The sequence below is a fragment of the Enterococcus durans genome (genome assembly GCF_002277935.1).
GTDB lineage: Bacteria > Bacillota > Bacilli > Lactobacillales > Enterococcaceae > Enterococcus_B > Enterococcus_B durans.
On the sequence record NZ_CP022930.1, the window covers coordinates 2041095 to 2098765 of the forward strand.

At 37.9% G+C, this 57671-nt stretch carries 53 protein-coding genes, 2 pseudogenes and 1 riboswitch (1 of these 56 only partly in view); of the genes and pseudogenes, 45 read left to right on the plus strand and 10 right to left on the minus strand.

From position 1 onward, the window contains the following. Positions 1-186 precede the first annotated feature (186 nt). Positions 187-2853, plus strand: coding sequence for a cation-translocating P-type ATPase (locus tag CJZ72_RS09760; RefSeq protein ID WP_081134447.1), 2667 nt, complete (start codon positions 187-189; stop codon positions 2851-2853). A 313-nt stretch (positions 2854-3166) separates the two neighbouring features. On the opposite strand, the gene CJZ72_RS09765 is transcribed toward CJZ72_RS09760, so the two are convergent. Beyond that, positions 3167-3646 (minus strand): RrF2 family transcriptional regulator, encoded by a 480-nt coding sequence (locus CJZ72_RS09765; RefSeq protein ID WP_173284528.1) that lies wholly within the window; start codon positions 3644-3646, stop codon positions 3167-3169. Positions 3647-3843: 197 nt separating this feature from the next. Here CJZ72_RS09765 and CJZ72_RS09770 point away from each other — a divergent pair, with 197 nt between their 5' ends. From CJZ72_RS09770 to CJZ72_RS15115, 5 genes and pseudogenes are all read left to right on the plus strand, one after another. Further along, positions 3844-4281, plus strand: a complete 438-nt coding sequence (locus CJZ72_RS09770; protein WP_081134445.1) for a hypothetical protein — start codon at positions 3844-3846, stop codon at positions 4279-4281. A 115-nt stretch (positions 4282-4396) separates the two neighbouring features. Beyond that, entirely contained in the window at positions 4397-5197 is an 801-nt protein-coding gene (locus CJZ72_RS09775; protein WP_081134444.1) for a 2-oxo acid dehydrogenase subunit E2, read from the plus strand. Positions 5198-5288: 91 nt separating this feature from the next. Beyond that, positions 5289-5645 carry an alcohol dehydrogenase catalytic domain-containing protein gene (locus CJZ72_RS14520; protein WP_198324535.1) on the plus strand — a complete coding sequence of 119 codons (357 nt, stop codon included), beginning with the start codon at positions 5289-5291 and terminating at the stop codon, positions 5643-5645. Next, positions 5612-6301: a quinone oxidoreductase family protein gene (locus CJZ72_RS09780; protein WP_198324536.1), complete on the plus strand. Its 690-nt coding sequence runs from the start codon at positions 5612-5614 to the stop codon at positions 6299-6301. Before CJZ72_RS14520 ends, CJZ72_RS09780 begins: the two co-directional genes overlap by 34 nt. Before the next feature lie 141 nt (positions 6302-6442). Beyond that, a pseudogene (locus tag CJZ72_RS15115) lies at positions 6443-6574 on the plus strand (DUF3788 family protein); the annotation flags it as partial. A gap of 101 nt (positions 6575-6675) precedes the next feature. Here CJZ72_RS15115 and CJZ72_RS09790 read toward each other — a convergent pair. After that, on the minus strand, positions 6676-7767 hold the full coding sequence (locus CJZ72_RS09790; RefSeq protein WP_081134443.1) for a GntR family transcriptional regulator: 1092 nt from the start codon (positions 7765-7767) through the stop codon (positions 6676-6678). Positions 7768-7956: 189 nt separating this feature from the next. Between CJZ72_RS09790 and CJZ72_RS09795 the strand changes: the two genes are divergently transcribed. Genes CJZ72_RS09795 through CJZ72_RS09810 form a run of 4 tightly spaced genes read left to right on the plus strand, consistent with a single transcriptional unit; the run spans position 7957 to position 12029 of the window. Next, positions 7957-8853, plus strand: a complete 897-nt coding sequence (locus tag CJZ72_RS09795) for a carbohydrate ABC transporter permease (protein ID WP_081134442.1) — start codon at positions 7957-7959, stop codon at positions 8851-8853. 18 nt (positions 8854-8871) lie between these two features. After that, a complete protein-coding gene (locus CJZ72_RS09800; RefSeq protein WP_005878664.1) occupies positions 8872-9738 on the plus strand; it encodes a carbohydrate ABC transporter permease in 867 nt (288 codons plus the stop codon). Between the two features lie 13 nt (positions 9739-9751). After that, positions 9752-11011 (plus strand): ABC transporter substrate-binding protein, encoded by a 1260-nt coding sequence (locus CJZ72_RS09805; protein WP_081134441.1) that lies wholly within the window; start codon positions 9752-9754, stop codon positions 11009-11011. Next, complete coding sequence (locus CJZ72_RS09810) at positions 11004-12029, plus strand: glycoside hydrolase family 76 protein (RefSeq protein ID WP_095443798.1); 1026 nt, start codon at positions 11004-11006, stop codon at positions 12027-12029. The genes CJZ72_RS09805 and CJZ72_RS09810 overlap by 8 nt, the downstream gene beginning before the upstream one ends. A gap of 1075 nt (positions 12030-13104) precedes the next feature. Here the strand turns inward: CJZ72_RS09810 and CJZ72_RS14765 are convergent. After that, entirely contained in the window at positions 13105-13761 is a 657-nt protein-coding gene (locus tag CJZ72_RS14765) for a hypothetical protein (RefSeq protein ID WP_231436839.1), read from the minus strand. Positions 13762-14068: 307 nt separating this feature from the next. Between CJZ72_RS14765 and CJZ72_RS09825 the strand changes: the two genes are divergently transcribed. Next, positions 14069-14788 (plus strand): methyltransferase domain-containing protein, encoded by a 720-nt coding sequence (locus CJZ72_RS09825; RefSeq protein ID WP_081134438.1) that lies wholly within the window; start codon positions 14069-14071, stop codon positions 14786-14788. A 204-nt stretch (positions 14789-14992) separates the two neighbouring features. Here the strand turns inward: CJZ72_RS09825 and CJZ72_RS09830 are convergent, their stop codons facing one another. Continuing rightward, on the minus strand, positions 14993-16147 hold the full coding sequence (locus tag CJZ72_RS09830; RefSeq protein WP_081134437.1) for a hydroxymethylglutaryl-CoA synthase: 1155 nt from the start codon (positions 16145-16147) through the stop codon (positions 14993-14995). A gap of 185 nt (positions 16148-16332) precedes the next feature. Here CJZ72_RS09830 and CJZ72_RS09835 point away from each other — a divergent pair, with 185 nt between their 5' ends. Together CJZ72_RS09835 and CJZ72_RS09845 are read left to right on the plus strand one after the other, a co-directional pair. After that, positions 16333-18771 carry a hydroxymethylglutaryl-CoA reductase, degradative gene (locus CJZ72_RS09835; RefSeq protein WP_095443799.1) on the plus strand — a complete coding sequence of 813 codons (2439 nt, stop codon included), beginning with the start codon at positions 16333-16335 and terminating at the stop codon, positions 18769-18771. 561 nt (positions 18772-19332) lie between these two features. After that, entirely contained in the window at positions 19333-20061 is a 729-nt protein-coding gene (locus tag CJZ72_RS09845; RefSeq protein WP_081134435.1) for a hypothetical protein, read from the plus strand. Between the two features lie 139 nt (positions 20062-20200). Here the strand turns inward: CJZ72_RS09845 and CJZ72_RS09850 are convergent, their stop codons facing one another. After that, on the minus strand, positions 20201-20446 hold the full coding sequence (locus CJZ72_RS09850; protein WP_081134434.1) for a hypothetical protein: 246 nt from the start codon (positions 20444-20446) through the stop codon (positions 20201-20203). A 20-nt stretch (positions 20447-20466) separates the two neighbouring features. Next, positions 20467-21318 (minus strand): aldo/keto reductase, encoded by an 852-nt coding sequence (locus CJZ72_RS09855; protein WP_081134433.1) that lies wholly within the window; start codon positions 21316-21318, stop codon positions 20467-20469. A gap of 170 nt (positions 21319-21488) precedes the next feature. On the opposite strand from CJZ72_RS09855, the gene CJZ72_RS09860 reads away from it, so the two are divergent. Further along, positions 21489-22493 (plus strand): nucleoid-associated protein, encoded by a 1005-nt coding sequence (locus CJZ72_RS09860; protein ID WP_081134432.1) that lies wholly within the window; start codon positions 21489-21491, stop codon positions 22491-22493. A 106-nt stretch (positions 22494-22599) separates the two neighbouring features. Here CJZ72_RS09860 and CJZ72_RS09865 read toward each other — a convergent pair whose 3' ends face one another. Next, complete coding sequence (locus CJZ72_RS09865) at positions 22600-22944, minus strand: YxeA family protein (RefSeq protein WP_005878641.1); 345 nt, start codon at positions 22942-22944, stop codon at positions 22600-22602. A gap of 198 nt (positions 22945-23142) precedes the next feature. On the opposite strand from CJZ72_RS09865, the gene CJZ72_RS09870 reads away from it, so the two are divergent. From CJZ72_RS09870 to CJZ72_RS09905, 9 genes and pseudogenes are all read left to right on the plus strand, one after another. Further along, entirely contained in the window at positions 23143-23496 is a 354-nt protein-coding gene (locus CJZ72_RS09870; protein WP_081134431.1) for a PadR family transcriptional regulator, read from the plus strand. After that, complete coding sequence (locus CJZ72_RS09875; protein ID WP_053108919.1) at positions 23493-23840, plus strand: DUF1048 domain-containing protein; 348 nt, start codon at positions 23493-23495, stop codon at positions 23838-23840. The genes CJZ72_RS09870 and CJZ72_RS09875 overlap by 4 nt, the downstream gene beginning before the upstream one ends. 10 nt (positions 23841-23850) lie before the next feature. Then, positions 23851-24159, plus strand: a complete 309-nt coding sequence (locus tag CJZ72_RS09880; protein WP_005878635.1) for a DUF1048 domain-containing protein — start codon at positions 23851-23853, stop codon at positions 24157-24159. Positions 24160-24338: 179 nt separating this feature from the next. Continuing rightward, positions 24339-24458: pseudogene (locus CJZ72_RS15120) on the plus strand (DUF3788 family protein); the annotation flags it as partial. A gap of 148 nt (positions 24459-24606) precedes the next feature. Then, positions 24607-24987, plus strand: coding sequence for a VOC family protein (locus CJZ72_RS09885; RefSeq protein WP_081134430.1), 381 nt, complete (start codon positions 24607-24609; stop codon positions 24985-24987). A 73-nt stretch (positions 24988-25060) separates the two neighbouring features. Beyond that, positions 25061-25465, plus strand: coding sequence for a GNAT family N-acetyltransferase (locus CJZ72_RS09890; protein ID WP_081134429.1), 405 nt, complete (start codon positions 25061-25063; stop codon positions 25463-25465). A gap of 364 nt (positions 25466-25829) precedes the next feature. After that, the gene (tuf, locus tag CJZ72_RS09895; RefSeq protein ID WP_005878630.1) at positions 25830-27017 is read left to right on the plus strand and encodes an elongation factor Tu; all 1188 of its coding nucleotides are present in this window, start codon (positions 25830-25832) and stop codon (positions 27015-27017) included. A 272-nt stretch (positions 27018-27289) separates the two neighbouring features. Continuing rightward, the gene (locus CJZ72_RS09900) at positions 27290-28201 is read left to right on the plus strand and encodes an ABC transporter ATP-binding protein (RefSeq protein ID WP_081134428.1); all 912 of its coding nucleotides are present in this window, start codon (positions 27290-27292) and stop codon (positions 28199-28201) included. 1 nt (position 28202) lies between these two features. Then, entirely contained in the window at positions 28203-28994 is a 792-nt protein-coding gene (locus CJZ72_RS09905; protein WP_081134427.1) for an ABC transporter permease, read from the plus strand. Between the two features lie 238 nt (positions 28995-29232). Here CJZ72_RS09905 and mprF read toward each other — a convergent pair whose 3' ends face one another. Then, positions 29233-31821, minus strand: coding sequence for a bifunctional lysylphosphatidylglycerol flippase/synthetase MprF (gene mprF / locus CJZ72_RS09910; protein ID WP_081134426.1), 2589 nt, complete (start codon positions 31819-31821; stop codon positions 29233-29235). A gap of 22 nt (positions 31822-31843) precedes the next feature. Then, on the minus strand, positions 31844-32560 hold the full coding sequence (locus CJZ72_RS09915) for an alpha/beta fold hydrolase (RefSeq protein ID WP_005878622.1): 717 nt from the start codon (positions 32558-32560) through the stop codon (positions 31844-31846). Between the two features lie 210 nt (positions 32561-32770). Here CJZ72_RS09915 and CJZ72_RS09920 point away from each other — a divergent pair, with 210 nt between their 5' ends. The 19 genes from CJZ72_RS09920 (at position 32771) to CJZ72_RS10010 (ending at position 54554) form a co-directional block, all read left to right on the plus strand. Further along, the gene (locus CJZ72_RS09920; protein ID WP_081134425.1) at positions 32771-33403 is read left to right on the plus strand and encodes a lysozyme family protein; all 633 of its coding nucleotides are present in this window, start codon (positions 32771-32773) and stop codon (positions 33401-33403) included. Between the two features lie 121 nt (positions 33404-33524). Next, entirely contained in the window at positions 33525-34307 is a 783-nt protein-coding gene (locus CJZ72_RS09925; protein ID WP_192918877.1) for a DUF368 domain-containing protein, read from the plus strand. A gap of 159 nt (positions 34308-34466) precedes the next feature. After that, positions 34467-36812 carry a cation-translocating P-type ATPase gene (locus CJZ72_RS09930; RefSeq protein ID WP_081134423.1) on the plus strand — a complete coding sequence of 782 codons (2346 nt, stop codon included), beginning with the start codon at positions 34467-34469 and terminating at the stop codon, positions 36810-36812. Between the two features lie 211 nt (positions 36813-37023). Then, positions 37024-38868 (plus strand): DNA primase, encoded by a 1845-nt coding sequence (gene dnaG, locus CJZ72_RS09935; protein WP_095443800.1) that lies wholly within the window; start codon positions 37024-37026, stop codon positions 38866-38868. A 23-nt stretch (positions 38869-38891) separates the two neighbouring features. Then, positions 38892-40001, plus strand: coding sequence for an RNA polymerase sigma factor RpoD (rpoD, locus tag CJZ72_RS09940; RefSeq protein ID WP_016176834.1), 1110 nt, complete (start codon positions 38892-38894; stop codon positions 39999-40001). Between the two features lie 393 nt (positions 40002-40394). Next, on the plus strand, positions 40395-42491 hold the full coding sequence (locus CJZ72_RS09945) for a cell division site-positioning protein MapZ family protein (protein WP_095443801.1): 2097 nt from the start codon (positions 40395-40397) through the stop codon (positions 42489-42491). Between the two features lie 208 nt (positions 42492-42699). Further along, complete coding sequence (locus CJZ72_RS09950; RefSeq protein ID WP_016176831.1) at positions 42700-43563, plus strand: CvfB family protein; 864 nt, start codon at positions 42700-42702, stop codon at positions 43561-43563. A 105-nt stretch (positions 43564-43668) separates the two neighbouring features. Further along, complete coding sequence (gene fur, locus CJZ72_RS09955; RefSeq protein WP_005878606.1) at positions 43669-44142, plus strand: ferric iron uptake transcriptional regulator; 474 nt, start codon at positions 43669-43671, stop codon at positions 44140-44142. A 93-nt stretch (positions 44143-44235) separates the two neighbouring features. After that, positions 44236-45123: a site-specific tyrosine recombinase XerD gene (gene xerD / locus CJZ72_RS09960; protein WP_005878604.1), complete on the plus strand. Its 888-nt coding sequence runs from the start codon at positions 44236-44238 to the stop codon at positions 45121-45123. A gap of 18 nt (positions 45124-45141) precedes the next feature. Continuing rightward, complete coding sequence (locus CJZ72_RS09965; RefSeq protein ID WP_005878601.1) at positions 45142-45513, plus strand: GNAT family N-acetyltransferase; 372 nt, start codon at positions 45142-45144, stop codon at positions 45511-45513. Beyond that, complete coding sequence (locus CJZ72_RS09970; protein WP_179135144.1) at positions 45510-46280, plus strand: segregation/condensation protein A; 771 nt, start codon at positions 45510-45512, stop codon at positions 46278-46280. Before CJZ72_RS09965 ends, CJZ72_RS09970 begins: the two co-directional genes overlap by 4 nt. Continuing rightward, positions 46264-46839, plus strand: a complete 576-nt coding sequence (scpB, locus tag CJZ72_RS09975) for an SMC-Scp complex subunit ScpB (RefSeq protein ID WP_095443802.1) — start codon at positions 46264-46266, stop codon at positions 46837-46839. Before CJZ72_RS09970 ends, scpB begins: the two co-directional genes overlap by 17 nt. After that, entirely contained in the window at positions 46839-47555 is a 717-nt protein-coding gene (locus CJZ72_RS09980) for a pseudouridine synthase (protein WP_081134419.1), read from the plus strand. Before scpB ends, CJZ72_RS09980 begins: the two co-directional genes overlap by 1 nt. A gap of 82 nt (positions 47556-47637) precedes the next feature. After that, positions 47638-47759, plus strand: a riboswitch (FMN riboswitch). A gap of 127 nt (positions 47760-47886) precedes the next feature. After that, positions 47887-48495: an ECF transporter S component gene (locus CJZ72_RS09985; protein WP_005878592.1), complete on the plus strand. Its 609-nt coding sequence runs from the start codon at positions 47887-47889 to the stop codon at positions 48493-48495. A 344-nt stretch (positions 48496-48839) separates the two neighbouring features. Beyond that, entirely contained in the window at positions 48840-49382 is a 543-nt protein-coding gene (locus CJZ72_RS09990) for a hypothetical protein (protein WP_232509728.1), read from the plus strand. 74 nt (positions 49383-49456) lie between these two features. Then, the gene (locus tag CJZ72_RS09995; protein ID WP_081134418.1) at positions 49457-49903 is read left to right on the plus strand and encodes a hypothetical protein; all 447 of its coding nucleotides are present in this window, start codon (positions 49457-49459) and stop codon (positions 49901-49903) included. A gap of 694 nt (positions 49904-50597) precedes the next feature. Continuing rightward, the gene (locus CJZ72_RS10000) at positions 50598-52121 is read left to right on the plus strand and encodes a YfcC family protein (RefSeq protein WP_081134417.1); all 1524 of its coding nucleotides are present in this window, start codon (positions 50598-50600) and stop codon (positions 52119-52121) included. A 160-nt stretch (positions 52122-52281) separates the two neighbouring features. Next, positions 52282-53622: a M20 family metallopeptidase gene (locus CJZ72_RS10005; protein ID WP_081134416.1), complete on the plus strand. Its 1341-nt coding sequence runs from the start codon at positions 52282-52284 to the stop codon at positions 53620-53622. Between the two features lie 203 nt (positions 53623-53825). Next, positions 53826-54554, plus strand: a complete 729-nt coding sequence (locus tag CJZ72_RS10010; RefSeq protein ID WP_081134415.1) for an alpha/beta hydrolase — start codon at positions 53826-53828, stop codon at positions 54552-54554. 126 nt (positions 54555-54680) lie between these two features. On the opposite strand, the gene CJZ72_RS10015 is transcribed toward CJZ72_RS10010, so the two are convergent. Beyond that, entirely contained in the window at positions 54681-54899 is a 219-nt protein-coding gene (locus CJZ72_RS10015) for a ferredoxin (protein ID WP_081134414.1), read from the minus strand. A gap of 31 nt (positions 54900-54930) precedes the next feature. On the opposite strand from CJZ72_RS10015, the gene CJZ72_RS10020 reads away from it, so the two are divergent. The 3 genes from CJZ72_RS10020 to CJZ72_RS10030 form a co-directional block, all read left to right on the plus strand. Further along, positions 54931-55956: a helix-turn-helix domain-containing protein gene (locus tag CJZ72_RS10020; RefSeq protein ID WP_081134413.1), complete on the plus strand. Its 1026-nt coding sequence runs from the start codon at positions 54931-54933 to the stop codon at positions 55954-55956. After that, a complete protein-coding gene (locus tag CJZ72_RS10025; RefSeq protein WP_081134412.1) occupies positions 55940-57346 on the plus strand; it encodes a RecQ family ATP-dependent DNA helicase in 1407 nt (468 codons plus the stop codon). The genes CJZ72_RS10020 and CJZ72_RS10025 overlap by 17 nt, the downstream gene beginning before the upstream one ends. Positions 57347-57415: 69 nt before the next feature. Beyond that, on the plus strand, positions 57416-57671 hold the beginning of the coding sequence (locus CJZ72_RS10030) for an SAG1386/EF1546 family surface-associated protein (RefSeq protein WP_095443803.1). It continues 380 nt past the right edge of the window; only the first 256 of its 636 coding nucleotides appear in the window; the start codon lies at positions 57416-57418; its stop codon lies off the right edge, out of view.

Consider the following 57671-nt stretch of genomic DNA (forward strand, 5'->3'; position numbering starts at 1 on the left):
TTGAATATCTCCTTAGGGGAGTAACCGACAACATTTGTTGTGATAATATCAACAGTAAGTTAACCAAATGGTTATCTGGTATTGTATGAAATGGTGAGACCTAAGACAAATCCGCATTTGTCTTAGGTCTCTTTTTTTCAGTCAGGACAATTGCCGATAACTAAAAATCAAAATGGGGGATGAAATTTGGAAAACAAGGAACAGGCTCAGCAAGCCGTCTACAAGGAATCAATCGACTCGCTGATGCAAAAAACGCAGAGCTCGACCGAAGGATTGAGTACGACGCTCGCAAAAGAAAAGTTAGAAAGAGATGGATTGAATCAGCTAAAGGAAGCACCTAAGAAACCGACATGGAAATTGTTCTTAGAAACATTCAAAGACGCTATGGTCATCGTGTTGCTGATTGTCGCATTGATCCAAATGGTCATGGGTGACTACATCGAATTCTTAGTTATTTTTGCCGTGTTGATGTTGAACTCCGTGATCAGTGTTATCCAAACAAAAAAAGCAGAAGGCTCTTTAGAAGCATTAAAAAGTCTTTCCGCACCTGATGCGCGTGTTATCCGTGACGGAAAAGAACGGACGATTCCAGCAAATGAGTTAGTTGTTGGGGATATCGTCTTATTAGATGCAGGGGATTATGTACCTGCTGATGGGCGGCTGTTAGAAGCTGGTTCATTAAAAGTAGATGAAGGAATGCTTACTGGTGAATCGACAGCTTCAGAAAAAGAGGTTGTATCGATTGAGCAAACAGTACCGATCGGCGACCGTATAAATATGGTGTTTAGTGGAACGATCATCACTTATGGCCGCGGGAAATTCTTAGTAACTGCTACTGGGAACAATACAGAAATCGGAGAAGTTGCTGGGCTTCTTGAATCAACAACGGAACAAGTCACTCCTCTACAACGTGGATTAGACAAATTCAGTAAAAAATTAAGTTTGGCGATCCTAGCTTTATCACTAGTTATTTTAGGTATCCAATTATTCCGTATCTATTTAGGTGAGGGAACAGGGGATCTAACTGCAGATATCGTTAGTGCAGTCATGTTCGCAGTTGCTGTTGCCGTAGCGGCTATTCCAGAGGCATTGCAATCGATCGTAACAATCGTTTTGTCTTTAGGAACAAATAAAATGGCAAAACGTCATGCGATCATTCGTAAGTTACCTGCGGTTGAAACACTTGGATCAACAAGTATCATTTGTACCGATAAGACTGGTACGTTGACTCAAAATAAAATGACGGTAGTTGATTATTATTTGGCAAATGGTGCTACAGGAGACTTCACGAATGATCCAGCGAAATGGTCCGATGATGAACGCCGTTTGATTGAGATCAGTGTCTTAGCAAATGATGCTTCGATCAGTGAAGATGGTACAAAACTAGGTGATCCAACAGAAGTGGCATTCATTGATTTCAGTGAAAAGTTGAACCAGCCTTATCAAGAAATCCGAAATACCTATCCAAGACAAGCAGAATTACCATTTGATTCTGATCGTAAATTGATGTCAACGGCACATAACATCAACAATGGCCAATATTTGTTCGTCAAGGGTGGACCGGATATCATCTTTGGTCGTAGTAAAAAAGCGTTGGTCAATGGAGAAGTTGTGCCAATGACAGAAGAACTGATGACAAAATTCAAAGAACAAAATGAAGCTTTTTCAAATCGTGCGTTACGTGTTTTAGCTTTTGCGTATCGTCCAATCGAAAGCACAGAACTTTCATTTGAAGATGAAAATGACTTGATCTTAGTTGGATTGCTTGCAATGATCGATCCGCCAAGAGAAGAAGTGACACAAGCCGTCAAAGAAGCAAGAAGTGCTGGTATCAAGACGATCATGATCACAGGTGACCATAAGACGACTGCTGTAGCAATCGCCAAAGAAATCGGCATTTTTGAAGAAGGCGATCAAGCGTTGACTGGTACAGAATTAGATGATCTGACAGAAGACCAACTGAACGAAGTACTAGAAAAAGTGACCGTATATGCGCGTGTTTCACCAGAAAACAAAATTAGGATCGTACGAGCATGGCAAAATAAAGGCCATATTTCAGCGATGACCGGTGATGGTGTCAATGATGCACCAGCCTTGAAACAAGCAGATATCGGTATTGCAATGGGAACAGGTACGGATGTTGCGAAAGATGCTGCTGCAATGGTCTTGACTGATGATAACTTTGCATCGATCGTCAGTGCCGTTGAAGTAGGACGAAATGTCTTCGATAACATCAAGAAGGCCATTTCTTACCTGTTTTCAGGTAACTTGGGTGCAATCATTGCGATTATCTTTGCTTTAGTTGCGGATTGGTCAAACCCATTCACTGCATTACAATTACTATTTATCAACTTAGTGAACGACTCTCTTCCTGCTATTGCTTTAGGAACGGAAAAAGCGGAACCAGCAACGATGGGTAGACCACCAAGAGATCCAAATTCCGGTATTTTTACGGATAAAACGTTGATCTCAGTAACTTACCGTGGTGTATTGATCGGGATCGCAGTTATTTTTGCTCAATGGTTAGGGATGCAACACTCACCAGAATTTGGTGTAGCAATGTCCTTCTCTACATTGATCTGGTGCCGGACGTTACAAACATTTCCAGCACGTTCCAATACACAAACAGCGATCCAAGCTGGATTCTTCTCAAATCGAAGTGTCTTGTTAGCTGTTGTCGTATGTAGTGCATTATACTGCTTGACCATGATTCCTGGGTTAAAACAAGTCTTCTCAATTCCAGCTGCTTTTGGCTTAACTGAAGTCTTTACATGTATCGGAATTGCCTTAGTGACGGTTATTTTGATGGAAATCACAAAAATGATCCTTGTCCACGTACAAAAGAATAAATAAAACCAAAAAACGCTTGAAACAGCAATGTTTCGAGCGTTTTTTTTTCTAAGACAAATGATGTTGGTAATGACCAATTTTCGAATAATGGCTCTCCATCAAAATCTTGTTGATGGAGAAAAAATGGAACAAAACTTAGCTCGATATGCGGTGTGTTCTGTGCGCCACATATTTCTCGGAGTTAAACACTTCTGTCCCAACCCCTTTGTTCTCAATCAAAAAATGTAGCTAATGGATTTTGGTACATTTCATTGGAGGAGACAAAAGCTCAAGTATTCCTGACCTTTATTTAATTGTAATAAAGATATTGCCTGCCTTAATTTTCGTCAATCATTTTTGTCCAATCAATCTTGAGTGGTTTTCCATCCTCATCTTTTGGCATAACTTCTGAAAGAAAATGTTGAGCAAGAATTTCCTTAAATCCTGTTTCTGCTTCAGAAACAATCGATCTGAAGACTTGTCCTTGTTCCATTATTATATCTTTAGATAAAAACATGGAATAGATAGGTTCAAAATTTACTCCGTCTAAAAAATTTTTTTGAGGTTCAACAGCTTCATAAATATCCCAGAAACTGATTTCTTCAATAGGACGGTTCAGAGAATAGCCACCATTCTTTGAAGAAATAGATAAAATGATGCCTTGGTCTTTTAATTTTTTCGCTATTTTAATTAGATAGGTGTGTGAGACGTCCATTCTTTTGCTAATTTCATGCGACTTCAGCGTGACACCTTCTGGTAATTCTGCCAGCATAACCAGTATACCTATTGATTGGATAAAGGATTTACTTAATTTCAAGTGTACTCTCTCCTTTTTCGTTGACATAAATTATCCGAGGATATACAATGTCTAAAGATTCTTATTGAACTAGGATAGCATATATCCTCAAATAATGATACTTCGAATAAGGTGTCAACACAAGAAACTCATTATAGACGAAGATAAAATTATCTTCGTTTTAGAACAACTTAAACAAAAAATGGAGATGTAAAAGTATGAGTGGAACTAATCTTATTGATTTACTTATTGTGATTTGGGTTATTATCAATCAGTTGCGGCCAAAAGAAGTTGATCTCAATAGTAAAGGAAAATATGTGCTTTTTTTTATAGGACTTTATACTTTCTATAACGGTGTCTTATCTGGTGATTTTATCTTTACTCCGTTCTCAACACTGGGATTGGTTTTTGTGCTTCTTTTTCTGGCTGTGGGGCTTGCATTTTTAAGAGCCTATACAAGCAGAGTCTGGAAAGCAGATGGGCTTTTATATAGTCAAGGTACTTGGAAAACAGTTGTCATATGGTTAGTTATGATTGTACTTCATATGGTAGCAGATCATTTCATTAAAGGGCTAAATGACACATTCTTATTATATATAGGCATTTCATTGATTACTCAACATTGGTATAAACTCTCGGCTCTACGATCATATTGAAGATACACGTTTAATTAGGCATGTACAATAAGTTTATTTAACTCTACCAGAAAATGCAAAGTAAGTATTTCTAAAGTAGGGTGCTGTTAAAATAAAAAAAGGAGGATTTTATAAAATGATAAATTCAGACACAACAGACCATCATGAAGTTTTTGATTCACAGAGAAAGATGGTTGCTCACATGACATCTAAATCTTGGAAAGAAGTACCGCATGTATCTTATGTTTACCAACCTGATATTACGGATTTTTATACGGAGTACCGTAAAATAGCAAAGAAAGATAAAATTACAATTAATACGATTATGCTTAAAGTTATTACAGAGGGGTTACTTGCAGCTCCAGCTTTGAATGCACATTTGGAATACGACGATGAAACGAAAGAAGGTCAAATTCAATATAATAAAGATATTCATATTTCAATTCCATGGCAAATGCCTAACGGAACAATGTTTCCATTAGCAATCCATAGAGTGAATGAGTTATCACTAACTGAAATTGCTGAAAGTATAGCACGTCTTGGAGAAAAAGTTGAAAAGACTGATTTAAAAGAATTGGTGGGGATGCTCGCAACAGGAACACCAGATTCAAGTAACAATGACGGCTTGACAATAGAAGATATAAAAGGAGGGACCGTGACAGTATCAAACATTGGATCCCTTTACAAAGAACAGAAAGGTCATTTTTCATTACTTGAGATCATACCTCCAGAAGTTTTTGTTGTAGGTATTGGTGCTATTCAGGAAAGCGCAGGAGTCTATAGTGATAAAAATGGAAATAAACAAATCGGTATTAGAAAAGTTCTTCCTATGACTTTAGTATTTGATCATCGTGCAGTGGATTTCAGTGCACTGGTACCATTTTTAAAGAAACTTGATGAAATATTTGCTTTACCAAGTGTAATAAACGAATGGTAAAATAGGTCATTATTTTTATAATATTGATGATTGAGACAACTAATCTTAGTCATTCGAATAAAAATATCACTTGAGAAAGGTTCTGAATTTTATGATGAAAGCAGTAGTTTTGGATGAATTAGGTAATCTTGCTAGTTTAAACTATAAAGAGGTTGATGTACCTTCACCGGAAGAGGGAGAAGTAGTTGTGAAATTGAGAGCAGCAGCTGTTAACCGTCGTGAGCTAATGATTGCTAAAGGTCAATATCAGGGGGCAAGAGCTCCGATAATTCTTGGTTCCGATGGTGCTGGAGAAGTCTATTCATTGGGCAATCTGGTGAAAAGCTTTTCTGTTGGCGATCAAGTAATTATCAATCCCGGTCTAAATTGGGGGAAGGATAACAATAAAAAAATGTTGATTTTTCTATTTTGGGAATGCCTCAAAATGGTACTTATGCTGAATACGTAAAAGTTCCCGTAGAAAATATAGTTGAAAAACCCGCTCACTTGTCTTGGGAGGAAGCAGCTTCTCTACCCTTAGCAGGATTAACTGCGTATCGAGCTTTAGTTACAAAAGGGAAAATACAAAAAGGAGAAAAAGTTCTAATTCCTGGTGCTGGTGGGGGTGTAGCGACTTTCCTCATCCAATTCGCTCATGTTTTAGGTGCAGAGGTTTATGTAACATCAAGTAAAGAAGATAAAATTAATAAAGCAATGGAGTTAGGAGCTGTCGGAGGAGTCAATTATACGGAAGAAAACTGGGTAGAACAGCTACTGGAGTTGACTGGGGGAATTGATCTTAGCATAGATAGTGTTGGTGGTGACAGCTTTAAGTCGCTGATTACTCTTGGTAAAATCGGAAGCCGTATCGTAAATTTTGGATCAACCAGAGGTCCTATTAACAATTTGTTTTTACCCTCGTTGACACTGAAAGAAATTTCCATAATTGGATCAACAATGGGCAGTATGGATGATTTTTCTAAGATGATCAAACTTGTTAACGAAAAAGAAATTCATCCAGTAATCGATCGAGTATATTCATTACGAGAAGTGAATAAAGCGTTAGAGAGGATTGAAAAAGGTCAAAATTTCGGGAAAATAGTCTTAACTATGGACGAAATTTAGTTTCAGTCGATAAACTGGCATAAAAGAGGACGAGACAAAAGTCGCTTAGGTTTGAGAAATTGGATAAAAAAACGAACAATACGCTTTTTGTATTGTTCGTTTTTTTTAATTTCCGAAAAACCTGACTTTTGGACGCCGTTTATTCGAGAGAGGCTGGGACAGAAGTGTTTAACTCCGAGAAATAAGAAGAAATGAACGAAAATTGCTTTTCAAATTTTTGTGAATTTCGGCTTATTTCCGAAGGAGTTGCTTCTGCTCTCACCGTTTATTCGAGAGTCTGTAGCAAAACTGATTTTTAGATTTATCCCACATTCAGAAAGGACTTATAGCCCGTAAGCACAATTCTTTTAAAGGATGACTATGATTGTCTAACATCAAAGAGAAGAAACTGAATCACCTTCGATGAGTTGATAGCCAAGATTTACTTTTTCAATCAGCGTAGGATCTTTGATTTTCCTTAGTAATAAGGTCATTGCTTCATGGCCAATAGAAGTTTGGTCCTGTTCGATGTGTGTGAAAGTAAAGGCGTTCAAATCGAATAAATTGATCGTTGGGTGATCGAAACAGACGATAGAATAATCATTTGGAACAGCTTTGTTTTGTTGTTCGATTGCGCTTTTGGCTAATAAAGCAATGTTGTATTCTGTAGTGAATAGTGCAGTGATCTCTGGATTTTTTTGTAAAAACTCAACAATCAGTTCGACATCTTCTGTGATACTTCTTGAAGAACCTGGGACAACTGAATCAATGACTGAAAAAATCTGCTTTTGACTGACTGCTCGGTTTGCATCGACATGAGCAGATAGAAAGCCGTCAACACGCTCGTCAATCGTAGAAACACGACTATCCGAGGTAAGTAAGCCGATTTTTTGATGACCTTGATCGAATAGATAGTTTGTCAATTCTTTTGATGCAGAGAAGCTATCTGTTTGGACGCTACATACAGGAAGTTGGTCCATTAGGCGATCGATGACTACGACTGGGAAATCTCGGGCAATCAACTCTAAGATTTTTGGTGAAGTATATTCAGAAGATGTAGGTAGAAGGATCAATCCTTGAATCCCTAAATCGATTAATTCTTGGATATATTCATTTTCTTTTTTTAAATCGCCATAAGTGACTTTAACAATGACATTCAGCTTTTCCGCATCGTAGTTTAAAATACTTCTGAGAATCTGTGTACCAAAAAAATCAGAAAAATTGGTGATGACTAATCCGATGATCAGTTTTTCAAAAGTTGATTCGTTTTTGCGATTACTGATGATCACTGAACCTTTTCGAGGTTTTCTGAGGATGTAGCCTTCTTCTTTTAATAAATCTAGTGCTTTTTTTGCTGTAATCGTACTTACGCTATATAAGGCGGCTAATTCTTTTTCAGTAGGTAAAAGGTCATTTATTTCATAGTGCCCTTGTTCGATCTGTTTTTTTAAATCTGTGTAGATCATTTGATATAATGGTGCGCTCAATAGGATCCCTCCATTCATTTATTTGATTATATATATATATATTAAATATAACATATATTTTAATCAAGTAATTTATTTTAAAAAACACGATTGAAAGCGTTGACAAATAAGAATTAATATATATAATCTAATTTGTAAGATATTTAATATATTAAATGATTTATAAGTATATGTAAAGGAGGAGGGGAAATGGAACAAACGAACAAAGGAAAGAAACGTAGGGGGATAAATGAACAACAAAATATTGCCTATTTATTTATTCTAGTACCAGTTAGCTTGCTTCTCATTTTTGGTATTTTTCCTATTTTAATGGCTTTATACTTTAGTTTCACAGACTACAACATCATTGAACCCGCTAACTGGATAGGTTTCGCTAATTTCCAAAAGATTTTTCAAGATGAATTTTTCTTTGTTTCATTAAGAAATACGTTAGTCTACACATTTTTGTATGTTCCCTTAGGTTTGATAGTCGCTTTAGGAACGGCGATCCTGTTAAATAAAAAAGTGAAAGTCACGAATCTATTTCGCACTTTTTTTTACTTACCAGTACTGTGTTCAACGGTAGCGACTGCAACGATCTGGTATTGGCTATTGAATCCGCAGTATGGTTTGCTTAATCAGCTGTTGCGACTCATTGGAATTGATGGTCCTGCATGGCTCTATAGTTCGAATTGGGCGATGACAGCCATCGTCATTATGAGTGTCTGGATGACCTTTGGCGGGAATATGATGATTTTCTTGGCTGGACTTCAAGGAATCAATCCCGCCCTTTATGAAGCCGCCGATATAGAGGGAGCAAGCTCTTGGCAAAAATTCCGACACATTACGTGGCCTCAGTTATCAAAAACGACTTTTTTAGTCACGACACAGTTGATCATCGGCGCCTTCCAAGTTTTTGATCAAGCATATATGTTAACGAAGGGCGGTCCTGGAAATTCGACGATTACCTTAGTTTATTATATTTACAATAAAGGTTTTGGCGGACTGGAAATGGGTTATGCCTCTGCACTTTCATTTATTCTATTTTTGATTATTTTTGTCTTTTCTTTAGTGAATATGAAATTGACGAACAAAGAAATCAATTGAAGGAGGTAAGGAACAACGATGTTAAAGAAGAAAACTGTGAACCTCTGTTTATGGTATGTCGTAGTGATTATTATCAGTCTAACAACTGTATTGCCGTTCGTATGGACGATCTCTACTTCTTTCAAATCGGATAGTGAAATTTTAAGTGGAACGATGAATTTTCTTCCGAAGCAGTTTACATTGGACCATTATAAAGAGGTCTTTTCAACGATGCCATTTTTGACCTATCTGAAAAACTCCTTGATCTTAGCGCTAGGGGGTGTAGTAACGAATCTCTTTTTTGGTTCGTTAGCAGGTTATGCTTTTGGACAGTTGAAATTTAAAGGGAAAAAAGCACTGTTTTTGGTTTTTTTAGCTTCCATGATGATCCCGAGTATCGTCACGATGATCCCGACGTTTATTGTACTAAGAGGCTTTCCACTGATGGGTGGGAATGATCTCACCGGTTCAGGCGGGCTAGGATTGATCAATTCCTATTGGGCGATTTTACTTCCTGGGGCAGCAGGCGCATTCTCCATCTTTTTCATGAAACAGTTTTTTGAACAGTTACCCCATGAATTAGGCGAAAGTGCCAGAATTGACGGGGCTAGTGAGTTCAAGATATTTATGAAAGTTTATTTCCCGTTGGCAAAACCGGCGTTAACAACATTGGGCATCATGACCTTTCAATCTGGTTGGAATGCATTTATGTGGCCTCTGATCGTTTTGAATTCGGATGAAATGAAAACGGTTCAGGTGGGGCTGGCTGCGTTTCAGTACAATTACAGTACAAACTACGGGCCATTGATGGCAGGGACGATCTTAGCTACTTTACCAGTCCTAGTACTATTCATAATGGTCCAAAGAAATTATGTTCAAGGATTAGCAGAGGCAGGAATAAAATAAAAGGAGTAGAAAAATGAAAAAATTTTTTAAGAGCCTGATGATCATTGGTTTACTTGTATTACTTGGTGCTTGTGGTAAAAAGGAGACACAGTCTGGTGGGGCAAGTGATGGGAAACAAAACATCACTTTTTGGGGATCTTGGAGTGGTTCGCAAGTCGATCAATTGAATCAATTGATCGAGAAATACAATAAGAGTCAAGATTCTTATAAGGTTACTTATAAAGTCCAAGATAACGTAGAAGAAAAGCTTCTGACAGGTATGGCTGGCGGAGAAATTCCTGACGTGATCTTATGGGATCGTGTCAATACGGGAATGTATGCCCAAAAAAATGCTTTAATGGATTTAGATGAGTTGATCAAGAAAGATAAAGTTGATTTAAATGAATTTTACGAAGAAACAGTAAAAGAGATGTCCTACGATGGGAAACAATATGGCATACCATTATTAGTGGACAACCGCTCACTTTTCTACAATAAGAAACTACTGAAAGAAGCAGGAGTTACACCGCCAAAAACGTGGGCAGAATTGTTGAATGTTGCTGAAAAAACAACGAAGTGGGACGGAAATCAACTTGTTCAAGCTGGTTTCTCGTTGGACGATGTAGGACTATTCAATATGTGGTTGCAACAAGCTGGCGGTACGATGCTTTCTGAGGATGGGAAAAAGACAGCTTTCAACTCTAAAGCTGGTTTAGAAGTCGCTGATTTTTGGAATCAGTTATTGAATGAGAAAAAAGTCTATCAACAGGGATTCAATGATGGAACGGATGCTTTTGCTGCGGGGAAAGTCGCAATGACATACAACGGACCATGGGCACTTTCAGATTACAACAAAGTCGATGGATTAGATTACGGAGTTGTTCCTCCTGTTACAGGTCCCAATGGCGATAAAGGCGCATTAACTGGCGGATTTGGTCTAGTCATCCCGAAAACTGCTAAAAATAAAGACGCCGCTTGGGATTTCATCAAATGGTGGACGACGAATCCAGAAGTGGGTATCGAATTTGCCAAGATATCAAACTGGCTTCCTGCAAACAAAGCCGCAGCGCAAGATAGCTATTTCCTTGAGAATGATAAATACAAAGCATTTGTGGAAACAATGGATTTTGCCAAAATCCGTCCGACTGTTGCAGGGTATTCTGATCTTGAGAAACTGGCTGTTAATCCACAATTGGAAAATATGCTAGCAGAAAAAGAAACACCTCAAGAAGCCTTAGAAAATGCGCAAAAACAAGGTGATAAAATTTTGAAAGAAGGATCGACGAATGACTAAATTTGAACAATTAGCTGAACAAGCACAAAATAGTATTGATTATTTTTATCTGTCAAAGGATAAAAAACAGTGGTTGAACAACGTGTATCCATTAACAGACCAAGCACAAAACGAAACTTTCCATTACTGGTGGATGGCCCATCTGATCGACGTACGCATCGATGCATATCTACGTACAAAAAATGAAGAATATCTGCGATTAGCCGAAGAAACTTATCGTTATAATAAAGAAAGAAATAACGGCACATTACTACATGAATATTATGATGATATGCTTTGGAATGCTTTAGCAGCCTTACGCCTGTACCAACAGACCAATAAACAAGTGTATTTGGCTGATGCACGCGAAGTTTGTTTAGATATTTTCGACACCGCTTGGAATGACCAAATGGATGGCGGTTTTGCGTGGAAAAGAACACGACTTGACTACAAGAACACACCTGTAAATGGCCCAATCATGATTTTGGCCTTACGCTTGTATCAAATCGAAGAAAATCCTATCTATTTAGAAATGAGTAAAAAAACACTCGCTTGGATGAAAAAGACATTAGTACAAGAGGATTCTAAGTTTGTAGAGGATGGGGTCAATCGTAACGGCGATGGGAAAATCGATTACCAATGGAAGTTCACGTATAATCAAGGTGTCTATATTGGCGCATTGATCGAATTTTATCATGTTACAAAAGATACTAGCTATTTGGAAGAAGCACTGCAATGTGCACAAACCTCTATTGAAGTCCTTGTTGAAAAAGGGGTATTCAATGATGAAGGAGATGGTGGAGATATCGGATTATTCAAAGGTATCGAGTACCGCTACTTGCAACTGCTTTACAAAGAAACACATGCAGAATTTATCCGTTCATTCATTGAATCAAGTTGTCAGATTTTAGCCGAACATGGGAAACGAGGAGAGTATCTCTTAGCGTACCGTGATTGGTTGGAAAACAAGCCAGAAAGTGTTTGTCTCTCTGACCATTTGTCTGGTGTGATGGCACTAGAGAGCGCTGCGTCTCTCTAGCAGATCAAACGAAAAGGTCATAATATGAAAAGAGCGTGGGATAGAAGCAATACTTTTATCTCACGCTCTTTTCATGAATAAATGGTGGGAGCAACTCCATCGTAAGTTGGAATTTACAAAAATTTAAAATCATTACCTAGACAAATGATAAATAAGCGAATATACAGAGTTAGAAAAAATGAACAGTATCAAATAAATCAGTCGGCTTTATTGATTGTTTTGATAGAGTAAACAGAGCTTTGAAGGAAAAAATGGGATGATTGTATCGCCTAAAAAAAAATTAGATAAATATCAAGAAAGAGTAAGAGAGAGTAGATAAAAAGTTTGATGGAAAAGTAGAGGAAGATATAGTAGTAAAATAAGAGCGGTACAGAGTTTTAAAAACAGAAGTATTTATTTAGCAACTGCTGAAAATTAGTAGTTTATAATTTACATAAGACTACAGCTATGTATAGTTATGGTTTTCGATTTATTGTTAAAATGTACTTCTAATAGACCTTTAGAAGGAAATACTTGACATGTCGATATTAGCAATAGTCATTGCAGTTGCATTAACGTTGATTTATTTTTTACTTATAAATCCAAAAATCAAATATTTTTTTTGGTTTTTGGGAATAATTTACTGGAATAATCCTTACTTCTTTTCAATTGTTACCAATCACTTTAGATCATCTATTGATCTCTTTTTTCTTGCTATGGGAGTAAGTGTCTTTTTTATTCCAACGTTTTTTATTGTTTCAAGTATTCAAACCATCATTAGTGTTTTTTTAGACAGAGACTACATAAAAATCTTAACATCTGTTTGTCTAATACTATTCACACTAATATATTATAAGGACGTAATAGATGTTAGCGTGACTACATTTGATTGGGGAAAATGTTGTTTAAGGATCATTATACTAGTTGGCACGATTTTTCTTTTTTTCAAAAAAGAAGCATATCGGCAAAGACACTAGCCAATGAAAAATAATTTTGGCGTCTTCAAGATAAAACTGACCGGAGTATTGAAATGCGTAGGTGCTTTTCAATACTCCGATCAGATCTGTCACATCGCTAAATTTTTTGAAAAAAAATTTTACTTATTCTTTATTCTTGATAAATCAATGTCACCAGTGTATTTTTCCAGGTTAATTAGTTTTATGACTTGGGAAGTATCCCCAGTATCCACTGATACTAACTTGGTAGTAAGAACTTTTTGAGATTCGTCTTGAAGTGTTGCTTCTGGAGTTCCAGCTGATGTAAATTCCCAATAGAGATTGGTGGGTACATCATAGAGATGGATCGTGCCATTATGATTACTACCATATGTGACAGAGCCATCGATCTTACGTCCACCAGATAATTGAATCACATCTTCTGGAAAAACAGCACTATTGGAGATAGAAGGAACAATGGACGTGCCAGCAGGGATTCTTTGAATATACAATGTATCGATTTCTTGATTTGCGCCAAGTTGTAGCCAGATCCGAGCATACTCGATTTGGTCATCCGTATAGGTGGTGAGAGATTGATTTGTAGAAATTTTAGTTTCTGTATTATCTGTAGTAGAAGTGGAAATACTGCTGGTGGTGGACTCAATGGGTGAACTACCAGAGTCAGTGTGACTGGTCGATGAGTGATTCTCATAAGAGGTTGTATCTTTCGGTTGATTTTTACTTTCATCATGAGAAGTAACACACCCGCTTAAAGAGAATAAACCAAAGAAAACAAACAACAAAGTAAATTTTTTCATTAAGATACTCCTTCAAAATATATATTTTTCTTCATCCCGTTGATTCTTAGCTGCTTAGAAAATACAAAAATCCATTTGTATCTTTGTGCAACTCTTAATAAGAAACAGTCTATCATAAAAACATATTCAAGAAAATAACATCTGGATAAGTGAAGTATGTAGATAAAGAAAATCAAATGAAAAGCCAATTTTTTTGAATATCTTTTTGAAAAATAGATCAATGTGTTAGAATCTCAACATAAGAATGAAATTTACTAAGTTATATTATTTATTCCGAAAAGTGGAAAAACAAATAGGAGAATCAACCATGGACGAATTAGATTGGAATGAATTTGCCCCCGAGTATTATCAAAATCAACTGGAATCACGCACGACGATCGTAGAAGATGTTATCGCCTTTTTAAAAAGTAAGAAAGTATTACCTGCATCTGACCTGATAGATGTAGCAGGTGGTGCTGGGCGCTATTTACCTATGGCGAAAGAAGTAGGAAGCTACAAATTATTTGATTTTTCAACCGAAATGTTGCGCTTTGCCCAACAAGAAGCAAATAAGCTGGGGGTGAAAAACGTCCAAATGATGAAGCAGTCTTTCGAAGATTTTTTAGAAAATAAAGAAAGTGCTGAAGTGATTTTTACTGCTGCAAATCCAGCATTGGATAATACAAAAAAATTAGAACAAATGCTGAAAAAAATGAATCAGGCTTGTGTAATCCTCCGAGTCGTCCACTCAAGGGATGATCTTTTTATTCCTTTAGAAGAACGGTTAGGGATTTTTGAAGAAGATCCGACGGTTTCTCCAGATTTAATGGATCTTTTTGAAACATTTTTAACACAAAATGATTATTCCTATCAAAAACAGGATTTCACGTATGTTCTCAAAGAAGAAATCACTCGTTCATTGATGGAGGATTACTATGAAGAGTATAAAGAAGATCAACGACTGACTGATTTTCTTGACCAGCATTTTCTCCAAGATGAACAAATCAGTACAACCCGTTTGACCTACCGCTTGTTGCTGATCCAATAAAAAGTAAATTGAGAGGGCAAAAGCAAAAGTAGTACTGGATACGTAAAAATTGGGGATGTTACCCCCATTATGTAAATAAACGATCAGCCGAAGGAACTCAAAATAAAGAATACTATTTTGGTTCCTCCGGCTGATCGTCGTCATTTATTTTAGAATCTTTTGTTGCTTATATACAACTCACTGCTTTAATTGATAAAAGGCGTATTACTGTTTGTAATAGCGGATATCATTTTCTACTTTATAGATTGAAAAAGGTACCTCAGAAGTATATTCTGCAGATTCGCCATTTTCTGGTAATTTTTCGCTAAAGATCGCTTCGTATTCGGCAACAGTGACTTGTTTTCTTGCATCTAGCATTTCTTGATGGCTCTCGGTCATTAGGAATTCTTGGTAGCCTTCGACTAGATAGCCTGTAAAGAATTCACTGACTGCGCCAGAACCATAACTGAATAGGCCAATACGATCACCAGATGATAAAGTTTGAGAATTTTCCAAAAGAGAAATCAAACCTAGATAGAGCGAGCCAGTATATAAATTACCGACTCGGCGGCTATACCGAATGCTTTCTTCATAACGTTCTAACAAACGCGTTTGGTTTTCTTCGTCTGTCTGATCTAATACACTTTGCAACGCTTTTTTTCCCATTTTTGTATAAGGGATATGGAAACTCAATGCGTCATAATCTTCTAGTTTAAGACCAGTGAGTTCTTTATGATGATTCCAGACTTTTTGGAATGATTCAATATAAGTTGAATTTGATAATGGCCCGTCTACTATAGGAAATTCACTATAATCTGGGCGCCAAAAATCGTAGATATCTTCTGTCAAGAAGGTACTATCATCTTCGATTGTAAGGATTCGTGGATCAGCAGTGACCATCATTGCGACAGCACCAACGCCTTGTGTGACTTCGCCGCCACTTGCCAAGCCATAACGAGCCATATCACTAGCAATGACCAAAACTTTACGATCTTGATGATTTTTCACATATTCTTTTGCCATATGCAAGGCTGCCGTTCCGCCGTAACAAGCTTCCTTGACTTCAAAGGAACGAGCAAAAGGTTGGACTTTAAGCAAATGGTGGATGATCACAGCACTTGCTTTCGAGTGATCGATACCTGATTCTGTTCCAACGATCACCATATCGATGAGTTCGCGGTCTTGTTCCGACACGATCCTGCTGGCAGCATTTGCACCCAATGTGATGATATCTTCCGAAACGCGGTTAAGAGCCATCTGATCTTGACCGATACCGATATGGTATTTAGCAGGATCATCTCCTCGATGGTTGGCTAATTCTGTCATATCTAAATATAAATTTGGAATAAAAAAGGAAAGACGATCGATCCCTATTTTCATTTCAACACCTCTTTATTTGTGATAAAAAAACTTACTTTACTAAAGTATCATAAAATGATTAAAAGAAATACAAAAAAGCGAATATTTAAGGATTGTTAAAATTTGTTTCTCGTTTATTTTGAAGAAGTAATGTACTATTTGTTTTTGGCGAAAACAATGGTATATTTTTGTAGGAGGTGGCTTACTTGAAGGAAGTCGTAATTATAGATGCTGCAAGAACGCCAATTGGTAAATATAAAGGTAGTTTGAGCAATTTTTCTGCAGTTGAATTAGGGACAATGGTTACTAAAAAATTGCTAGAAAAAGCAAGTATCAAAAAAGATGAGATCAACCAAGTGATTTTTGGAAATGTCTTACAAGCGGGAAATGGCCAAAATGTTGCCCGTCAAATCTCGATCAATAGTGATATTCCTGTAGATGTTCCTGCAATGACTATCAATGAAGTCTGTGGTTCAGGGATGAAAGCAGTGATTTTAGCGCGTCAGCTGATTCAATTAGGTGAGGCAGATCTAGTAATAGCTGGGGGAACAGAGAGTATGACCCGGGCGCCTTTACTACAACAATTTGATTCTGAAACCACTTCATATAATGGACCAATTTCAAGCATGGTCAACGATGGTTTGACTGATACTTTTTCAAACACGCATATGGGGTTAACTGCTGAGAATGTAGCAGAACAGTTCGGAGTGACGAGAAAAGAGCAAGACCAATATGCATTAGACTCACAATTAAAAGCAGCCAAGGCAACGGAAAATAATGTATTCAAAGAAGAAATCATACCTGTTCCACTAACGGATGGAACATGGTTGGAAAATGATGAGGCGATACGTGGTAATAGTTCATTAGAAAAACTAGGAACATTAAAAACGGTATTCTCAGAAAATGGAACGGTCACAGCTGGAAATGCTTCTCCATTGAATGATGGTGCGTCAGTAATGATCCTAGCTTCAAAAGAGTATGCACTAAAAAATGATCTTCCGTATCTAGCAACGATCAAAGGTGTGGCGGAAATCGGTATCGATCCTAGTATCATGGGAATCGCACCGATCAATGCGATCAATTCACTGTTAGAAAAGACAGATGTTTCATTAGATGCGATTGATCGATTTGAGATCAATGAAGCATTTGCTGCCTCGTCCATCGTTGTTAATCGTGAACTTCAACTTGATCCAGAAAAAGTAAATAGTGATGGTGGAGCTATTGCTTTAGGACACCCGATTGGCGCTAGTGGTGCAAGAATCCTGACGACATTGAGTTATGGATTGCAGAGAAATGAGCAAAAATACGGCATCGCTTCTTTATGTATCGGTGGAGGTCTGGGACTAGCAGTCTTACTTGAGGCAAATCAAGAAAAAGCAGGATCATTCGACGAAAAAAAAAAGTTCTATCAGCTGACACCAGAAGAACGTAGAAGTCAGTTAGTTCGCGGAGGCGTGATTGCTGAAAAAAGTGCGGATCAACTAAAAAATGAACGTTTGTCTGAAGACATTGCGAACCATTTGATTGAGAATCAAATAAGCCAAGTGGAGATTCCTATGGGCGTTGCCCAAAATTTTCAGATCAATGGTGAAAAAAAATGGGTTCCCATGGCAACAGAAGAACCATCTGTTATAGCAGCAGCTAGCAATGGAGCGAAAATTTGTGGGAATATCACTGCAAAAACGCCACAAAGACTGATGAGAGGCCAGATCGTGTTGACCGGTAAGTCTGAATATCAGACAATCATCGAAGCAATAAACACACGAAAAGATGAACTGTTTTTGTGTGCAAACAATAGCTATCCTTCCATTGTTAAACGCGGTGGCGGAGTGAGAGATATATCTACGAGAGAATTCATGGGAAGTGATCATGCCTATGTATCAATCGATTTCTTGATCGATGTCAAAGATGCCATGGGGGCGAATATCGTCAATGCGATTTTAGAAGGAGTCGCCAGCCAATTGAGAAGCTGGTTCCCAGATGAAGAGATTTTATTCAGTATTTTGAGTAACTTAGCAACCGAATCTCTTGCTACAGCATGTTGCACGATTCCTTTTGAATATTTAGGTAAAAGCAAAGAAGCTGGAAGACAAGTTGCCGAAAAGATCCAACAGGCAGCGGAATATGCAAAGCTAGATGTTTATCGGGCAGCAACGCATAATAAAGGTGTCATGAATGGGATCGAAGCGGTCATCTTAGCAACTGGTAATGATACCAGAGCGGCATCCGCAGCTATTCATGCATATGCTTCAAGAAATGGCTTTTACCAAGGATTGACCGATTGGAAGATAGTTGATGGACAGTTAGTGGGTAAATTGACTGTACCTTTAGCTGTTGCGACCGTAGGAGGCGCTTCAAAGATTTTACCTAAAGCGAAACTTGCACTTGAAATACTTGATGTCTCTTCTGCAAAAGAATTGGCACAAGTAATTGCGGCTGTGGGATTAGCTCAGAATTTAGCGGCATTGAAAGCTTTAGTAACAGAAGGCATCCAAAAGGGGCATATGTCCTTACAAGCACGAGTATTAGCCATTACTGTTGGTGCAACTGGGGATGAAATCGAACAAGTTGCGGCATATTTAAGAAAAGCAGATACCATGAATCAACAGCTTGCAAGTGATTATTTGCTAGAAATCCGTTCTTGATTTTTTTTAGTAAAAATCGTGTTGATTGATGTTGATCAGTGCATTCGTATGGGTAATGTGGGATAAATCTAAAAATAAGTTTTGTTACAGACTCTCGAATAAACGGCGGGAGCAAAAAGCAACTCCTTCGGAAATAAGCCGAAATTCACAAAAATTTGAAAAGCAATTTTCGTTCATTTCTTCTTATTTCTCGGAGTTAAACACTTCTGTCCCAGCCTCTCTCGAATAAACGGCGTCCAAAAGTCGGGTTTTCGGAAATTTCAAAAAAACGAGCAATACAAAAAACGTATTGTTCGTTTTTTTCTCCAATTTCTCAAACCTAAACGACTTTTGTCTTGACCTCTTTGAACTGTTATATGAATGAGGAAGCGTTGTTTGACACCTGTCCAATCAGAGAGCCGAGGCAGATAAATGCCTTAGGTTCTTTTTTCTTAAAAAATAGTTGGAAAACGGCTCATTTTTAATGATTTTGCGTATATATCTAAGTTTTTTTGGTATAATCCTTTTCATTTGTCTTTTTTTTTCTTATAATCGTAAAGGTATGAGCGAAGGAGAGAACATATGAAGAAAAAACAAAAGCAAAAATTACTCAATCAATTCCGTCCTTCTTTAGACGGCATCAGAAGTCAATTGTTCCATTCTTTGGAAGAGGAAAGCTTACGACGTTACGGACTACCTTTACAAGTGATGCTTGATCCTAAAAATCGACAAATATTGACTATTGGGTTAGCAGGACAATCAAACGAAGATACACGTATCAATGTACCTATCGATGATAATTTTACTACTGTGTTAAAACGTATTCGTTCAGGTGAAAAGGATATTTTTGATCGCTTCCGCGACAACTTATTGATCGAAATCGTTTCTTACTGGAACGATCAACGTCTTAAAAATGATGAGCCAACTGCTCAAACCGTTTCTACACCAGTAAGCGATACGACTGTCGAAGAAACGAACACGGCCAAAATGGAAGAACCAGTGAAAGAAGCAGAAGACAAACCAACAGCGGAATCAACTGAAAAAGAACGCTCAACAAACACTACCGCTTTGACTTTTGCTGATTTTTCAAGTGAAGTAGCTGAATATCCAAAATTCTATACAGAAAAAACAGAGCAATCCGTAGTGATTTATGAAAAAGCAGCGGATGAACCTCGCAAACTAGCTGAGATATCTATGACAGCTGAAAATGAGTTTACGATCGAAAAAGCGTTAGAACGTAAATATAAAGTGAAATTGACTTTGATTCCACTGATCGAACAATTTGCGGCAACAGCCATCAATGATCGCTAAGCAATGAATGAAGGTAAAATAAAATGAGGTGCCTTGAAGGAGTAGCGCATATTGCGAACTTCTTCAAGGCACCTTTTATTCTTTTTTAAAGAAAGAATGAGACAAAAGTGTTTCTTACTTTTGTCCCACTCTCACATCATTATTCTCTTGGGATCAAAGCGAATTGTTCAAGGTCAGGGGAATAAATCACTTTATGACCTTGCCAAGTCTTGACCATCAAAGAATGATCGAATCTATTTTTAACTTCTGCTAATTTTTGTTCATAAGTAGCATTCCTCAATGGAAAATGCTGGATTTTGTCTGGTGTGACCAAAAAAACAAAATCAGGATGAAACGTTTGTGTGATTTCTTCAGGAAGAGAGTCTAAACGTTCGATTGGGTCCATAGCTATCCAACTTCCTTAACTTAGAATTGAGCAGTATCTGGATCTTTTGCTTTTCCAACTACGCCGTCCAATTGATCGATTTGTTTCATTTCTTCTTCGGACAATTCAAAATCAAATAGCTCAGTATTTTCTTTGATACGGCTAGGTGTTACTGATTTAGGCAATGGTAAAAAGCCGTGTTGTAAAGACCAGCGAAGAGAAACTTGAGCAATGCTCTTGTCATGTGATTTTGCAATTTCTTGCATTTCAGGAACATCGAAAATTTTCCCAGTTCCTAGTGGGCTGTAAGCCTCTAAGATCATATCGTGTTTTTTAGCATAATCCACGACTTCAGGTTGTAATTCTCCTGGAGCAAGGAAGATCTGATTGACCATTGGCATTACTTTTGCTGTTTTAGCCAAAGTGTCTAAATGGTGAGGTAAGAAGTTGCTGACACCAATCGCTTTGATTTTACCAGCTTCATATAATTCTTCAAATGCACGCCATGTTTCTGCATTTGCTTCTTCCCAATTGTCGCGAAATGCAACGGGATTAGGCCAGTGGATCAAGAATAGATCAACATAGTCTGTTTGCAATTTTTTCAAGGATTCTTCAAAGGAAGACATCACTAAGTCATAGCTGTGATTTGCATTCCACAATTTTGTAGTAAGAAAAATTTCTTCTCTAGGAATGCCGCTTTCTTTTATTGCTTGTCCTACACTTTCCTCATTTTTATAGCCTTGTGCAGTATCGATGTGACGATACCCTGCTGCTAATGCTTCTTTTACTGATGCAACGGCAACATCTCCATCTGGTGTTTGCCATGTGCCAAAACCAACGACTGGGATCTTATAGCCGTTTGCTAAACGATACGTACTTGTTAATGAATCCATACTCTCAACTCCTTAATTTTTATTTCCTCTTTAATTCTAGCTCATTTTCCCCAAAAAAGAATCCATTTTGTTTCTTCTTTTTTTATTTTAGTAAAATCAATAAAAAAATGTTTTTCATTCTAGTATTTTGCCGGTAAATTACGTAAACTAAATCAGAAGGGAATGAGAGAATGGATATCTATTTAAAAAAAGCAATTTTGCATATTATTGATCGCGAAACTGGTTCTCCAGTTTTTTCTCAAAAAGAATTGGATTTGACAAAAGATTTTACCCGAGATTTTTTACAAAAGAAAATCCAAAAAATTTCTTCTGCACAAACAAAGACCGGCCAGTTGACACAAGAAAGTATAATCGGCACACATTTAAAAAACTGTGAAGAAAATTTTGTTGAAGCGAGTGAATTGATTGTACAGCGGTGGTTTGACGTCTATCAAGAAAGTGAAGAGGCACCAAGCGCGGATGTTTTTGTTGTCTTGTACGAGATGGATACCGTCATGTATTTAGCTTTGTTAAAAGTAAATTACCGAGAATCATATACTCACTATGTCGAAGCAGATGAAACAGGAATCGATAATCGTTTGATTTTGAATAGGGCGATCCTTGGTTCAAAATCACAGAAAGCGGATGAAGCACTTGCTGTGAACTTAACTGACTTGACGTATGAATTGATCGAAAAGAAATATGAATTCTCTGGGAAAAAAGAACTTTACTTTTCTGGAAGAGTGATCGAGAGTGTTCCCGCTCCCTCATTAGAAGAAAACGTCAAGGTTATCCAAAAGGTTGCCAAGAGTCTAGGTAAAAAATTTGAAACGGAAGAGTTTGATATCATGGCAGATTTGAAGGAAGCCGTCTATGATACGATCGAAGAAAAGGGCAGATTAGATCATGAAATGATTGCCGAAAAGGTGTTCAAAGAAAACATCACAGCAAAATTGGCATTCCAAGAAGAAGTACAGGAACAAGGTTTTGTTCCAGAAGCACCACCTGTTAAAGAAGTACAAGAAATATCCGAGAAAAAATTTGGAAAACAAAAATTTAAACTATCAAATGGAATCGAATTGATTGTTCCTGTCGATGTTTACCGCAATCCTGATTTGATCGAATTCGTGAATAATCCAGATGGAACGATTTCAGTCATGATCAAAAATGTCGATGAAGTTTTAAATCGTTTATAGGACACGATAGGACACGACTGAACGATTCAAAAAGTCGGTTAGATTTTCAACAAATAAGCCTGAACACTGCGGAAATGATTATTTTCGTAGTGTTCAGGCTATTTTATTATTCTAACTGTTGCGCAGCAGCTTTTGGAATCTCATTGACCTTTACTTCTTCCCAATTCAAAACGCCTTTTCTCTCGTTCACTTCTAATTTGAGATATGCGTTCATCTTCAATGGTCTTTCTCTTAGTTCTTTAAAAGAGACTTCTTTTTCTTGACCTTCTTCATTATAAGCCGGTTGTTTATACGTATAGTACGTGTTTTTTCGGTCGCCCTCTGTATGTCTTTCGCCATTTGTCGTGATCTTTGTATAATAGGTTTCTCCCATGTAGTAATAACGATAAGTAGCAAAACTACCGCCTAAAAAAATCGCAACTACAATGAGCGCGCCAAGCCATTTTTTCATCATCCATTTCACCTCAATCTTATTATTCAATAAAATAGTCGATTCGTCTATTGAATCAATTGGAATGTAAAACTTTATAAAGAAAAATTAAATCTTCTACTTTTTAATACTAGGTAGTTGATTCTTTTTGATGATGTTGTTATGATACTCCAGTACTAAGTGCTACAAAGTATTTTTACACATAGAAGGTGACAGAAGTTGAAAGGGATGACCGAGTTATTAAAAGGCTCATTAGAAGGTATCGTCCTGCAAATCATCAAGAACAAGCAGGAAACATATGGGTATGAGATCACGAATGAGCTAGTGGCTACTGGCTTTTCAGAAATCGTGGAAGGAACAGTGTATACTGTTTTATTGCGATTGGAAAAGAAGGGGTTAGTAACGACTGAAAAGAGAAAATCAGAACTTGGTCCAGCACGGAAGTTTTATCAGTTGAATGATAAGGGTGATAGATATCTAGAAGAATTTTGGGAAAAATGGCGTTTCTTAGTCTCTCAATTGGCAAAAGTAAAGGCAAATGAAGCAAGTGAAGAAAGAAGAGATGAAAAATGAAATTTTATGACAAAATCACAGGTAATGATATTAGAAGAGCGTATCAGGAATTTGATGTGCGTTCAGATAAACTGCCGCTAGATTATCAGATAGCATGGAAAGAGATCCAAAGTAGTTTGTGGGACTATTCGAATTTTTCCGGTAGGAACCTAGTCCCTATTTTGGATGGGATTCTGGGACTACTAGAAGAATCTGCACTGGATGGAATCCCAATCGATCAAATCATTGATGGGGATGCGAAGAAATTCAGTGCAGCGGTCGCAGGAGTTGAAGGTGCAGAAAATTACCGCGATAAATGGCGGAAGCAATTAAACGAATCCGTAGCTAAAAAACTGAAGAATTGAGGGATAAACTATGGGAATCCAACAAATGATCGATGAAAAAAAAGAGTGGCGTGTCCACATGATCCGTGTCAAGAGTTTACCGAAAGACTATCAAATCGTTTATAAAGAGATCCAAAAATATTTTTTTAAAGTAGCACCGATTGGTGTGACTGAAAAGGATGGTGTGCTTTCTGAATTAGTAGAGTTGTTCGAAGAAGGGGCACAAAGCGGGAAAACAGTTCTCGATATCACAGGAGAAGACGTCGCTTTATTTGCAGATCAACTAATTGAAGGAAAACCAACATTGATCGAAAATCGTCAAATGAAACAAGCACATTAGATAGAGTGATAATTCGTGTAACTTTTGTATTACATCAGTAGATAAGAAGAAGCTGAGACAAAAGTTGTTCAGGTTTGAGAAATTGGAGAAAAAAACGAACAATACGCTTTTTGTATTGCTCATTTTTTTTTGAAATTTCCGAAAAGACTGACTTTTGGACGCCATTTATTTGAGAGAGGCTGGGACAGAAGTGTTTAACTCCGAGAAATAAGAAGAAATGAACGAAAATTGCTGTTCAAATTTTTGTGAATTTCGGCTTATTTCCGAAGGAGTTGCTTCTGCTCCCGCCGTTTATTCGAGCGTCTGTAGCAAACCTGATTTTTAGATTTGTTCCACATTCTTGTTCATTTTAGTTTATCATAGAAAAATAGAAGATGACGCTTTATGTGAATTATCAAGCGTGGTATAAATAATTATCTAGATTTAAAATACAAAGGAGTGGAATTGATGCATATCGAGCATATTGCGATTTGGACAAAGGATTTAGAAAAAATGAGAGCGTTTTACGAGGGCTATTTTGGCACAAAAAGTTCAGAAAAATATACCAATCCCAAAACGAGATTCCAATCTTATTTTTTAAGTTTTCCTACTGGTGGCAGAATCGAATTGATCACCAAACCATTTTTATCTGATCGATCAGTAGATACATTAGGCTATGCGCATCTTGCATTAGCAGTCGGAACAAAAGAAGATGTGGATTCATTTGCGGAACGATTCATCGCTGATGGCTATCCACTACTAAGTGGTCCAAGAACGACGGGAGATGGTTATTATGAGGCAGTGATCCAAGATCCAGAGGGAAATTTTATTGAGCTTACAGCTGATTGAGAGTTCAAAAGTCGTTGAAGGGTTTTCGCTAAGCACAAGAAATAATGCTATGTATGATGAAGGAGGTGTAGTTATGCATTTTCATGAACAAAAATGTATCGATGAACAATCATTACTAGAACTTTATGGCTCTGTTGGCTGGACGGCATATACAACAGATAGCAAACAACTAACGAAGGCGGTGGAGCAGTCACTTAAGGTCATCACAGTTTGGCAAGAGAAAGAATTGATTGGACTGATCCGCAGTGTGGGGGATGGTGAAACAATTCTTTACATTCAAGACTTGTTGGTACACCCTGCCTATCAAAAGCAAGGCATTGGGACAGAACTGATGAAGCAGATGGTAGAAGCTTATCCAGATGTGAGGCAAAAAGTATTACTGGCAGAAAATGACCCTGTGATAAAAAGATTCTATGAAAAAAATGGGTTCCATCTAGCAGAGCAACAAGGAGTAGCTTGCTTTTATAAAGAATATTAAAAAGAATATCAGTATTCAGTTGATTCCAACGAACCGATCAGTGTGTGTTTGTTACAAGCAGATTTGGTGATCACGAAATACCCCTTACTTTTTCAAGTGATCATTGATGAATGGCAAGGTTATTTTTAAAAGACTTAATTGCCGAAATTTCAACGGTTGTGTATGTGCGCTCTTCAAATACCGAACTGTTCAACAAGGCGAGTGTTCTTAGTTGACTTTGACCAAGTTTGACGTATAATAGGGTTTGTTCAATACTTACAAAAAGTAAGGCGGACATAATCTTTTTTATTTAAGCTAAAAAGGACTATAATGAACAAGTGAGAGCGAAAATCGAGCTCTAAAACATTTAGGAGGTTTGTTAATTATGGCAAAAGAACATTATGATAGAAGTAAACCACACGTAAACATTGGGACTATTGGTCACGTCGACCATGGTAAAACCACTTTGACTGCTGCAATCACTACAGTATTAGGTAAAAAAGGCTTAGCAAATCCTCAAGACTATGCTAGTATCGATGCGGCACCTGAAGAACGTGAACGTGGGATTACAATCAATACTGCGCACGTAGAATATGAAACTGAAAAACGTCACTATGCACACATCGATGCACCAGGACATGCGGACTATGTGAAAAACATGATCACAGGTGCTGCTCAAATGGACGGAGCCATTCTAGTTGTATCTGCAACAGATGGACCAATGCCACAAACACGTGAACATATTTTATTGTCACGTCAAGTAGGTGTTAAATATTTGATCGTCTTCTTGAACAAAATCGACTTAGTAGATGATGAAGAATTGATTGATCTTGTCGAAATGGAAGTTCGTGAATTATTAAGCGAATATGGTTTCCCAGGTGACGATACACCAGTCATCAAAGGTTCAGCATTAAAAGCTTTACAAGGAGATCCTGATGCAGAAGCAGCTATCATGGAATTGATGGATACTGTTGATGAATATATCCCAACACCAGAACGTGATACAGACAAACCATTATTGTTACCAGTGGAAGATGTCTTCTCAATCACAGGTCGTGGGACTGTTGCTTCAGGTCGTATCGATCGTGGTGCAGTTCGTGTAGGTGATGAAATCGAAATCGTCGGTATCAAACCTGAAACACAAAAAGCTGTTGTAACTGGGGTCGAAATGTTCCGCAAAACATTAGACTATGGTGAAGCAGGAGATAACGTTGGGGTATTGTTACGTGGTATCCAACGTGAAGATATCGAACGTGGACAAGTAATCGCAAAACCAGGTTCAATCACACCACATACAAAATTCAAAGCAGAAGTGTACGTATTGACAAAAGAAGAAGGTGGACGTCATACACCATTCTTCAATAATTATCGTCCACAATTCTACTTCCGTACAACTGACGTAACTGGAACAATCGTTTTACCTGAAGGCACTGAAATGGTTATGCCTGGAGATAACGTAACGATCGACGTTGAATTGATCCATCCAGTTGCCATCGAAAACGGAACAACTTTCTCTATTCGTGAAGGTGGCCGTACAGTAGGTTCAGGTATCGTAACAGAAATCGAAGCCTAATTTGCTCATTAAAGAGAATCTATTTAAATAAAAGACTGCAGACAAAGAAAAAATTCTTTGATCTGCAGTTTTTTTGTTATAATAAAAGATAACGTTTGCTTTTTACGAAGTAGTTCTACGAACATCCAGTTCTGTTCAAGATGCGCAGATCAAGATTGTCGTTTACAACTTGATCCAGGTGTATCCAGTCAGAGTGAATAGTTTTATAGAAAAAGCAATGATGAACGTAGGGATGCGGTGGAACTCAAAATGGTTGTAGGAGGAAAGAAACGATGAAAGCAGTTTTGCTTGAGAATGTATCAAAAGTATTTCCTGATAAAAATAAAGCGATAGACAATATAACGATTAGCATTGAACCAGGAGAAGTGTTTGGATTCTTAGGTCCGAATGGTGCGGGGAAAACTACCACTGTGAAGATACTCAATGGTATGCTTCAACTATCAGGAGGGCAGTGCCGGGTATTCGATATCGATCCTATGGAAAATCCTGAAAAAGTACATGCGTTGGCCGGTGTAGTCACAGAGCATGCACAAATGTACGATAACTTGTCAGGTATTGAGAATCTTATGTTTTATGGAGCAGCATTCGGTATAAATAAGAGTGAGAGTTTCAAGCGTGCTACTGCACTTTTGGAAAGACTGAATCTAACTGAAGCAAAAGATCGCAAGCTAGGGTCTTATTCTACTGGGATGAGACAAAGACTTTCTCTTGCGCGTGCAATGATTCATCAACCTAAAATTTTGTTTCTAGATGAACCTACTTCTGGGTTAGACCCTGAAAGTGCCCAAAGCGTCAATCACATGATTCGAAAATTGGCCCAAGAAGAAGGGATGACGATTTTTTTATGTACACATCAATTGCGTTATGCTCAGGAGATTTGTACTTCTTATGGTTTGATCGACAAGGGAGCACTACTTGCAATAGGCACACTTGAACAGCTTCGTACAAAGATCCATTCTGGTATGACGGTAAAAATCGAGACGAATTATATGCCGGATAGTGTGTCTTATCGAAAAATCGAACAAGGGATGTTTGAAGTTGACGTTCAGACAGAAAAAGAAATCCCTTCACTTGTGAAGCAGATCGTGGAGGCAGGTGGGGATATTTACCATGTTTCTGCCGAGCAGCCAACGTTGGAAGATATCTATTTCAGCTTGATCGAAAAACGAAAGGGGAACGAGTAAAATGTTGCATACTATGCAGTGGGCCATCATCAAAAAAGATTTGCAAAGTATCACGACCAACAAACAGGTATTTGTTACCATATTGATGGTTCCTTTGGCATTGACGATTGTTCTACCCACTATTTTTATTATGATGGTCCATTTTGTCCCATTAGATTCTCTCAATTTACAAGCACTATTAGAGATGATCCCACGGACAGGTGCGGATCAGGATGTCAAACAGAGTTTGATCAAGCTATTGATGAATAATATCATGCCTGTGTTCTTTTTGATGATACCCATCATGGCTTCGTCTGTTATGGCGGCAAGCTCATTCGTGGGAGAAAAGGAAAAGCAGACCTTGGAAACATTGCTTTACTGTCCTCTTCCACTAAAAAAAATTTTCCAATCAAAAATAGCGGCAGCATTTCTATTAAGTATGATCGTTTCCTTTACTTCTTTTTTTGCCATGATGATCGTGACGCAAGTTGAAATACTTGTTTTGATGGGTACCATGTTCTTACCTAGTATAAGTTGGCTAGTCATTCTGTTATTGGCGTCACCTGCAATATCTTTTATCGCGATTACGATTACTGTACGCGGATCTGCAAAAGCGCAGACTGTAGAAGAAGCACAGCAGCGCGCTGTTTTTCTTATTTTACCTATCTTGCTTTTTATCATTGGGCAGTTTATGGGAATCATGCTTGTAAACACTTGGATCACATTAGGATTGAGTATTGCTTTGATCCTCCTTGCTTGGTTGCTTGTACGAGGAGTTACGAGGAAGTTAAGCTATGAAACATTATTGAAGTAGAAGCATCTTTCGAGGAGAGTAGTCCAATCAAGAATGAAACTAGAAGTGACGATTAGGATCAAAAGAACATATTTTGCGGAGTGAAATGGAGGAATACGAAATAGACAAAAGCAGCAGTTATCTTCTTAGTAAGAAGATAACTGCTGCTTTTGATTTACCGTTTCCGATGAAAGATGGCAAGTATTTGCAAGATAGGATTCTTGAGAAACAATACTTTTAAGATTTCTTTTTATTCGCATTAGCGTCTGCGAAACCATTTCTTTAATCCGAATAATCGGTTTTTTGGAGTTTCTACAGGCGCATTATCGATGATCAATAATGCGATCATGACATAGGTGATCCAACTATCTCTTGAGTAAAGCGTATAGCGTGGAATCCAGTTGGTTGCATATTTATCTTTGTATTCACGTAACCCATGGAATGAGTAGAAGTGAGAACCGAATTCATAGACAAGATAAGCGATTCGCTCTTGAATGAAACTCTTTCTCGAAGTTCCCACATTTGCTAAAGGTGCCATTCCCAAATTAAAGTACTCGATCTGTTCTTCTTTCATATACTCGAAGAGATGTAAGAAGAGAAAATCCATACTTCCAGATGGTGCTCGGTCTAGATCGTAACGCATCAAATCGATCGTGCCGATTCTATTATCTGTATAGGTAGGCATAATGGAGGCGAAAGCAACCATTTCTCCTTCTGGACTATTCACAATAGCAATCGGTGCTCGTTGCAAGTAATCTTCTGAAAAGAATCCTAAGGAAAAACCTTTTTCTTTTCGCGTACCTAACCAACTATCAGAAATTTTCTTCAAGTCAGCCATTTGACTAGCTGAAAAGGGTGGTTGGATGACTTCAAAGGTAAATCCTTCACGTTCGATTCGGTTTAAGATTGCCCGAGATCCCTTCATTTTTTTGCCGGAAGTAGTGAAATCGGCTAATTTTACGTGCGCTTCTTCGCCCATTTTAATGAAGTCGTACCCAAATTCATGAAGGATCATCACGATCTCTTCACTTGTCTCATAGAAAACTGGGAGGTAGCACAAACGGTCTGTTTCTTCGATAAATGCCTCGATTGCTTCAGCAAAATCTTCTTTTTTCCCAGAAGGATCACCCATCACGATACATTTATTGTTATAGCAAGCAAATTGCAGTAAGACAGTTGGCTGCCCATCTTTTTCATAAATGAACATCCGCTTGTCTTTTAAGAAAATCAGTTGACTATCTGAATTTCCGCCAAAAGAATGTAATACTGACAATGCTCGTTCCTCGTTAAATGGTTCGCCGATCTGTTGTTTCTTGCCTTGTAAAAAATGAACGAGGAGAATGATGATGAAACTTACAGCGATAATTGCAAGTAATCCAGAGAACCAAATCTTTTCAGAAGGGAAAAGGAAAAACGAGATAAAGTGATGCTTCCGATGGGGGAATTCCGGCATGTTGTATACCCCGATAATAATGTAAAGAAGGGATAAAGTGCCGGTGATCAGACCATCTACTGTCAGCCATTCCCAAGAATAGATGATTTGTTCCCGAAATAGTTCATTTTTGGAAGCAACGATGATCAACAATAGGATCGTTAGAAAAACAACTGCTGTTAGGCTAAGATCTGTGATACCAACGTAGATCAGTGAAAGGAGGATCAAGCCAATCGTTGGCCAGTAGGCTCTTTTTACGCGAGCTGCCATTGCTCTTCCCATGACTACAAATAAAAAGCCTAATAAGATACTTGGAAATTGAATGATCAAGTGCAACCTCAAAGGATTCAAGCTGTGCAACCAGCGAAACTCAGTAAAAGCTTGTGGGATCGTTGCAGAGAGAACCAACATGATGCCTGAAAAATATAAAAGGACAACAACGATTTTATGCGCGATTTCTGTCGCTAATTGCCTTGGGATACCTGAGTAACGTTTATCAAAAGTTGAGCCGATATTTTTAAAGAAAAAGACGATCCCAATCAAGAACGGGATAATATAATAAAAGACCCGATAAAGTAAGATCCAAACAACGACAGTTTCCTTAGGTACGCCAATCGCGGATAAGCCGATGATCATCATGACGTCAAAACTACCGATTTCACCGGGTATCATGGAGACGATCCCAATAACCGAAGCGGCAATAAACAGAGGAATCGTTTGCCAAAGATCGATCCTGATTTCCATCAAATAGCCTACTGCTAGGAAACTAAATAATACCCCTGACCATTCAAGAAAAGATACGAGCAATAATTGACCTTGTGTTTTTAAGGAAAGCCCGCCGACATAACCTTCTTTTTTCAGCGTAGTGACAATGAACACGATCGGGAAATACAATCCTCCGCCAATCAACCAGATCCAGTATTGTTTAAGGAATGGAGCGACAGGACTGAATAAGACCATGAAAAAGGAAATCAGACTGTAAACCGAAAGACCAGCCATCAAGAAAAGAAAGATCTTAGAGAGGGCTTGCATCAGCTGTTTACTTTCTTTTTTGTGGCCATAAAGTTCAGAACGCAAGCCGATACTGACGAATCCGCCAAATCCTGCGATATTGTTGATGGTATTGATCAGCCAGCTTGTCTCAAATAAATATTGCGGTTTTTGCTTTTGTCCAAGCAGTCGATTTAAAATAAGATCATAACCAATCATAGGAAGTACCGCGACTAAGCCGATGAGCAGCATCAATCCGGTTTTCCAAAGAGGAATGGTGGCGAATGTCTCTGCTAACTGGTCAACAGATAATGTCTTTCCAATTGAAATTAGTTCACTAACGATAATTACGATGACTGAAATCAAAAATATCATTTTAAAGAGACCTAAATGGTTTTTGATCCACTGCACGGTCTGTTTTATCAAAAAAATCACCTACTATTCTTTATTATTCAGCTAAAAATTCTAGTACTTCTTGATTAAATCGTTCTGGATCTTTTCTAGCGAGTTGATGCCCCTGCTCTTTTACAAGAACGAAGGAAGCATTTGGGATCGTTTTGGCTAAGTAAAGTGAATGCTTTAATTTGATCACATCTTTTTTCCCAACAATGATCAATGTCTTCGATTTGATTTTTTCCAAATCTGCTGTAGAAAGTCCCACATCTTGCAATAATAGATTTATTACTAGTAGATTCCTTCTAAGCGTTGGACGAAAGATCGATAGCAGCCAAACCCATGCATAATGCAAGTAACTAGCTATTCTTGCAGAAAAAAGAACACCTTCTACTAGAGTATTTCCTGAATTTAAAATCAGCCGATGCACTTTTTCAGGATAACAACTTGAAAATACTAAAGCGAGGTTTGCACCATCGCTAAATCCTAAAATGTTTGCCTTTGTGATCCCTTCTAACAACATGATGGTATAAAGATCTTCAGCCATTAAACGGAAGCTCAAGGTATTTGCATTGTTCGTTGATCGACCGTGTCCGCGACTATCGATCAGATATACTGTATAAAACTGTTTAAAAACAGGTACTTGTTCTGAAAAAAAGCGGCCACTGCCGTCATTACCATGAAGTAAGAAAAGCGGAAATCCTTTACCGCATTTTTCGTAATAAATCTCACTACCATCAGCCATTTTTGCATATTTCTTTTCATTTTCCACATAATCACCTACTGGTTAAATTATAACGACTTTTCTTTGATAAGGACAATGCTTTTCCTAAAAAAACAACGATCAATTTCGTAAGGTAATAAAAAATAGAGAATTTTTCATTTTTTATTAAGAGAAGCAACGAATTTTCTCTCTTAAATAGCCAAGGAAGATAATAAATAGTAAGATTAATAAGATGTCAAAATAACTAGGTGAGTTTTTATGAAGAAAAAAAGAAAATCGATTTTTCGATGGCCGCTACGATTGCTTGCCATTGCGGTGCTTGTAGGTATCCTTTTTATCGGAGGAAGAACCTATACATCCATCAAGCAGGTGGAACAATACGATTCGGAAATTGCGGTAGCTACAAAAAAATATCAAATGGAAAATTACAAAAATCTGATCAAAGGGATCATTCTCACAGAATCAAAGGGTAAGGGTATTGATTTGATGCAAAGCTCGGAAAGTGCCTATGGAAAAGCAAATATGATCAACAATCAAGAAGAAAGCATTGATCAGGGAGTTAGCTATTTGGCCGAAATGATCACTGAGGCAAACGAACAAGGCTGTGATCTTGCTACGGCTATCCAGGCGTATAACTTTGGCAAAGACTATATTGCTTACGTCAAAAAGCATGGAGGCAAAAATAGCGTAGAATTAGCAGAAGAATATTCCAAAAACGTACTAAGCCCGTTACTAGGAAATAATGGGAAAACGAAATATCGTTATTGGCGAGTCCAGTCCTTGCTTTACAATGGTGGGTATCTCTATCATAATGGAGGTAACATGTTCTATTCAGATGTTGTGGATATGAACGAAAAACTAATCGAATTATATGAAAAAGTATGGAAATAGTTCCAAGTATTGAATGATTAAGAAAGAAGGAGTGCTAATATAGGTGGAAAATAGACAAGAAGCAACAGAAAATGTCACTAGAAATGGATCAAAAGATTGGCTTTTACGTTTTATCAAAGGAATGTTTATTGGCTCTGGATTTATTTTGCCAGGGGTAAGTGGTGGCGCATTAGCTGCTGTTTTTGGTATGTATGAACGGTTGATTTCTTTTTTGGCTCACATCACGAAGAATTTCAAAGAAAATGTTTGGTTCTTTTTGCCTGTGGGACTTGGAGGCATCACCGGTGTTTTCTTACTTTCATTTTTAGTTAGCTTTTTATTAGGGGCGTACGAAACAACCATTCTCTGGTTTTTTGTCGGTTGTATCGCTGGAACAGTTCCTGCGTTGTGGAAAGAGGCAGGGAAAAAAGGGCGGCAAACGACGGATGTCGTGATCATGGTCGTCACTTTTGTAGTTGCTTATCTTTTTCTACTTTATGGGGCACAACTTTTCGATGGTCAAGTGGAGCAAAATACAGTTACTTGGATCATCGCAGGCGGACTGATCGGTCTTGGAATGATCGTTCCTGGACTTAGCCCTTCTAATTTCCTTGTATACATGGGTCTTTATAAAGCAATGGCAGATGGCTTTAAAGAGATGCGTTTGGACGTGATTTTACCGATTGCATTGGGCGGAATTGTTTGTGTGTTGGGATTATCAAAGATCATGGACTATATTTTCTCTAAAGCCTATAGTAAACTGTTCCATTTTATTCTAGGTGTCGTCTTTGCTTCAACGATCATGATCATTCCAACAGATTATTCTGGACTTGGACTCTTGGGAATCTTACTTTGTCCAGTTTTATTCATTGCCGGAGCACTGCTCGGTTGGTGGATGAGTCGTCTGGAAGAACGATATAAATAGAAACGGTTGCTTTACACATGATTGGTCAGACCAGCAACAAATGCTTGGTGTTCGATCGTGTGTTTTTGTTTTGTTTAAAATATAAAAAAATAAGTTGTTTTTGCTACTGGAACAAGCTAGACTTAATTACGTTGATTATTTTTTGAAAGTTGGCGAAAAATGGAAAATAAAGAAATAAGAGGTCTCTCTCAGGAAGAAGTGAAAGAAAGAATTGCCTCTGGACAACAAAATGATTATCAAGAGGATGCTACGAAAAGTACTGGGCAGATCTTCAGCGATAATATTTTGACGCTTTTTAATTTTTTGAACTTTGGTATTGGAGTATGTTTACTCTTTGTCGGTGCGTACTCGAATATGGCATATCTAGCAATCATCATGGTAAATATCATCATTGGTATTTATCAAGAAATCCATGCCCGAAATCTCGTGCGAAAATTATCGATTGTTTCGCAATCGGAAGTTTTAGTTATCCGCGAAGGGAAAGAGTTATCCCTAAGTACAAAAGAATTGGTATTAGGTGATATCGTCAAAATCGGTGCAGGGGAACAAATCCCGTCAGATCTGCGGGTGCTATCTGGTCGCGCTGAAGCAAATGAAGCGTTATTGACAGGTGAATCAGATTTGATCGTAAAAACAGCAGGTGATGAATTACTGTCAGGTAGTTATCTGACAAGTGGCTCCGTCTTTGCAGAAACGATTCGAGTTGGTGCAGACAATTATGCAGTCCGCCTGACCAGTGAAGCAAAAACACACAAAGCAATCCATTCAGAATTGGTGGATTCGATCCGTAAGGTTTCAAAATTCACTAGTTTTGTCATTATCCCACTAGGTATTATTTTATTTTTAGAAGCATTGTTCATTCGTGATGCATCGATCAAAATATCAGTTATTGCATCGGCAGCTGCTTTATTAGGAATGTTGCCAAAGGGCTTAGTCCTTTTGATCAGTATTGCCTTAACGACTGGTGTCACAAAACTGGCGAAAAAAAGAATCTTAGTCCAAGATATGTATTCGATCGAAACACTCGCGCATGTCGACACACTTTGTCTAGATAAGACAGGAACGATTACAGAAGGTAAAATGAGTATCCAACGAGTTGAAGCACTTCATCCTGTCTATGAAAATGCCATTCCTGAAATCATGGGCACTTATTTAGCTGAGAGCAGCGACAATAATATCACGATGCGTGCGTTAAGAGATTATTTTGACGTTTCAAATCGCTATGATGTCAGGGAAAAACTAGCTTTTTCATCCGATCGTAAATGGGGAGCAATGGAATTCCCTGAGTTGGGAGTCATTTATGTTGGGGCGCCTGAGCGTTTAGTTTCAGAGGAACAATTACCAGAAAGTTTATTGTCGGCGCAAGCCAATGGATATCGTGTACTAATGCTTGGACTTGCACCAAATCAGCGGCTGACAGATGAGCCACCACATGGCGTGGAACCACTTGCTTTATTTGAAATTGATGATCCAATCCGTAAAAATGCCAAACAAACATTGGCTTACCTGCATAATGAAGGAGTCGATCTAAAAGTCATCTCAGGCGATAATCCATTTACAGTATCGAATATTGCCAGACGTGCAGGTCTACCAAACTATGATTCTTATATTGATCTTTCAACATTGACGGAAGAATCAGAAGTTCGAAACGCCGTACATGAATACTCCGTCTTTGGACGAGTGAGCCCGCAACAAAAGAAAATTTTAGTGAACGAATTAAAAGAAAGTGGACGTACAGTTGCCATGACAGGCGATGGCGTCAATGATGTTTTAGCATTGCGAGAGGCCGATTGTAGTATTGCAATGGCGGAAGGTGATGGTGCAACTCGTCAAATCGCTAATTTGGTCTTGTTGGATTCCGATTTTACTACTTTACCAGAAGTTTTGTTTGAAGGGCGACGAGTAGTAAATAACGTGACGAAAGTTTCAGGGATCTTCTTCATCAAGACGATCTATTCGTTTATCTTGTCTATTATATGTGCAGTGACAGCGATTGGTTTTCCTTTCATCCCAATCCAAATCACTCTGATCGATCTAGCCATTGAAGGATATCCTTCTTTCTTCCTTTCGTTTGAACAAGATCGAAGAAAAGTCACTTATCGCTATTTACCAACCGCTCTGATCAATGCATTACCGAATGCGTTGTTAGTTGTATTAAATATCATTGTGGTGTACTTGTTAGGCGACATTTTATCGTTTACGAATCTGGAAACAACGACACTGATGTATTACTTGCTGATAGGGATCAGCTGTATGGCAGTAATCAAAGCTTGCTACCCATTCAATCCGTTACGTATATTCTTAGCAGTCACGACGGTGATCGGTATATATGTTGCAGCAATGCTTTTCCATCATTTACTAGAAGTCAATCTTGGTCTAGGAACGACTTGGCCATACTTTGTCGGGTTCATGGGGATAAATATCGTCTTACGTTTGCTTTATTGGAAGGCAGATATCCAAAATTATTTGCTCAATAAATTTGCAACAACTAAAGTTTCTGAGTAAGCAATAGTGCTACTTTCCGTAGGAGTAGATGGGCAAAAAATGAATCGTGAGTATAATGCTTGAAAAAGTATTGAATTATGGTACAATGAACGATGTATAATTGTGTCCTTTAAAATCGCACTGATTTTCGTTAGTGCGATTTTTTACCGGTTATTCTCCTGAGAGTATCTCTCTTAAGATACTACAAGTATTGCTTACAGGGGGTGAAAACATGGCTCAGCGAATACCTCAAGAAGTCATTGAATCGATCCGAAGTCAAACGAACATCGTTGAGGTAATTGGGCAATATGTCCAATTAAAAAAATCTGGAAAAAATTACTTAGGGTTATGTCCATTTCATGAAGAAAGAACGCCATCTTTTTCAGTGGCTGAAGATAAGCAGATTTTTCATTGCTTTGGTTGCGGAAAAGGAGGAAATGTCTTTACCTTTCTCCAAGAGCTAGAAGGGCTTAATTTTCCGGAAGCAGTGATAAAAGTTGCTGATTTTGAACAAATCCCTTTGGAAGAACAGTGGCGTAATCAAACGTTACCTGTTGAAAACAGTGACTCAATAAACGGAAAACTGATTTTAGCCCATGAAAAAGCAGAAGAAGTGTATCACCACATGTTGCTTCATACAAAAGCAGGTGAACAAGCTTTGAACTATCTGCTCCAACGAGGGCTGACAGAGGAACTGATTGCCGAGTTCAAAATTGGATTTGCACCAAATGAGCGGTCATTTTTAAATCAAGTATTTAAAAATGAAAACTATGATCAAGAAGTTTTGGAACGTTCTGGTTTATTTGTATCCCATGATGATGGCCGATTATCAGATCGGTTTTATCAAAGAGTCATGTTTCCGATCAAGAATCCACAGGGACGAACGATTGGTTTTTCTGGGCGCTGGCTCGCACCAGAAAAAGGACAAGAAAAAGACCAGCCTAAGTACTTAAATAGTCCTGAAACAGAGTTGTTCAATAAAAGACAAGTGTTGTTTAATTTGGACAAAGCCAGAAGTGAAATCCGAAAAAGTGGTGAAGTTCTTTTATTTGAAGGTTTCATGGATGTGATTGCAGCATGGCAAGCAGGCATAAAAAATGGCATTGCTTCTATGGGGACTAGTTTAACAAATCAACAGATCCAGCATATCGAACGTTTAACAAAAGAGCTAGTCTTTTGTTATGATGGTGATAAGGCAGGTTTTGAAGCAACAAATCGAGGAATTGAATTGCTTCGGCAAAATAGTCGATTACGCCTATCGATCATTGTGATACCAGAAAAACTTGATCCTGATGAATATTTACGTAAATATGGAAAAGAGTCTTTCAATGAATTGCTTTCTCATGGTCGAGAAACGGTATTTACATTTAAAAGCCGCTATTTGAAGCAAGAAAAGAATTTAGACAATGAAAAAGATAAAATAGAATATCTTGAAGAGGTGATCACGGAGTTAAGTAAGGTCGTGTCACCGATCGAACAAGATATGTATCTCTCGCAATTAGCAGCTGAATTTCAAGTGAACCGTGAAACGATCCAGACGCAATTGAGAGAACTTCGACGAGAAAATCAGCGAAGTCGCACAGAACAACAGCCAACGGTGGTCCCAGAAAGACAAGCTGTCAAAACAAGTACAGCGAAAAAAAGACCACTGACCCAGGTTGAAAAAGCAGAACAAATACTTTTGTATCGGATATTCAAAGAGGTTTCTGTTCGTAATCTTCTAAAAGAGCAGAATTTCCAGTTTATCCATGATACTTATGCAGAGGTCTATTTTTTATTCGATGCATTTGTATCACAACATGATGAATTCAACCTTGCAGAGTTTTTAGACTTTTTGCAAGATGAAAAATTAAGGCGGTTAGTGGTTGAGATCGAATACTTGCGCGTGGCAGAAGAAAGTACGCCAAGGGAGATCCAAGACCTATTGCGAGTGATCAGTAAATCTGGTTTAGCTGATGAAATAATGATAAAAAAACAGATGCAGCAAGAAGCTAGAAGAACTGGTAATAAGCAGTTGGAGTTGGAATTGACGATTGAAATCATTGATTTAACAAAACAGTTAAAAAAAGCCGAATAGCTACTCAAGGGGGGCCTTCTTTTATGGCAAATGTAACAGAAAAGAAAAAGTATGAAGCAGCGGTAGCAGCTTTTATCAAAGAAAACAAACCAAAAAAACAAGTTGTATATGATGATCTTTCAAATAAACTTGCGACACCATTCACGTTGAATGCAGACGAAATGGATAAATTGATCCAAAAAGTGGAAGATGCAGGAATCAGTGTCGTTGATGAAAACGGCGAACCATCTGTTCACAGTTTAAAGAGTGCAGAGAAAAAAGCAGAACAAGCGAAGACCGAAGATCTATCTGCGCCAACGGGTGTAAAGATCAATGATCCTGTAAGAATGTATTTAAAAGAAATCGGCCGTGTGTCCCTTTTAACAGCAGAAGAAGAAGTAGCTCTAGCATTGAAAATCGAAGAAGGCGACCAAGAAGCAAAACAGCGTTTAGCTGAAGCAAACCTTCGTTTGGTTGTAAGTATTGCTAAAAGATATGTAGGACGAGGTATGCAATTTTTAGACTTGATCCAAGAAGGTAACATGGGATTGATGAAGGCTGTTGAAAAATTTGATTACCGTAAGGGATTTAAATTTTCTACGTATGCTACTTGGTGGATCCGTCAAGCAATCACTCGTGCCATCGCTGACCAAGCGCGTACGATCCGTATCCCAGTGCATATGGTTGAAACAATCAATAAATTGATCCGTATCCAACGTCAATTACTGCAAGACCTTGGAAGAGAACCAACGCCTGAAGAAATCGGTGCAGAAATGGATCTCCCTACAGAAAAAGTACGTGAAATATTGAAAATTGCGCAAGAACCAGTTTCTTTAGAAACACCAATCGGTGAAGAAGACGATTCACATCTAGGTGATTTCATTGAAGACCAAGAAGCAACGAGTCCTGCGGAACATGCAGCGTATGAATTATTGAAAGAACAATTAGAAGATGTATTAGATACCTTGACTGACCGTGAAGAAAATGTTCTGCGTTTGCGTTTTGGTTTAGATGACGGACGCACTAGAACATTAGAAGAGGTCGGAAAAGTGTTTGGGGTTACAAGAGAACGTATCCGTCAAATCGAAGCGAAGGCATTGAGAAAACTACGCCATCCTTCTCGCTCAAAACAATTGAAAGATTTCTTAGAATAGTATCTGCAATAAGATTGGGACAGAAGTGTTTAACTCCGAGAATTTCGGCTTATTTCTCGGAGTTGCTTCTGCTGCTCCCACACTCTTCGTGGAATCATTCAAAGTAGAGCAACCAGGACAGAAATTATACATTTCTGTCCTGGTTTTTTGCTTTTTCGATTCACTATTGAATATCCATCTTTACTGAATAAATAAGAATTTCTCGATCACAGACCATCACATTACATCAAGCATTTTTTAGAATCAATGGTTGGAAAAAACAATAATTCTAAAAAAGAAAATAATTGTTTGCAGCATTTTTATGGAAATCATAAAAATAGGCTATTGGCGTGAGGTTCAGAATATGGTAGATTTAATGATAGCGTAAACCTAACAAAAGGAGCCGATTCCTAAGTGATAAAAAAATGTCCAAAGTGTGGATCAGATAAAATCGAGGACAAATCGACTTGTCCTGATTGCGGTTATCAAATCGAAGAGATAGATCAACACACCAATGAAGAAAACGAATCAATTTCCCAGTCACACGAGGGTTCTTCAGAAGAAGTTTTTCCAGATAGTGAATTAAATGATCCAATCGAGTGGTCAGAACTAAAAGATCTACCTTTGGAATCTGTGATGGAAATCTTTAAAAATGATGTAACCCCTGAAGAAAACGTAATGTCGCAAACGGCAACGAACTTGAATGATAAAGAAGAAAAGCAATCGCTGACGATAGAGAAAAAGCTGGTGAAAGAAGAACAAACAAAAGATCAGCCAAAAGACCAGTCTCTTGAAAAAACAATAGATACTGAACAGAAAAAACGAGTGGCGGAACTAAAGGAATTTGTGGATCAGGAAGAAGAAAATTCCATCTTAGCTGCCTACATCAAAGCCCATCGTGAAGATACGACCGAAGAGCATGCAAAAGAATTGATGAAGATGATCAACGATAAAATCGCAGCAAAAGAGGGTCAATCGTCAGTTCAAATGCAAGAAGTCACAGATGCATCTGCATCAGAAAAAGCAGAGGTATCAAAACCGCTAGAAGCAAAAGCACGATTGGAAGAAGAGGTGCCGCCAGTAATCGAATCCATAAAGGAAGAGGAAAAGGCGGAAAAAGAAGTAGAAGAAGTAAAAGAAGAAAATAAAGTAAAAGAAGAAAACAGTGGACCATTAGAGCCAATAAAAACGAATAAGCCACTTTCTGATTCGGAAAAAGAGATAGATACACCTATTGCTGCTTCTATCAAGAATAGCGAAGAGGCAACTGATACGAAAGAAAATGAAACACAACAGCCGACTCCTGAAACAGAGCCTCAAAAGGAAGAATTGCCATTATCAGAAGAAAATGAGGATGACAAAAAAGCGGCTAAAAAGAAAAAATCAAAAAAAATCCCGTATATAGTATTGGCAGTTGCGGTACTGATTGGAGCGGGCGGCTGGGCGTATTATGATCACCAGCAAACGGTTCAAGCACAAATTGCAGCAGAAGCGAAAAAGCAACAGCAAAAAGTAAATGAGTTGAAGAAGACACTCGCTACTTTTTACTATGATGGGGCGCATCAGTTTTTACGTACTTCTATGATCAATCAAGATTTGACGAAGTTAAAAACATCGTTGAATGAGGTCAAAGGAGAAAAAGGCTATGCTGATCTAGAAAAAACGTATGAAGATATCCAAACAAAGGTAAAAGATATCAAAGGTGTCAACGAGTTGTTTACTACTGAGGCGATCATTGATGATCACTTAGCTGATGATCTGAAATTAAAAGCAGACCAAGAAATCAAACGTTTTGCAACAGACGATTCTGATTTTGGACAACTGCTAAAAAAAGCGCAAGATGAAGCTGAGGCACAATACGATCAACTGCAAACGGCGAAAGAGAAAACCAATATCGTTTTTGCTGATGATAAAGTCGCAGACTCTGCAACTCGTGAGCAATATACAGATGCACAAAAGGCTGTAGATCAGGTGAAAAATCAAGAGTTAGCTGTGACTCTAAAAGATCAGTTAAAACAAGTAGATGATATATTGACCAAGAAAGAGGAACAACAGAAAAAAGAAGAGGAAGCGAAAAAGGCAGAAGAAGCGAAGAAAGCAGCAGAAGCAGCAGAGGCAGCAAGAAAAGCACAGGCTGCAGCACAGCAAGCAGCACAAGCGCAAGCTGCACAGCAAGCAGCGAATTCTTCTTCAGTAAATAAAAATTCTGCGAATCAGCCAATCATGGCTACACGTCAAAGTGATGTAGCAGATACAGCAAATGCAGCTTGGAATTGGGCACCCGGTGTTCAAGAAAGCGTGATTAATACATGTATTCAGCGAGGCTACATCGTTCAAGGCGGTTATCGGTTGGAAAAAGTTAGAATTGAAAATGGCCAAGGGTATTACAATCTTTATGCAACTTCTACCAAATCTTCATTAATGAATGGAATCGGTGAAAGTGCATTACCATTTTATATTGTGACGATCAACTGTAAAACAGGCTGGTTTGGCGGTAATGGCAGTCGTTAAAAGGATACGCAGAACAAAAACTTAGGTTTACTTTATTTTTCTATTCAACATGAGTAGGGGATCTCTATTCAGTATGTTGGGAAATGAGGGACCTAAGTTTTTTTGTAGTTATTGCCGGGTAACACGCTACTAATCAAAGGGACATTATGGTATGATAGCAAAGAAAGTTGGCAGAGATAACCTGTCTTTCGTATAAAGGAGAAATAAAATGAATGAATTATTAGCAACGATATTTACCGGTATGGTAATTGATGAAAATGAAAAAAATTATTTTGTTCAAAAAAATGGACAAACTTTTGGATTAAGTAAAGTAGAAGGCGAACATCGGATCGGTGAAGCAGTTGAGGGATTCGGCTACCAAAATCAAAAGCACGAAAACCGTTTTACAACAGTGATCCCGAAAAGTCGGATCGGACATTACGCGTTTGGCACAGTCACTTCTTCCAGAAAAGATCTAGGGGTTTTTGTAGACATCGGCTTGCCCGATAAAGATTTTGTCGTTTCACTAGATGAATTACCTACAATGACAGAACTCTGGCCTAAAAAAGGCGATCGTTTGATGATTTCTCTAAAAGTGGATGCGAAGGATCGTATTTGGGGTAGTTTAGCGGATGAAAAAATCTTTAAATCATTAAGTAAATTTGGAACAGAAGAAATGAAAAACAAAGATATCACTGGGACAGCGTATCGCTTAAAATTAACTGGTACCTATATATTGACAGATGATTTTTACCTAGGATTCATCCATCCATCTGAACGATACAATGAACCAAGACTCGGAGAACAGGTAAAAGGCCGGGTAGTCGGTGTCAGACCAGATGGGGTACTAAACATATCTTTGAAGCCAAGAGCATATGAAGCAATTTCTGATGATGCACAAATGATTTTAACGATCATCGAACGATCTGCCGATCAGCAAATCAATTTCACAGATAAATCAGATCCAGAAGAAATCATGAAAGCATTTGGAATCAGCAAAGGAGCATTCAAACGTGCACTAGGCAATCTATTGAAACAAGGATTGATCAAGCAAGAAGATGGTGTAACGAAACGAAATAAAAATTCTAATTGAGAATGGCTTGCATGTTTTTCTTAACTAGCTTATAATTATTTTAATTTAGAGAGTAAAAATAGTCTGGTTAATTATAATTATTATAAATTGTTGGGGTTGAAAAAAATGGTTATGAACGCTATGTCAGTAATGAAAAAAACAAAACAGCAGTTACACGAATCTGGGTTTAAACTGACCCCGCAAAGAGAAGCAACTTTGCTTGTTCTGTTAGAAAATGAAAAAGAACACTTATCCGCAGAAGAAGTTTTTTTTCTAGTAAAAAAGAAAAGCCCAGAAATTGGTTTAGCTACAGTGTATCGTACATTAGAAATATTAACTGATCTAAAAATCATCGATAAGGTGAACTTTAACGACGGTGTTGCACGATATGACTTGCGAAAAGAAGGGGCTAAACATTTTCATCATCATTTATTATGCTTGAAATGTGGGACGATCGAAGAAGTGGAAGAAGATCTATTGATTCAGGTAGAAGAAGTAGTAGAGGATCGCTATCACTTTTTAGTAAAAGATCATCGCTTAACTTTTCACGGTATCTGCCAAAAATGTTATAATCAGGAAAAAGAAAGTAAAACCGTCTAATGGAACAGACGGCTTTTTCTTTGTCTGCACCTAAAAGAGACTATCGAAAATGAAGGCTATCTGATATGATAGAGTAGCACGAGGTGGATTATTATGAAAGAAGAACTCAATGATTATCTCCACTATCTGACGATTGAACGAGGATTATCATTAAATACTAGAAAAAGTTATGAACGTGATTTAGCGCAATACCTTCATTTTTTGGAGGAAAAAAAAATTACTGCATGGCAAGATGTCGATCGTTTCATAGTGATCAGTTATCTAGAGAAAATGCATGATGAAAAAAAAGCACCCGCGACTGTCACACGGATGATCACAAGTTTAAGAAGATTTCATCAATTTTTACGCCAAGAACGTATTACTGATCATGATCCGATGCAGCATATCGATACACCTAAAAAAGCCCAAAAGTTACCTAGCACACTGTCTTTGAAAGAAGTTGAACGTCTGATCGAAGCTCCAGATACAACCAAAAATCTGGGGATCAGAGATCGCGCAATACTGGAAGTCATGTATGCTACAGGAATGCGGGTGAGTGAACTGATCGGTTTGAAATTGAGCGATCTGCATTTATCTTTAGGGTTAGTACAGACGATCGGTAAAGGAGATAAAGAAAGAATCATTCCTTTAGGTGATTATGCAATCCAATGGTTGGAACGTTATTTAGACGAAGTGAGACCATTACTTGTCAAAGACGCTACTGAAGTCCACGTTTTCGTGAATAATCATGGTTCAGGATTATCACGACAAGGTATTTGGAAAAATTTGAAACAATTAGTGCGTGATGCCGGTATCACAAAAGAAGTGACGCCACATACTTTACGCCATAGTTTTGCTACTCATTTACTTGAAAACGGTGCGGACCTCCGAACTGTTCAAGAATTGCTAGGCCATGCGGATATATCAACGACCCAAATCTATACACATATCACGAAGAAAAGAATGACGGATGTTTATAAGCAGCATTTTCCAAGGGCTTAGTCATAGGAAGGTGAAAAAATGTTAACACATTACCGAAAAGAAAATCGTAAAATCGCTATGGGACTTTTAAGTTTCCACAAGAAATTAGCGGATAAAGAAAACCGGCTGAAAGAGATCGATACGTATGAAACAGAAGAAAAGTATGAGATTTTCTTCTTCACTCCTGAAGGCTCAACCAATATCCAAGGGATCATTGGCGTTTATTGGGGAGATGAAGAGGAACTAGTCATTCATGATGTAGCGTTGAATCCTTCTTATCGTGGAGAAAAGATGGGCTTTCTAATGTTGGATGAACTTGAACAGAAATATCCTGAAAAGAAAATTCGTGCCACAGAGATCACAGAGCCCTATTTTACCAAATGGCTGAATGAAAAAAAAAAGAAAGAGTGAACACGGTGACAGAGATCAATATCAAATTAGATGTATTTGAAGGACCATTGGATCTCCTTCTTCATTTGATCCAGCAAATGGAAATCGATATTTATGATATCCCTATTGCGACGATCACGGAACAATACATGAATTATATCCATACCATGAAGACGCTAGAACTTGCAGTTGCGGGAGAATACCTGGTGATGGCTGCTACCTTGATGGCTATCAAAAGCAAGACTTTACTGCCTGTTCAAGAAACAATCATTGAAGAAGACGGCTATTGGGAAGAAGATCCGCGCGATGAGTTAGTGAATCAGTTGCTTGAATATCGGAAATACAAATATGCTGCTGAAAAACTAACAGAAAAAGCACAGGAAAGAAGCTTGTATTTTACAAAAGAACCACTAGCCGTTGATGACTTGATCGGACAGGAAAGGCCGTTGAAACGTGGACAAGTGAAGCAAGTCGATTTGTTTCGTGCAATGCAGAAGATTTTGGAACGAAAGCAATTTTCGAAAAAAATTGAAAAGACCATTGCGCCAGACGATACAACGATCGAGGAGCGGATCATCTTTGTTGAAGAGCGTTTAAAAAGAAACAAACAAGGTTGCACTTTTGATTCTTTTTTTGAATCGCCCTCAAAAACAGAGATCGTGACAACCTTTATGGCAATATTAGAGATGATGAAAAATGGACAGATCGTTGCCCAACAAGAAGAAAATTATGAATCAATCATGCTTTATCCAGCAATAGGAGATATCAACAATGACGAAATTAAGTGAACTTGAAGCGATTCTTTTTATAGTCGGTGAAGAAGGAATCGCCTTAGATGAAATCAGCCATATTTTAGCAATCGACAAAGAGGAAGCACTACGACTGGTCGCAGAGCTAGAAGAGAGATATGAAAATGACACAACGAGTGCATTACATATTTTGGAGACAGAGGCGCATATCGTTTTGACGACCAAAAAAGAACTAGCGCCGTTGTTGAAACGGTATGCTCAAGGAACGTCAAATACGCTTTCGCAAGCAGCTGTTGAAACTTTGGCAATCATTGCCTACAAACAGCCAATCACAAGAGTCGAGATCGAACAAATCCGAGGTGTACAAGTTTCAGGGGCCGTTCAACGTCTATCTGCCCACAATCTGATTGAGGAAAAAGGGAGAGTAGAAGGACCAGGACGTCCGATATTATACGGGACAACTTCTTATTTCTTAGATTACTTTGGTCTCAAATCGCTGAAAGAATTACCGGATATACAAGAAATGGAACTTTCATTAAAAGAAGATGCACCATTAGATCTATTTTTTGATGGAATGAATGAAGGAGAACAATCGTAATGGAAAGACTACAAAAAGTAATTGCCCATGCTGGCATAACTTCACGACGCAAAGCAGAAGAATATATTTTAGCTGGCAGAGTGAAAGTCAATGGCCAAGTCATCAAAGAACTAGGGGTCAAAGTAACGAAAAATGATATGATCGAAGTAGATGAAGTGCCGATCTATCAAGAAGAATTTGGCTACTATCTATTGTATAAACCAAGAGGGGTCATTTCAGCAGTCGCTGATGATAAAGGACGTAAAGTTGTGACCGATCTTCTTCCGATGGTCAAGGAACGGATCTACCCAGTTGGACGTTTGGATTATGATACATCAGGCATCCTGTTATTGACAAACGACGGTGATTTTGCACAACGTTTGACCCATCCAAAACATGAAGTAGATAAAGTATATGTTGCTAAAGTAAAAGGTATTGCCACGAAGTCTAACCTAGCACCGATCACTAAAGGTGTCAAAATCGAAGGAAAATGGACTTCTCCAGCTAGATATCAAATCTTGTCTGTAGATCCAAAGACAAACCATAGTATCGTGGAATTGACTATCCATGAAGGCCGCAACCACCAAGTCAAAAATATGCTGCAGGCAGTAGGGCTACCCGTCCAAAAACTAAAGCGTGAAAAATATGGTGATTTGACGCTTCAAGGCTTGCGTCCTGGAGACTATCGTGAGTTGAACAAAAAGGAAGTAAGCAGTTTATTGAATCACTCAAAATAATTACTTACTAATTATAAGTATAAAAGATTGCATTTTTTCTAAAGGTATGTATAATGAAAGGGTAAACAAAAAATCATAAATGGTTCGTCTTCAGGGGCAGGGTGAAATTCCCGACCGGTGGTTAAAGTCCACGACCTACTTTTCAAGTAGCTGAACCGGTGAAATTCCGGTACCGACAGTACAGTCTGGATAAAGAAGATAGAGCTTATTTGACGCAGACTTTTGCCAAATAACTCTAACTCTCCCTGTGCTAAGGAGAGTTTTTTTATTTGCAAATGATCGAGTCGTTAAAAAAGTTCGCTGAAGAGGAGTCCTAACAGGAGGATTTCAAATGAAGAACACCCGTGTACAAAAAATGGTCGCTGTAGCAATGTTTGCTGCGATCGGTTTGGTTTTGCAATATTTTGCATTTCCAATCATGCCAGCTTTTGGTTTTCTAAAGATCGACTTTAGTGATATCCCAGTACTGATCAGTATGTTTTTATTTGGGCCACTAGCAGGCGTAGTCACAGCATTTTTGCGTTCAATCTTACATCTAGTGACTACTGGCTTTTCACCAGATAATCTAGTAGGAGATGCGGCAAGTTTCTTAGCAACATCGATCTTTACATTACCGATATTCTACTTCTTTAGAAAGAAAAAAAATGAAGGCAGAAATAAATTTGCTGGAGTGATTTCTGGTACTCTTGCGATGACCTTGTTCATGAGCGTAGCCAACTATTTCGTGATCACGCCATTATACCTGATGTTTCTTGGGTTAAATGCGAATCAAATGTTGGGGATGCCTTTAACAAATTACGTGTTGATCGGTATCGTACCGTTTAATTTGATCAAAGGATTTATCGTTAGTGCAGCGTTCCTAGTGTTGCATGCAAAACTACTCCCTTGGTTAAGTCGCAAACAACATAAACTGGAACAGCGACATACGGTAATAAAATAGCTGATCAATCATTAAATAACTTATAAAATATAAAGCTTGGAAGAATCTCATGTAGATAATGATGTTTCTTCTAAGCTTTTTTGCTGTTTTAAAATTACATATTCCTTGTTATTATAGTAAAGATACAGAGGATGAATTATACTGTACATATAAACTAGTTAAGGGGAAAATTAGAAAAAATTCTATTTAAAATAACATCTATTCTCTTTAGTTGATGATTAGCATTCTTGAAATAGTCATTCGAGGTACGAGGAATGGTTGAACTTGGCTACATTGAAAAAATAAATCAGGAAGGAGTATAGCAAAAAGAAGTAGCTAATGACAATAAATTGAGTAAGTGATTTATGATGTCAAAAATAGAAGGAATCATCTTGATTTGTTTAACCTTTTTGATTATTGGTTTTTCAGAGTATGCATTTGCAGATATCGCTATCAGTGAGAGAGGACAAAATCGAACGATGACGAAGAAACTAACGATCGAAGAAACAACCAATGAAGTAAGCCAAACATTTTTCATTGATTCAAACGTGCCACTAACAGAAACAGAAAAGCACGAGTTATTAGAGAGAATACATGAGAGTAGAAGACAGCTCTTGCTGAGAGCAACTGGTGTTGCCTTGACCTATTTCATTATTCGCAGTGGCAATACAACAAATTGTGAGCTACTAACAAGATTTAATGCGACTAGTTCGATCAAGACTATTTGGTGGGACCAATTAAAGGTGCAAAACTTGGATTTGATCAATAAACAAACGTACGTACGCTACTTTTCGTTCAGTACTACAAAGTTTGGATGCAAATCGTTATGGAACGGAAAGAATCGGCTATCTGTCCATACCATTAGGAGAAACAAGAGGGTATGTGACAACTACAGGTACGATGGCTGACTCAATGAAAGATGGTTGGGGAACCTTAATGAACTTTTCAGGCGGAGCAACGATCAATTAAGGAGGGACGATACATGAAGGGACTTGTGCCACAGGCATTAAAAATTTTGAACGAGCGATTTACCTTAACAGAGATCAACCCAGAGATGATTCCCAAGTCTACTTACGAAGGAAAATGCTTCAATGCTCTTGTCTCAATGAAAAATACGCAAAAACTCTCGTGGATGGAGCTACATGTCAAAGTGTATCAAATCAAACGAGAAACAGCATCAGAATTGTATTTTTCGGTTGGTCAGAGTCATTTTAATCCGATCCCTTCATTGGAAAATAAGGAAGAGCTTTTATTGGTTTTTGTGGAAGAACAAGTCGACTACTTTCACCTCAACTGTGTACGCCTTTTTCTAGAAATATATGTAGCAATCGGTGTCACAGAGAAAGACCGGCAAGAAAAAAATGATTGGTATTTAGAATATCAGCGCAGTAAAGAACTATTGGATAATTTTCATTTGTATACGTATTGATTGGAAGAATCACCGACAGTGAAATAGAAAAATGATAGTAAGATTTGAGAAAATCATGAATAAACGTAAAGACCAACATTTTTAGTGGACCCAAGTAGATTTCCCGATGAGCGTGAGAAGTAAGAAACACTTTTGTCTCATTTCTCATTCTTTAAAAATGAATAAACGGTGGGAGCAGAAGCAACTCCTTCTTAAATAAGCCGAAATCCACAAAAATTTGAAAATCAATTTTCGTGGATTTCTTCTTATTTCTCGGAGTTAAACACTCCTGTCCCAGCCTCAATTTTTTTGTTGGAATTGTGAATAGAATAGTTATCAACAAATAAAATGAAAATTTTCTCGCATTATTTTTATGAAAAAAAATACATTATATAAAATAATGTAAGCGTTTTATAGATGGTGTTTGAGTATTTTCTTCTTTAATGCATAAAAATGTATTTTATACAAACAAGTGTGAAAATCATCGCTTTTTGAATGATAAATAGGTTTATTTATTAGCTGAAAGAAACCGCTACAATAAAGATGAAAAAGCTTTCCAATAATTTTATAGAAGGAGGTATAGAAAAAACGAACCTTTTTGAATAAAACTTTTCGATTCTACGAGTTATTATTTTTGTTATTCAGCTATTTTTGATAAAATAACATTTGAATCGAAACTAAAAAGATTCTAAAGAAATAAGAAAGGAAGAAGAACATGGAACAAACAAAAAAGAAAAAATTTCAGATGCCTTCAGCGTATACGGTCTTATTCATCATTATTGCGATTATCGCTGTATTGACATGGTTCATCCCGGCAGGACATTATGGTGTTGACGCTGATGGGAATATTATTGCTGGATCTTATGAACGAGTGCAACAAAATCCCCAAGGACTATGGGATATTTTCATGGCACCAATCAATGGGATGTTAGGGGTTCCTGCTGGAGAACTAACAAAAGAAACACCAGCGGCTATTCCAATTTCTTTCTTTATCTTGGTTGTTGGGGGATTCCTAGGGATCATCAACAAGACAGGTGCACTAGATGCAGGGATTGCTTCTGTAGTGAAAAAGTTTAAAGGCAAAGAAAAAATGTTGATTCCTGTATTGATGATCTTGTTTGCTCTAGGTGGATCAACTTATGGGATGGCAGAAGAAACGATTCCATTCTATGCGTTGCTTATTCCAGTAATGATGGCAGTTGGTTTTGATACTGTAGTTGCTGTTGCAATCGTTTTAGTAGGCTCACAAGTGGGTTGTTTGGCTTCAACAGTTAACCCATTTGCCACAGGGGTTGCTTCACAGGCTGTAGGTATCTCTATGGGTGAAGGAATTGGCTTACGTTTCTTGATGTTCGTTGTATTGATCACGATTTCTATTCTATATGTTTATCGTTATGCATCAAAGATCGAAAAAGATCCGACAAAATCACTGGTTTACAACCAACGCGACGAAGACATGAAACATTTTGATATCGATTCGATTGGTCGCCAAGAAACGATCACGAAACGTCAAAAACATGTAAACGTTCTATTCTTTATTACATTTGGTATCATGATCATCAGTTTGATTCCTTGGACGACTTTGAATTCAAACTTCACTATTTTTGAATCGTTGACAAAATGGATAACAGGTATACCTGTTGTTGGTACAGTTTTAGGTAAAAACATGCTTCCGCTAGGTGATTGGTACTTCCCTGAAATCACGATGCTATTCTTAGTAATGGCAATCATTGTGGCATTTACTTATGGGATGAAAGAATCAGATTTTATCTCTGAGTTTTTAGCTGGTGCTTCTGACTTGATCGGTGTAGCGATCGTTGTAGCAGTCGCTCGCGGTATCCAAGTCGTAATGAACAATGGTTTGATCACAGATACGATCTTACATTGGGGCGAACAAGGACTAAGTTCATTATCATCAAGTGTCTTCTTGATCTTGACATTCATCTTCTATATCCCAATGTCATTCTTGATTCCATCAACTTCTGGTTTAGCAGCTGCTACGATGGGAATCATGGGACCAATGGGTGAATTTGCTGGAGTCGGCAAAGACTTAGTTATCACGGCTTATCAATCTGCATCAGGTTTAGTGAACTTGATCACACCAACTTCTGCAATCGTGATGGGTGCGGTAGCAATTGCCCGCTTCGATATCTCAGTATGGTGGAAATTTACTGGTAAGTTGATTGCTATCCTTTTTGTAGCCATTTGTGTTATCTTAGGTGTAGCAGCAATGTTATGATCCTCTCCTAACAAATTTTAGATTTGTAGAGGAAATATGGGGTGTAGCAATAACCTACACGTTACAAGATCCAAGCTCTTGTAGACTAATTATTTTTGAAAAAAGAGGTTGTGTCTGTTGTTTTGACATGACCTTTTTATTATATTAGGAGGCTAAAAACATGAAACAATTTGTAACTGAACAACATCGTGAACAAGCAGTAGAATCTTTAAGTGAATTGATTCGAATCCCGTCTGTTTTAGATGAAGGAGATTCTGGTGAAGGTCATCCGTTTGGTAAAAAAGTTGTTGCGGCTTTAGACAAAGTGTTAGAAATCGCCGAAGGTTTAGGATTCAAATCGTTTAAAGATCCTGAAGGCTACTATGGCTATGCAGAAGTTGGTTCAGGAGATGAACTCTTCGGTATTTTATGTCATATGGACGTGGTGCCTGCCGGAGATGAAAATAACTGGAAGACAAAACCATTTGATCCAACTGTAAAAGATGGTTTCATCATCGGACGTGGATCAGAAGACGATAAAGGGCCTTCGATGGCGGCGATGTATGCTGTTAAAGCTCTGATGGATGCAGGTGTTGAATTCAAAACGCGTATTCGTTTCATTTTCGGAACAGACGAAGAAAATCTATGGCGTTGCCTAGAAAAATACAACGAAAAAGAAGAAGGCGTTACACAAGGTTTTGCGCCAGATGCTGTTTTCCCATTGATCTATGCAGAAAAAGGCCTATTACAAGCTTATTTAACTGGACCTGGAACAAGTGAATTCTCTGTTCATGCTGGTGGAGCATTAAATGTTGTTCCTGATGAAGCACCTTATTCAGGTGAAAAATTAGCGGAAGTTAAAGATGCATTGAACAAACATCACTTCGATTTTGAAGACAAAGATGATGGCATCGTGGTCCTTGGTAAGAGTATCCACGCAAAAGATGCGGCAGAAGGCGTCAATGCTATCTCACGTTTAGCCATTGCCCTTTCAGAAGTATTTGATTTTGCACCTATCCAATTTTTAGGTCAATTAGTACAAGAAAATGCGACTGGTGAAAAAGTGGTAGGTAAAACAATCGATGAACAGTCAGGCGAATTGACAATGAACTTTGCTAATTTGGAAATCACACCAGAACATACAGAAATTGGTGTAGATATGCGTATCCCTGTTTCATTCAAAAAAGAAGATCTTGTTGAAAAAATGAAAGAAACTGTTGAAAAATACGATTTGACATATGAAGAATTCGACTTCCTTGATTCACTTTATGTTCCAAAAGATAGCGAATTGATCCAACAATTGTTAGGAACGTATCGTGATATCACTGGAGATATGACCGAACCACTTGTGTCTGGTGGAGCTACATTTGCGCGGACGATGAATCAATGTGTAGCCTTTGGTGCCTTATTCCCTGATACGCCAGACCTAATGCACCAAGCAAACGAAAAATGGGAATTGAGCAGTATGTATAAAACGATGGAAATCTATGCAGAAGCGATTTATCGTTTGTGTGGGAAATAAGTTTCACTAGGTTTTCTTGAAAAATAGTGTGAATCAGAAATTTCTTGAAGTGATCTTCAAAGGTTAGTGCAAAATCTAACACTTGAGGATCGCTTTATTTATTTACCTCAGGAATCAGTAAAAAATAGTTGCATTTTCAGCGTAATTTCCTTAGTGTAACTTTATAATGATCAGATAAAATTGATTGAAAAAGGGGAGAGACAGTGAAATTATTCAAACGAATACTTATAGGTTTAGTCATCATATTAGGCATAGCAGGCGGCGCTGGCTATTACTATCTGCAACAGAGTACGTATGAGCCTTCCACGCAAGCAACTCAAGCTTCTCAACATGGCAAAGATGAAGGAGACTACTTATTATTTGGACAAAAGAACAATAAAAAGGAACCTTTAGTGATCTTTTACCCAGGTGCATTAGTAGAACCAGAAAGTTACAGTATTTGGGCAAATGATTTAGCAGAAAACGGCTATACTGTTGCTATTGCCAAAATGCCGCTAGATTTAGCCATTTTGAGTGGAAACCGCGCAGATAAAATCAGAGAAGATTTTCCCGATAGAAATTACGTGATTGGTGGCCATTCGCTGGGTGGCGTGATGGCAAGCCGTTATGCGAATGCGAACTCAAAAGAACAACAATTAAAAGGGATCTTTTATTTAGCAAGTTACCCTGACAAAAAAGGAACACTTGCAAAAAGTAAATTACCTATCTTGAGCATCACTGCTTCCAACGATCAGGTATTGGACCAAGAAGCCTATGAGTCAGCGAAAGAATACTTGCCAACGCAGACAGAATATGTTTCGATCGAAGGTGGAAATCATGGGGGCTTTGGGAGTTATGGCGAACAAAAGGGAGACGGAAAAGCGGAGATCACGAACGCAGATCAACAAACGGCAATCGTCAACACTCTACTGAATTGGTTAGCTGGACTATGATCTGCTCAGTCGCTGTTTAGGATCAAATAAGACACAAGAAGAAGGAGCGTGGGACAAAAGTAAGAAACACTTCTGTCCCAGTCTCTCCTTTCTTCTAAATTTTTTCTTGTTGATGAGATAGCTGTATTATGATCTTTCTAGTAAGATTGCTCTTACCGGACATTTTTGGTAGGCTTTTTGTACGGGTTCTTTTTCTTTTTCAGAGACGAATTGTTGATGGGCTTCTGGTTCTTGTGCAAACAGCACGATGCCCTCTTCATCATAATCAAAAATATCTGGCGCCTCGATTTGGCAAAGTCCACAAGCGATGCAACGTTCAGGGACGAGTTTACATAGTAATGACATTTCTAACCATCCTATTCTTAAGGGGATTAATATGACTGAATTTATTTTATCTTTATTTTTATCAAGAAACAAGCTAAGGGTATCTAGCTTATTTCAACTAATTAGTGGGAAGCGTACGACGTCTGTTTTGATTTATAGTTTTTTGAATGATCTTTTATTGGTTCATGGGAGTTTTCCAACATTGAAGCAAGAAGAATTTTTGGCGATCATTACTCGCTTGGAGCAAGAAAAGCTGATTGTTCTGATTGATAACCACGCATCAATCACCACGCTTGGGAAGAAGAAATTAGAAAAAAACGAATTTTCTTATCAAGGAGTGCACTATGATCGATATGGCAGGACCTATTTGACTTGCTGGCGTCTCCTCAAGTTTGCTGTCCAAGTAGTCTCGAATCTGACAAATGGTACAGCAAATTATTTACCGATTGAAACAAGTCCGTTTTATACATTCCAAATAAAAAGATGGCTAGCTAGTACAAAGTTGAACCGAGAAGAATTATCAGAAAAAATCTATCAGGAATTCGTAGCGTTGTTTACTGGGATGCCAGAAGAATTGGCTGACTTTCTAGCCAATCAGTTTTCAGGAGAACATGACTTGGGGCTTTTACCTTATCAATTGACGGATAAACAAGAAAATCAAGCAACGTTATTCGAAGCAAAAGCAATTCATGTCATGTTACAGAATCTCGAAAAAAGAAATGACTTTTTGCTTTTTAGATTGCTCAAGCCACTATTTGATCAGAATCTAAATCAGAGTATGCTGATTACGCGAAAGCTTATTTTAGAAGGATATTCTGTTGAGCAAGTGATGTCTGCGCGTCAACTAAAAAAAGGAACAGTCACAGATCATTTGATTGAATGGTTGCTTTTTTTTGATGATTTTCCTTACACAACGATGATTTCAAAGAAAACAGTGGACTCTCTTAGTCGGTTGAAGGATGTCCGTTCTTGGAATTATCGAGAAATAAATGCGCAGTTCTCTTTAGATTACGGAGAATTCCGCTTTTATCAACTTGGTCTATTGAAAGGAGAACTTGAACATGGAACTGATCGATGAGCTACGCAAACGATTTGGTTTTTCATCTTTTCGACCAGGTCAAGAAGAAATTATCCAAGCCCTTTTGCAAGAACAAAATGTGCTAGCTGTCTTACCAACTGGCAATGGGAAAAGTCTATGCTATCAGCTAACTGGCTATTTGAGGGAAGGGATAGTAGTCATCGTTTCCCCACTCCTATCGCTGATGGAAGATCAGGTCACACAGCTTCAAAAGCAAGGAGAGAAAAGAGTAGTCGCATACAATAGTTTATTGTCTAAATCAGAAAAAGCATATGTGCTGCAACATCTAGCAGAATATAAATTTTTGTTTTTAAGTCCAGAGATGTTGACTCAAAAAGAGCTTCTGAATGTTTTGCAACGACAAAAAATCGGCTTATATGTCATTGATGAAGCCCATTGTGTTTCTCAGTGGGGGGTGGATTTTCGTCCGGAATATCAGCAATTGGGAGTGATTGGTAAACGGTTAGGATCACCCGTGACGCTCGCATTGACGGCAACGGCGACAACGGTTGTTCAACAGGATATCGAAAAGGTGCTTTTTGTTTTGCCACCGCAAGTAGTGAGACATTCTGTCAATCGTAAAAATATTTCTTTATTTGTCAGAAAAACGGAAGACAAAGATGAAGAATTAGCTACTTTGATGAAACAGGCGAATGGCTCAATGATCATCTATTGTGCGACTAAAAAAGAAGTGGAACGACTGTATCAATTGTATCGAGGATCATTTTCAGTTGGCTATTATCATGGTGGATTAGATGCTTCACAAAGGAGACAGTTGCAGTTACAGTTCAGTCAAAATAAATTACAATTTCTAGTTGCTACCAATGCTTTCGGAATGGGTATCGATAAACCAGATATCCGAACAGTCGTCCATTATGATCTGCCAGATAGTTTAGAAAATTATGTCCAAGAGATTGGTCGAGCCGGCAGGGATCAGCAACCAAGCAAAGCAATTTTGTTATACAAGAAAAACGATGAGCGTATCCATTATTTCTTTAACCAATTGTCAAGAGAACAACGCCAAGTATTTGAATTTTATCTAGAAAATAATCTTGATAACAACGAATTTTTTGATGAAGTACAGCAAAAGTGGTTGGAGGTCGTTGAAAAAATGACTGATCCGCAACAATGGGTGGATCGATTAAAGGCACAAGAAAAAGCAAAGCAGTATCGCTTACAGCAAATGCTTCATTATATCAATAGTGAAACTTGTCGAAGAGAATTGATTCTTGATTATTTTGGTGAAAAATTGGTCGACAAGCCAATACAATGTTGTGATAAAGACGGAGCAGAGTTATATGGAGAAGCAAAAACAATAACACCACCAATTGTACAGAAAAGCTCGTGGCAGGAGATTTTACTAAATTTGTTTAAAAAAAACAACGGATAGCATTTTTTTAAGACAATGGAGTTCTTACTATGGTATAATACTCACGAAAGAATTTAGGAGGTTAACAAGGTGAGCAGAAAAGATCGACATCAATCATCAGAAAATAACGAAACACAAGAACCATGGGAACAACCGATCTATGATACGGAAGATGAATTTTCTTCAAGAAGTTCTCAACGACAACAAAAGAAAGGCAATACATTATTCTTGTCTCTCTTTTTAGTTCTATTAGTTTTATGTATCGCGATTCCAGCAGGAGCTTATTTCTGGATCAGAAACGGTTCAACGAATAGTGCATCAAGTGCATCATCTTCTTCGACAACAT

What these genes read in the sequence shown, in the direction of transcription:
- CJZ72_RS09770 (WP_081134445.1), top strand. Translation starts at nt 3,844, where the DNA reads ATGAGTGGAACTAATCTTATTGATTTACTTATTGTGATTTGGGTTATT.
- CJZ72_RS09775 (WP_081134444.1), top strand. Translation starts at nt 4,397, where the DNA reads ATGATAAATTCAGACACAACAGACCATCATGAAGTTTTTGATTCACAG.
- CJZ72_RS14520 (WP_198324535.1), top strand. Translation starts at nt 5,289, where the DNA reads ATGATGAAAGCAGTAGTTTTGGATGAATTAGGTAATCTTGCTAGTTTA.
- CJZ72_RS09780 (WP_198324536.1), top strand. Translation starts at nt 5,612, where the DNA reads ATGCCTCAAAATGGTACTTATGCTGAATACGTAAAAGTTCCCGTAGAA.
- CJZ72_RS09795 (WP_081134442.1), top strand. Translation starts at nt 7,957, where the DNA reads ATGGAACAAACGAACAAAGGAAAGAAACGTAGGGGGATAAATGAACAA.
- CJZ72_RS09800 (WP_005878664.1), top strand. Translation starts at nt 8,872, where the DNA reads ATGTTAAAGAAGAAAACTGTGAACCTCTGTTTATGGTATGTCGTAGTG.
- CJZ72_RS09805 (WP_081134441.1), top strand. Translation starts at nt 9,752, where the DNA reads ATGAAAAAATTTTTTAAGAGCCTGATGATCATTGGTTTACTTGTATTA.
- CJZ72_RS09810 (WP_095443798.1), top strand. Translation starts at nt 11,004, where the DNA reads ATGACTAAATTTGAACAATTAGCTGAACAAGCACAAAATAGTATTGAT.
- CJZ72_RS14765 (WP_231436839.1), bottom strand. Translation starts at nt 13,761, where the DNA reads ATGAAAAAATTTACTTTGTTGTTTGTTTTCTTTGGTTTATTCTCTTTA.
- CJZ72_RS09825 (WP_081134438.1), top strand. Translation starts at nt 14,069, where the DNA reads ATGGACGAATTAGATTGGAATGAATTTGCCCCCGAGTATTATCAAAAT.
- CJZ72_RS09830 (WP_081134437.1), bottom strand. Translation starts at nt 16,147, where the DNA reads ATGAAAATAGGGATCGATCGTCTTTCCTTTTTTATTCCAAATTTATAT.
- CJZ72_RS09845 (WP_081134435.1), top strand. Translation starts at nt 19,333, where the DNA reads ATGAAGAAAAAACAAAAGCAAAAATTACTCAATCAATTCCGTCCTTCT.
- CJZ72_RS09850 (WP_081134434.1), bottom strand. Translation starts at nt 20,446, where the DNA reads ATGGACCCAATCGAACGTTTAGACTCTCTTCCTGAAGAAATCACACAA.
- CJZ72_RS09855 (WP_081134433.1), bottom strand. Translation starts at nt 21,318, where the DNA reads ATGGATTCATTAACAAGTACGTATCGTTTAGCAAACGGCTATAAGATC.
- CJZ72_RS09860 (WP_081134432.1), top strand. Translation starts at nt 21,489, where the DNA reads ATGGATATCTATTTAAAAAAAGCAATTTTGCATATTATTGATCGCGAA.
- CJZ72_RS09865 (WP_005878641.1), bottom strand. Translation starts at nt 22,944, where the DNA reads ATGAAAAAATGGCTTGGCGCGCTCATTGTAGTTGCGATTTTTTTAGGC.
- CJZ72_RS09875 (WP_053108919.1), top strand. Translation starts at nt 23,493, where the DNA reads ATGAAATTTTATGACAAAATCACAGGTAATGATATTAGAAGAGCGTAT.
- CJZ72_RS09880 (WP_005878635.1), top strand. Translation starts at nt 23,851, where the DNA reads ATGGGAATCCAACAAATGATCGATGAAAAAAAAGAGTGGCGTGTCCAC.
- CJZ72_RS09885 (WP_081134430.1), top strand. Translation starts at nt 24,607, where the DNA reads ATGCATATCGAGCATATTGCGATTTGGACAAAGGATTTAGAAAAAATG.
- CJZ72_RS09890 (WP_081134429.1), top strand. Translation starts at nt 25,061, where the DNA reads ATGCATTTTCATGAACAAAAATGTATCGATGAACAATCATTACTAGAA.
- tuf (WP_005878630.1), top strand. Translation starts at nt 25,830, where the DNA reads ATGGCAAAAGAACATTATGATAGAAGTAAACCACACGTAAACATTGGG.
- CJZ72_RS09900 (WP_081134428.1), top strand. Translation starts at nt 27,290, where the DNA reads ATGAAAGCAGTTTTGCTTGAGAATGTATCAAAAGTATTTCCTGATAAA.
- CJZ72_RS09905 (WP_081134427.1), top strand. Translation starts at nt 28,203, where the DNA reads ATGTTGCATACTATGCAGTGGGCCATCATCAAAAAAGATTTGCAAAGT.
- CJZ72_RS09920 (WP_081134425.1), top strand. Translation starts at nt 32,771, where the DNA reads ATGAAGAAAAAAAGAAAATCGATTTTTCGATGGCCGCTACGATTGCTT.
- CJZ72_RS09925 (WP_192918877.1), top strand. Translation starts at nt 33,525, where the DNA reads ATGTTTATTGGCTCTGGATTTATTTTGCCAGGGGTAAGTGGTGGCGCA.
- CJZ72_RS09930 (WP_081134423.1), top strand. Translation starts at nt 34,467, where the DNA reads ATGGAAAATAAAGAAATAAGAGGTCTCTCTCAGGAAGAAGTGAAAGAA.
- dnaG (WP_095443800.1), top strand. Translation starts at nt 37,024, where the DNA reads ATGGCTCAGCGAATACCTCAAGAAGTCATTGAATCGATCCGAAGTCAA.
- rpoD (WP_016176834.1), top strand. Translation starts at nt 38,892, where the DNA reads ATGGCAAATGTAACAGAAAAGAAAAAGTATGAAGCAGCGGTAGCAGCT.
- CJZ72_RS09950 (WP_016176831.1), top strand. Translation starts at nt 42,700, where the DNA reads ATGAATGAATTATTAGCAACGATATTTACCGGTATGGTAATTGATGAA.
- fur (WP_005878606.1), top strand. Translation starts at nt 43,669, where the DNA reads ATGGTTATGAACGCTATGTCAGTAATGAAAAAAACAAAACAGCAGTTA.
- xerD (WP_005878604.1), top strand. Translation starts at nt 44,236, where the DNA reads ATGAAAGAAGAACTCAATGATTATCTCCACTATCTGACGATTGAACGA.
- CJZ72_RS09965 (WP_005878601.1), top strand. Translation starts at nt 45,142, where the DNA reads ATGTTAACACATTACCGAAAAGAAAATCGTAAAATCGCTATGGGACTT.
- scpB (WP_095443802.1), top strand. Translation starts at nt 46,264, where the DNA reads ATGACGAAATTAAGTGAACTTGAAGCGATTCTTTTTATAGTCGGTGAA.
- CJZ72_RS09980 (WP_081134419.1), top strand. Translation starts at nt 46,839, where the DNA reads ATGGAAAGACTACAAAAAGTAATTGCCCATGCTGGCATAACTTCACGA.
- CJZ72_RS09985 (WP_005878592.1), top strand. Translation starts at nt 47,887, where the DNA reads ATGAAGAACACCCGTGTACAAAAAATGGTCGCTGTAGCAATGTTTGCT.
- CJZ72_RS09990 (WP_232509728.1), top strand. Translation starts at nt 48,840, where the DNA reads ATGATGTCAAAAATAGAAGGAATCATCTTGATTTGTTTAACCTTTTTG.
- CJZ72_RS09995 (WP_081134418.1), top strand. Translation starts at nt 49,457, where the DNA reads ATGAAGGGACTTGTGCCACAGGCATTAAAAATTTTGAACGAGCGATTT.
- CJZ72_RS10000 (WP_081134417.1), top strand. Translation starts at nt 50,598, where the DNA reads ATGGAACAAACAAAAAAGAAAAAATTTCAGATGCCTTCAGCGTATACG.
- CJZ72_RS10005 (WP_081134416.1), top strand. Translation starts at nt 52,282, where the DNA reads ATGAAACAATTTGTAACTGAACAACATCGTGAACAAGCAGTAGAATCT.
- CJZ72_RS10015 (WP_081134414.1), bottom strand. Translation starts at nt 54,899, where the DNA reads ATGTCATTACTATGTAAACTCGTCCCTGAACGTTGCATCGCTTGTGGA.
- CJZ72_RS10020 (WP_081134413.1), top strand. Translation starts at nt 54,931, where the DNA reads ATGACTGAATTTATTTTATCTTTATTTTTATCAAGAAACAAGCTAAGG.
- CJZ72_RS10025 (WP_081134412.1), top strand. Translation starts at nt 55,940, where the DNA reads ATGGAACTGATCGATGAGCTACGCAAACGATTTGGTTTTTCATCTTTT.